Genomic DNA, 57,671 nt, shown 5'->3' on the forward strand with positions numbered 1-57,671 from the left:
TTACCAATTATCCGGCAATTTTAAAGAAACAAGTAAAAATCCGAACCACAATTTTTGTCAAAACAAAAATCATGGTTCGGATTTTCATATTTAGAGGCTTGAGGAATTTAGTTTTTTCCCGGCCTCTATATCATCTGATAAATTAAGCTGTTTTAATGGTTAATATTTTCATCGTTTGCGCGGAATCCGGTGGGCACCTCGATGCTTTTGCGGCGCAGGTTCGTTTTTATCTTCAAACATCTTGAACACCATCTTCGTCACAAGGGTCTGCAAAACAAGATTGGTTGCGTTCCGCATTAATTTTCGTTGCCAGTTTTTCATTCAGATCAGCTCCCTCTACTCGTTTGTTCCTATCCTTCTTCTTTCATTTTAACTGATAACCCGCTGGATTAATAACCATCTTTACTATTATTTAATCTTCCATATAAAAAAGCTATCAAGTCCGCTGGGATTCTTGATAGCTTTTCTTTTAGTGTTCCAGGTAAGTCAGCGGTTTATCTACCTCCACCTTCGTCCCCTGGTACTTCTTATTGATCCACGATTGAATCTGCCGGTTATGGTAAAGGGTCACCAACTTTTGATAATTAGCGTTATTGCGACTCTTTTTGGCAGTCGCGAGGACGTTGATATTGTCCTTCGTGCTCTGGTCGACCTGCTCGTGGTAAATTGAATCCTTTAACACGTTAAGGTGCCCTGTCAGTGCAATCGTATTGCCGATTAATACCAAATCAGTTGACTTCAGTACCCGTGGCCCGGTCGTATCGTCAATTTCTTTAAACTGAAGGTTCTTTGGATTAGCAGCAATCATGTTCGTCCCACTTGTCGCCCCAAAGCCCTTCTTCAACTTAATTAAGCCGGCGCTTTGCAATAAGCGTAAACCACGGGCAGTGTTTGCTGGATTATTGGCAATCGCCACCGTCGCCCCGTCAGGAATATCCTTGATCTTCTTATAACGATCAGAATAGATCCCCATTGGTTCAAGGTAAGTTGTCCCCAGAGCAGCTAGTTGTTGCTGCTTATTTTGCTTGTTATAAGCTTGCAAGTATGACCAGGATTGAAAGGCATTGACATCAATCTCGCCACTCGCCGTTGCCTTATTCAGCCCCACCGGGTCGGTAAAACTCTTGACGCGGATCTTCACCCCTGCCTGTTTGGCCTGCTTACTATCCGCAATGTGTTGCCAGACCTGCACGTCCGGGCCAATCGTTCCGACCGTAATCTCTTTTTTGCCCGCAAAGCCACCGTTTACCCCGATGCTCAGCACGCCGGCAGCAAACAGCACGACAATAATTCCAATAATCCACCATAAAGTACGTTTTCTTCTTCTCTTTCTCATTTAAGACTCTCCCTTACTATTGCAATTCAACTGCACTAGCTAACGGGATTCGGCATGCCTTTTCTCGAGAAATCGTTAGCACTCGTGTGATTTTGCAGACTGCTTGTTAATTAGTCCACCACGTGACGTTCAAATGGCTGGTCAGAAATCCCCTCATCCAGGATCTTCTTTGACCATTCCTTGGCGGAGAATAAGGAGTGGTCACGGTAGTTTCCACATGATTCAATCGTTGTTCCCTGGACGTCTTCCCACTTGGTCTTGTAGGCAATTTCTTCTAATGATGACTTCAGTGCCTTGGCAACTTCGGTCGTTGAGTGTTCACCCCAGGTAATTAAGTGGAAACCAGTCCGGCAGCCAAATGGTGAGCAGTCAATCACCCCATCCAACCGGTCACGTAATAGGCCGGCCAATAAGTGTTCAATCGTGTGTAAACCGGCAGTTGGAATTGCGTTTTCATTTGGCTGCACCAACCGCAAGTCATAGTTGCTAATCTTATCGCCCTTTGGCCCTTCTTCAACGGTAATCAAACGAACGTATGGGGCCTTCACCTTAGTGTGATCTAATGTAAAACTTTCAACTTTAGCCATAATTAAAATCTCCTTTTCTGCTTATCAAAGTAATGGCGGAACAAAAAAATCCCGCGAAATGATAATCCTATCATCTCCCGGGACGTCTAATTTAATAATTAACGTGATACCACCCTAATTCAACCCTGCCTCACGACAAGGTCCGCACGAAGTACATTCATACTCCAGCACAATAACGGGTGCTAGTCGCGGCTTGCTCGCGCTGGCTTACAAACCGAATTGCTCCAAGACCATCTTCGCTATTTTCAACAATCCCAGCTCTCAGCTACCCCGGTTCTCTGTAAAAGCATTAAATAACTACTCATCTTTTCTAAGCATTTTCTAATTTAATTGTCATTATCATACCGTCATCCTTACTTATTGTCAACAACTTTTCAAAAATTAATCGCGATAAAGCATCCGTAAGGTCTTGGCGTCATTCTTCGTGATTCCGGTCTTAATGTTGCGGGGAATCATCACACTATGCTCGTATTCTGGCGCATGGGCAAGGCCAAGGGCGTGACCAAGTTCGTGTTGGGCAACTTCACTCCGAAACTGCTTGTTGGTGTAGTCAAGCTGGTTCGGGTCAAGGGTTGATGTTGCCAGGTGAAGAGCGTTCGTATCTGGATTGTATTCCGTCCGGGTCGACCCCAGTTCAGAAGTCCGGTAGCCGACGTTGCTGTTTCCCGTCGTGTTGTTAGAAAGGTCCCCGTCAGCGGCGATGATATTAGCCTTTTCCTCATCATCAGTCCAGGTCATGTGCACCGCCTTGACCTTATTCCATTTTTTGACCGCGTCCTTATAGGCCCACTGGAGTTGCGGATCCTGCGTCGACATGTAGATCTTTAGCTTCTTCTTTTTCCACTTAATCCCCTCTAAGGGCGTGGGAGTGTTATCAGGAATCGCCAGCCGGTCCGCACGGGGACGACCGGATGATGGACTATTAGCAAACTGAAAATCATTATCATCGTCAGCTGAATTTTGGTCAAAAAACGATGACTGAATCGTCGTGCTGGGCGTGTCAGCTTGCACGACTGCGCCGGCTGGGCCAACGCTGAGTATCCCCGCGACCGCTAAACTTACTAAAATTTTCCGCATCATCTCGAACATCTCCCCTCTTTACTATCACTGTATTCTAGCACTCATCCTAGCACATTACTCCTAATATGCGCAGCTAAAGATAAGGATGGCCCCTAGCATTCGGAAAGCCAAACACTAGGGGCCAAGTTTTAACAAGCTGTTTTTAGTCCATGACAATGTATGACTTGATTGCTTGCCGGTCAGCCATTGCCTGGTAAGCATCGTTAATGTCATTAAGGGTAAAGCTCTTGGTGAAGACCTTCCCTGGGTTGATCTCACCATCAAGCACTGCCTTTAAGAGCACCGCCTTGTCGTAAGTCGTGACGGAAGCAGGCCCGCCGGCGACAATCGTGTTCTTGTAAAATGGCGTGGTCATGTCTTGCTTTGGCGTGTGTGGTAAGCCAACCCGGCCAACAATTGCCCCGGGGCGGCCAACTTGCATTGCCGTTTCCGTTGACTGGTCGGTCCCGACGCATTCGAGGACCGCATCAGCACCGGCGCCGTTAGTCAAGGCCATTATCTTGGCAACCCCTTCGTCGCCCCGTTCAGCAACGTTATCGGTTGCCCCAAATTCCTTGGCAAGGGCTTGGCGGTCAGCGTGACGGCTCGTTGAAATAATCTTCTTGGCGCCACGCATCTTTGCAGCGATGATTGCACAGAGACCAACAGCACCGTCACCCATCACAACGACCGTGTCACCAGCGCCGACGTTGGCAACCCGGGCCGCATGATAACCAGTCGCCATTACATCGGCTAAGGTCAGTAGGGATTTGAGCATTCCTTCGCTGTAATCTTGCGGCTGCCCAGGAATCTTAACTAATGCCCACTGCCCGTGTTGGAAGCGAATGTATTGGGCTTGTACCCCATCGCTAAAGTTGTCAGCGTGGTCTTGGCATGAACCGTCAAAGCCCGCCCGGCAGGCAGCACAGTGGCCGCAACCGTGGGTGAAAGGAGCAATGACAAAATCACCAGGTTTAACCGTCGTGATGTCATCCCCAACTTCTTCGACAATCCCAATTGCCTCGTGACCAGTGTTTTCAGAATCAGCTTCCTTTTGGTCGAAGCCCCGGTATGCCCAGAGGTCGGACCCACAGACACAGGTACGAACAACCTTGATAATTACGTCATCAGCTTTTTCAATCGTTGGCTTCTTAGCGTCAACAACCTTCATTTCGCCAGCTTGGGCAAATAATGCTTTTTTCATTACACGTGACCTCCTTAATTTCTATCTTAATTATAAGAGCTTCCAGGTGATGATGTGAAATACTTATTGCTGATGGCAGGCTATGTGGAATTTGCATGGTTTATTCTTGGCCGACTGACTTCACTGGCTGGAGGAATTGATCGTTAGCAATATCTTGCTGGTAATCATAGTCTTGCCAAGCTGGTGTAGCAAAGATGTTTTGCCGTTTTTTTACCGGGGTGAACACGATTGCTGCTCCTTCATTTTTGACCGTATATTCGTTACTTGCCGTCTCAATTTCTTCAGGAACTGACAGGATTCGCGAGGTCCCAATCTGCTGTAGCTTTACTGTCATTGGATTTTCCTCCTTAATTATGGCTATCTATATTGTACCGTACCGCTGGAAAGTCTCGCGATGGAAAAAAGTTGTAAAAAGTTGTAAAATAATTTTAAAGTTGTAAAAAGTTGTAAAATGGTGATTCAAATGCAAAATCCTTTTAATCCAAGTTTTGGGAAAATGCCGAGCATCTTCTTAGACCGTGACTCCTTATCGCAACGAGTTATTAGCGAACTAAACCGTGGTGACTCGCCATTCCAAACTTCACTTATTTATGGACAACGGGGGGCCGGGAAAACCGCCCTTATGACTGATGTTGCTAATGAACTTAAAAAACAAGGCTGGCTGGTCATCGACTTAATTCTCGATGATGACTTTCTAACCTCGCTGATCTCCCAACTACAATCGCACCTTGCAAAAGTACATTTATTGAAAGATATTGATGTCAAAGTAAGTCTTCCGGGGATCCAAGTTGACACGAAAGTCGCTAATCAAAACGAGAATAGTAACTTTCAAACATTATTTCACGCCCTGCTGGAAAAGTTCACCAGTAAAGGAATCAATGTCTTAATCACGATCGATGAGGTCAAGGCAACCCCATTACTCAGGAAACTAATCAGCAGCTACCAAATCATGCTGCGCGACAATCTGAACGTTTCTCTGCTAATGGCTGGACTACCGGATAATGTTTCTGAAATTCAAAATGATGATGTCCTAACCTTTTTACTACGTGCTAATCGGATCACGCTAAACCCATTAGATGTTGAAAGCGTTAAGACCACTTATAAGCAAATTTTTACTAAGGCTGGCTTCACCATTGAAAATGATGCTCTGCTTTACATGACAAAGCAAACGTTAGGATTTGCCTATGCCTTTCAGCTGCTCGGCTACTGGGTCTGGAATGAAGCGAGTCAGTTAACCGTAAAGAAAATCACAATCGAAAACATTCAAAACATCCTCGATCAATATATCAGCGACCTTAACCGCAATGTCTACTATAAGGTTTATAGTGAACTAACGCCTAAAGAACGGGATTTCGTCCAGGCGATGGTAAAAGCAGGTGGCGCAAAAGTGAAGATGCAGACAATCGCCAAGATCATGAAGAAAAATTCAAACTACGTGAACGTTTACCGTCGGAAGTTGCTGGATGAGCAGGTAATCAGTACCGCTGGCTACGGCTACGTCAGCTTCCTCTTACCACACTTTGATGAATTTATTGAACAACAGATGATTTTGGATGAGTTTTAAAATAGCGAGTTCTAGAGGTTGATTTAACCTTTAGAGCCCGCTATTTTTACATATTTGTAAATACCTTTATTTTATTCATTCGCAATTCGTTCAAAGGCTGACGCCACATCCTGGTTAGACGTTGGCTTACAGTCTGGGTCACCGTTATTAGATTGGTCGACTAATACGACCGGCTTGCCGTTATGGAAGGCAAAGAAGTAGGTGATCCGGGCTGCTGGCGGCTCAGGGTTATCGTAGTTATAGATTGCCACGACGTTATATTCGTAGTCCCCTTCACCAGTCGGTGCCCAGCCAATTAAGCCTGGTTGGCCGTTGACTAATTCATTACTGAGGCTCTCGGGATAAGAAATCCCGGTCACCGTCTTGAGCTGACTTTGTCCATCATATTTTTCGTATGACTGGCCCATCGTCGGTGCCCACTTATTGATGAACGATGTCAACTGCGCATCCTTACTGCTATTCCACAGCGTGTCATCATGGTGGGATGAACTGCTCGAGCTCATCGCTTGTTGACTGCTGCTATCATTATTAGTTACTGCTTGGCTAGTTTGACTGCTACTCTGGCTGGCATTGTCACTACTTTGACTGCTTTGCTCCCCGCAAGCCGTCAAGGTGACCCCCATTGCAGCAATCGCCAATAACCCGATTATCTTTTTCATTTGTATCTCCCCCGAATCGAAAAAATGAGGCTGAAACGCAGCTCAACCTCTTCCACACTAATTAATCCTTCTTCTTGGCGTCATTCATTGCCTTCATGATTGAAGGGTTCTTTGAGTGACAATCCTTGATCATTTGGATATCTTCTTCACTTAATTCAACAGTGTACTTTGCCATATTCTTCCCTCACTTCGTAAAATAGTTACCTTTACTATATCACAGAAAGTTATTACTGACGCACCTTTCCTTAACTTGACGACGAAAAAAGGATTTGTTAGACTCATGGTACGAAGTAATCGGAGGATTGCCTAAAAGAGGTAGTTGGATAAGATTAATGATCTTATCCGGCTACCTTTTTTTGTTGGAGAAAAGGAGGATATCTATGAGCAAAAGCTGGTTACACGTTATTTTAGGTGGAATTTTAGAAATCTTTTGGGTCCTGTCGCTGAAGATGTCCCATAATTTTACGGTCTTTCCCTATAACATTATCACTCTTCTCCTGGTGGTGGTTAGTTTCTACCTCTTTTCTAAGGGGATGGAAGAATTGCCATCGGGGGTTGCCTATACGGTCTATACCGGAATTGGCGCAGTCGGGACAATTATCTTCGGGATTATCTTTCTCGGTGAGAGTGTTTCAACCCCAAAGATCGTTTTCGCCCTACTTTTAATCGTTGGCATTCTGGGACTCAAAATGACTTCGGAGGGATGAGTTAATGGAATATATTTACTTAATTTTTTCAGGAATCTTCGAAGTGTTAATGGTTTATGCCTTAAACTGCTCACGGGGGTTCAAAATTTTGCGGTGGACCATCGCAACCCTAATTCTCGCTGGCCTTAGTCTCGAAACATTATCACTTGCGATGACCTGGATGGAAGCAGGGATTGCTTACAGTATTTGGGTTGCTTTTGGCTCGATCGGTTCAATCATTTTGGGTGTCGTGATGTTTCATGATAAGTTGAAGGCAAAGCAACTATCCTTTATGGCGCTAATTATCGTTGCGGTAATTGGCCTGAAAATTTGGGGATAAAATGGACTTATTTTAAGAGGTGACAAGAATGTTAAAAGTTGGAATTATCGGTGCTTCTGGAATGGCTGGCAGTGCGATTTATAAAGAAGCAAGTAGCAAACCGACCCTTGCGGTAACCGGAATTGTCAGGGATGAAACGAAGGCCCAGCAAGTACTCGGCAAGGATGCCAAGCTATTAGTCGGTGACGTATTAACAATGGATAATGGCTTATTAATGGGTTTTGACGTGATTGTCGATGCCCTGGGGACAAGTCCTGAAGAAGCGGGGCAACAAGTTACTCTCGCGCAGAAACTTGTTGGGTTAGCAACAAACGACCATCCCCGCCTATTATTTATCCTCGGTGCTGGGAGTCTTTACACTGGTGCCGACCACCACTTAGCCGTTGAAGATATTGCTAAAGATCCTGCGGCAGCGGCGTGGATTAATATTCCAAAATTACAACTAAAGGAACTCGAATATCTCCAAACAGTCCGCACTGCCGATTGGATGGGAATTTCGCCATCCCTAGAGTTTGTGCCAGGTCCAGCAACCCGCTATGTTCTCGGGGGAAATGACCTTCTCTTCGATGACCACGGAATGTCACGCGTCACTTCTGGAACAATGGCTAAGGTGATTGTTCACGAAATTCTAAACCCGCACCACCACCAGGAGCGCATCACTGTAATTAACGCGATTTAAGCAGAAAGCAGAAGCTAGCGATTAAATTCACACTAGCTCCTGCTTTTTCAGTTAATCAGCCAAATTCAACTCAAAGCCAAGGTGCTTATCATCAGTCTTGTCTTCAATATAGACCGTTCCACGGCGGACAAAACCAAGCCCTTCGCCGAGTTTTTGCATTGGGATATTCTTCTGGTGGGTGTCAAAGCGGAAATTACGCACCCCTTGTAGGTGGCCGACCGTGATTAGATTTGAAAATAGGGCGCTCCCCACTCCCTTCTTGCCAGTATCCCGCAGCACTGCTGCCCGGTGGATGATGGCGTACGGTTCATCTGGCTTTGCCCACTTTCCGTCCTTGATGTCATCATAGTTTTTCTCCCCGGCGAGCTGGAGCGCAGCGGTCGCTACTATCTGATCATCGGCAACCAATACCCAGCCGTAACCCTTCCTAATGTCGGACTTAATTACGGTTGCCGACGGGTGACCGTCTTGCCACTGGGGGTTGCCATTCTCTTTTAAAAAGGCCTTTGCCTGGTCAATAATTGCCATAATTGCTGGCACATCTTTTAGCGTTGCACGGCGCAGGTAGGTTGCCATTATCATCCCTCTTTTCCTTAAAAAAGGCCGCTTGTTCCCCCGCGGAGCAAGCGACCAGTGAACTACGTAGCTTTAGTTTAGCATGGTCATTTCAATTGAAGATAATTTTGCTAAGAAGCTTTACAGAAATATAATTTTCCCAATGACGGAAATTTAATTGATCACCCGCAGGCCGTCTTCATCGGGATGCAGTACCTCGATCCGGTCATTTAACCCTTGCCGGCGAAGGGCTTCGATGAAGGCAGGGGTGTTTGCTGGCCGAATCAAGGTCATCACGGTTGGGCCCGCCCCACTGAGGTAGGTTGCGACCGCGTCATACTCCGCTGCAAGGAGGCGGATTGCTTCTAATTCTGGAACAAGGCTACTCCGGTATCGCTCGTGGAACTCGTCACCCTCAATCAGTTCCCCGGCAATCTCGTAGCGCTTGGCAAACAGGCTCGCTACGAGGGTATTAGCAACGGCACTAGCATGGGTGGCTTGCTTATAAGGGAGTTTTGTCGGCAACGCTGCCCGGGCCTTGCGGGTTGCTAAATTATAGGCCGGGATATAGGCAACAAAGTCAAACGGCAACGCAGGAGCCTTCAGTGCATCAAAGTGCCCGTTAATGTTGGTGCCGACCACAAGGCCCCCATAGATTGCCGGGGCCACATTGTCCGGGTGCCCTTCCAGTTGCCCGGCGATTTCGACCTTTTCAACATCTGGCAGGTCCAGTTCAGCAAGCTGGTTGGCAAGTTCAATTCCCGCCACAATCGCACTAGAACTGCTCCCCAGCCCATGGGTGACCGGGATATTACTCGTCACTTTCAGCCGGTGAGGCGTTAGGTTTGGGGCCAGTGACAGGGCCGTTTTGACAATCATATTTTGCTCATCATGGGGCAAATCTCCCAAGTCATGGTCCACCTGCCACGTGGTCGTTTCTTCAAGGACATCAAGGTAAAGGTAAAGTGAGACTGCCACACCGATTGAATCAAAACCGGGACCAAGGTTGGCACTGGAAGCTGGAACTCTAATCTGCATAATTATCCTCCCTATTCTAGGACCTTATAAGCCGCCGTTAAGTTAATTGATGGTTCATCTGCGACCTTTTCCTTAAATTCTCTTAACTGTTCTTCATTCATCTCATGGGTGATAATCACTACCCGGGCCAGGCCATTTACCGTGTTTTTCGCCTGGACGATTTGGCTAAAACTGGCGCCAATCGCCGTCATGATCTTGGTCAATTTTAGCATCTGTCCAGCAATGTCTGGCATCGTTAGTGAAATGTAGTAAGGGTAGGCCACCGCCGCTTTCTCTGCGGGAACATAGTGGCGCTGGTAATTGTTAAAGAGGTTCCCATTAGTTTTTAATACCAAATTCTTGGTAACCGACGTAATGTCACTCAAGACACTGTTAGCTGTCGGCAGGCCACCCGCACCAGGGCCATAGAACAAGGTGTCGCCGACCGCTTCACCGGTAACCATCACCGCGTTAAATTCGTTATTGATTGTTGCCAGCGGGTTATCACGGGAAACCAAGACCGGCGCCACCTCAACAAACACCCCGTCGCCGACAACCTTTGCAATCCCGACCAACTTAATCACGTAGCCAAATTGGCTAGCTTGTTCAACGTCAAAGCCAGCTAGCTTATCAATCCCGGTCACGCTAAAGTCCTCGGTCGTCAGCTGGGTTCCAAAGGCAAACTGGCTTAAAATAACCATCTTATACGCGGCATCTTTGCCAGTAACGTCATTTGTCGGGTCTGCTTCTGCAAAGCCAAGCTCCTGGGCCTTGTGCAGTGCTTGTTCGTATGACCAATGCTGCTGGTTCATCTGGGTCAGGATATAATTGGTCGTCCCGTTCACGATCCCCTTTACTTCAGTAATCTTATCTGCCGAAAAGCTATTCGTAATCGTCCGCAGGATTGGAATCCCCCCGGCGACGCTTGCTTCATACATCAGGTCACAGTGGTTCTCGTGGGCGAGCTTTACCAGGGCTGGCCCGGCGGTCGCAATCAAGTCCTTATTGGCAGTCACGACATTTTTATGGTGGAGCAATGCCTGCCGAATATACTCCTCGGCCGGATGAAGTCCCCCGATTAATTCAACGACAATCTGGATCTCGTCGTCATTGATGATATCATCTATCTCTTGTGTCAGCCGCACTTGGTCGGCCACATCTTGGTGGTTTTCCGGGTGTTTAACCAGGACAGTCTTAACGGATAATTGCCGACCAGTGACATTCAAAACTTTCTCCTCATTGTTTTGAATCATTTGCAAGACACCAGTGCCGACTGTCCCTAAGCCAAGCATCCCTACTTTAATTGTCTTCATAACGCCACCTCATTTTCTCATTATTTTTTCATTTTTATGATTGTAACATACCCGTCAATCAGGTTACAATGGTTACTAAATTAGTAACTTAATCGAACGGAGGCATTGTCATGAAATACCGCAGCACGCGTGGAAATATTAAAGAGACATTAAATTCAGCCCAGGCAGTAATCAAGGGGCTTGCACCAGACGGGGGCTTATTCGTCCCGGTTAATTTCCCTACCCCTTCCCTGCCACTCACTGACCTTTCCAGCCTTTCTTACCAGGAGACCGCGAAAATGGTCCTCAGTTGGTTCTTTGACGATTTCACCACGGACGAGTTGGACGATGTTGTGACGGGCGCATACGGTCCGCAATGGGATGATTCCGCCATCGCGCCCCTTTCCGCTAAGCATTCGGGTAATTACTATCTCGAGCTTTTCCACGGACCGACCCTTGCTTTTAAAGACGTCGCCTTACAAGTCCTTCCCCGGTTGATGACCAAGTCACTTGCCCTTGAGCAGATCAGCAATGACATCATCATCCTTACCGCTACCTCAGGTGACACCGGGACGGCCTCCATGCGGGGCTTTAGCGATAAGGAGAAGACCCAGGTCATCGTCTTCTATCCTTATGGCGGAGTCAGCCCTGTCCAGCTCAAGCAAATGCTGGGGCAACGGGGGCACAACTTAACTGCCATCGCGATCAAGGGAAACTTTGATGATGCCCAGACCCAGGTAAAGCAGATCTTCAATGACCAGCAATTTAACCGCCAGCTTGCCGCTAATGGTTTCCAGTTTTCTTCAGCAAATTCGATGAATATCGGCCGGCTGATTCCACAGATTGTCTACTACCTCCACTCATACGGGCAATTGGTCAAGCGCGGGACGATTAAGGTTGGCGACGCGGTCAACTTTACTGTCCCGACCGGCAACTTTGGGGACATTCTTGCTGGTTATTACGCTAAAAAGCTGGGGCTGCCAATCAACAAGCTCATCTGTGCCTCCGATGAAAATAACGTCCTCACCGACTTCTTTAAGACTGGTACATACAACCGGAAACGCCACTTTTACCTTACTAACTCGCCGGCAATGGATATCCTCGTTTCCAGCAACCTCGAACGGCTCATCTTTGACTGCTACCAAGAAGACGACAAGGCCGTTAGCGAGTTAATGGCCGCCCTCGACCATGATGGCTCCTACCAAGTCACAGCAGAAGTAAAAGCCCAACTCGACCAGCAATTTGCGGCCGGCTTTGCTAGTCAGGATGACGTTATCGCAGAGATCAAACGGGTTTATGATAATGATAGCTACGTTATCGACCCCCACACCGCCGTCGCTTCCTTCGTCACAAAGCAATACCAGGCAAAAAGTGATGATCACACTCCAACAATCATTGTCTCGACGGCTAGTCCATATAAGTTCCCTGAGACCGTCCTGACGGCCCTCACCGGTAAAGAACCAGCAGTCGGTGGTCTGGACGCCATCAAGGCCCTTCAGCAAGAACTAGCCACTGACCTTAGTCCGAACGTTCAAGTCTTATTTGACCAAACACCACGGGACGAACAGGTCATCCTCCCAGGAGAAATGGAGAAGCTAATCGCCACCGTCTTAAAATTGAAGTAAACAAAAGGATCGCAACCCGCCAGCGCGTGGGAAACGATCCTTTTACTATTATGCAGCAAGTAGCTAGTGGACAAACTGCTATTTTTACTCACGACAAATCCATTAAATTTGTGCGGTGTCAAAAGACGAAGTTGACCAATAAAATATAGCAAATAGTTCCGCCAATTAATGACAAGAACATACTCCGCCGCCACACATGAATGCCAACCGTGAATAGTCCAGCAATAATCTCAGGTAGGCCGTGGGGTGAACTAATAAAATCAATATTCCGGTAACAATAGATCACTAGCATCCCCATAATTGCTGCCGGAAGAAACTTACCGAGGCCCTGGATAAACGGTGCAACTTCCTTATCCTTTCCAGCGAACAAGCGAAACGGTAACCAGCGGGTCAGAAAATTGGTCCCTGCTGCAATCGCAATGGTTATTATTTGTTGGAGCAAGCTCATTTACCAATGCCCCGCTTTCGCCGGTAAATCCAGTAATATTCAGCTACAAGGAGAAGCAGCGTTACCATCAAAAAGGATGTCTTTCCAAACAACAATAGGCACCCAACTGCAATTGCAATCCCACTAAGCGAACTCAAGTGGTCCTTCTCCTTGAGAATCTGATCAGTCGCAAGGACTAGGAACAGAGCAGTCATCACAAAGTCGAGTCCCTTGATTTGGATGTTTAGTGCACTGCCAAAGAAACCGCCAAGAAAGGCGCCAAGTACCCAGTAGAGGTAATCCAAGAGGTTAATCCACAGATGAACAGTGGTCGCGTCACATTCTTGTGGAACCTCAGTATAGTAATTGAGCACAAAGGTCTCATCGCTTAACCCATAAATTAATAGCCACTTTTTCCAGCCGGACCGGGGATACTTTGTCAGCATTGACACACTGTAGAAGAATTGCCGAAAGCTCAACATTGCGGTAATCAATAACACGTTAACCGGGTTAAAGTGTTGAAGAAGCAAATTTGCCACAAGAAATTCAACCGAGCCGCCGTAAATTGTGAGCGCCATTAGCGTTGGGTACCAAAAAGAAAAGCCCAGGTTGTGCATATAAAGGCCATACCCGATGCCAAGAATTAGGTACCCAAATAAAACCGGCGTTGACATACTGAAGGCGAAGCGAAAGTTCCGCCACTGTTGCCCCTGCATTTGATCACTTCCTTAAAGTAATATTGATAGTATTATTCATCAAGAACTACTAGCTGGCAATAGGAAGTGAAAAATCATTTGTTACTTTCTTGTCAGTACAGGTGTACTGCCGATTTCATTTAAAATAATAAAGAGGTTGAGCCACTCCTCAACCTCATCAACTCAAGTTAATTACTTCTTCTCAGGACTTTCTCCACTTCCGGTTTTTCCTAACGAAGGATCTATCGCTTATCAATAAGATAAGATTCGGCTTCTTTACTGGAAAGTTGATACAGTTCCATCAGATTTTGCTTAATAGTCGCTTTAGGTGTTCCAAGCCGCTCAAGAGAGTAGATTAGGTTATTGATTCCGCGAGTTCTCTCTTCTGCTTTACCTTGGCTTAAGCCTTCTTCGATACCGACTGCTCGACCTTCTTTGATACCGGCAGCTTTGCCTTGACTCAAGCCTTCTTTAATTCCAGCTGCCTTACCTTGACTCAGCCCCTTTTCTAAACCTTGTTCCCTAGCCAACGCAATACTGTTTTCAATATCCATCTCGTACAATGACCGTTGCATATACTCTCTCCTCCATTTCCGGTTCTGCTTAACGAAAGGAGAAGTTACCGGGTTAATTCTTGGTAGTATTTCTCAGCTTGGGCTGGTGGAAGATCCAGAATTTGTTCCATAAAGTTAATTACTTCTTCTCGGGACTTCCCGCCACTGATTAGCTTTTGAATTATTTGCCGTTCTTTTTTGGCTTCACCTTGACTTAAGCCTTCTTCGATCCCGACTGCTCGGCCTTCTTTAATCCCGGCAGCCTTTCCTTGACTCAACCCTTCTTTAATTCCAGCAGCCTTACCTTGACTCAACCCTTGTTCTAATCCCTGCTCCTTAGCCAACGCAATACTATTCTCAATATCCATTTCGTACAATGATCGTTGCATATATTCTCTCCTCCATTTTCAAAGAGGTTACCTTATGGCAGTTTGATAATAACTTTCTGCTTGCTTAGTTGTAAGATTACGAGTCTTAACAAGGAATTTGATTATCTGGTCGTGTTGCTGTCCTATATCGAGCAGACCGCGCACCATCGCTACTCGTTCTTCATCTTTACCTTGGCTCAAGCCTTCTTCGATACCGACTGCTCGACCTTCTTTGATACCGGCAGCTTTGCCTTGACTCAGCCCCTTTTCTAAACCTTGTTCCCTAGCCAACGCAATACTATTTTCAATATCCATTTCGTACAATGACCGTTGCATATACTCTCTCCTCCATTTCCGATTTTGCTTAACGAAGGTGATTCTCTTCTCTAATTGTACGATAAAATCGTCGCCGTCACCAACTTGGCGGTTCGCAATTACGTCGAGAAACTGCTGCAGCTTAGGGTTCACTTCCCGGCAAAGGCTTGTCACGTCAAATACCAGGGTTTGCTCCCCGTCTGCGTATGTGGCCTCAGGATGGCCTTTAATCGACCGCTCAATCTGGTACTCTTGCTCCCCGCAGCCAAAAGGGTCAAAACAACAAAAGAAGATCACGTAAGAATTATCCGCCGTTGCGTAATTTTGCCCCTTTTCATAACAATCCATCGCAAGGTTCGCATGGTAAAAACGGATCCGCTGCGGCAAATTATGCTTATCTACTACTTGCATCTCAATGTCGTAACGATTATGTTGGTCATCCTCGACATAGATATCCAGCCGTACTCCCTTGGCGTCATGGCTACTGGTGAACTCCTGCTGGCTAACTACTTGCTTAACCCGCTTAATATGCAAGGCTGGCAGGACCCGGCGCAGGACTTCCAGGGTGATCCGCTTATCAAGCATCACCTTATTGAAGACAAAGTCATTGGCCAATCCGGCTTCTTCCCAGCTCCGGCGGGCCTGTGCTAATAATTTTTGATTTGGCATTTTGCACCTCCTAATAGATATATACGTAAAAAGATGCAAAATGCACTAAAATTTTCGCAATTTAGAAAAGCGCGGCACACAAATCCCTTTTATAAATAAAGGAGCCGCGTCAAGCGCCAGCTCCCTACTTATTATCATTATTCTTGTTAAACTGCCGAACGAGCCGGCGGACACAACGACGCATCCCCTCAATATCAAGGACACCCCTTGCAAAGCCCTTTTTGACTAACTCATCAGGCAAAAAGCGGTCATACTTATCAAAGACTGGAACTTCATTTTCAAAGACGAGGTCGAGCGGGTCAAAGTCAGCGGCTGCCTCTTCCTTGATAATCTGGAAGAATTGCTCTGCCGTCGCATCCATCGAAAATTCCATGTAATACGGGCGGACCGAGTTAAAGCCCCGTAAGCCGAGCCGTTTAGCACACTTTCGCCGCAGCAAGCGCTCGAAGGCAAGAAACTCGTAGGTCCCCGTCCACGGAAAAAGGCACCACATCTTACCCCCGAGGTTGATCAGGGGTTGTTCGAGCATCCCCGACGCCTGGGCAGTTGCCCGCGCATCCGCTAACCGGGCGACGGCGTTTTTCATCAGATACGGGTAGGACTTATCCTCAGCAAGAACCTGCTGCATCCGCTCCAGGATCCGCGGGTGGATGTCGCCGGCAACATCCCCGAAATAGGCAGGAACCCGGCCCTTGACCTGGTGGCAATAGACCTGGTGGTGTTCTCGGTCGACATCTTCCACCACCCATACCCGGCCGGCAATGGCAATTTTATCACCGACTGGCGGTGGCTTGACGATTGTCCCTAATTCTTCAGAGCCAGAGTGAACACTAAACTCCTCATTTTCCTGAAAAACCGCGTAGAACTTAAAATTGTTCGTTACCCGTTCACCCGTAAGCCCAACGATTAAGCCCCCATTTTCCGTCTGCTCGATGTGGTCGATCTTGATTAGGTGGCGCAAAAGGACCCGGTAGTCATCCTGGCTCACCCCACTAAACGGGGAAAGGGTCAATACCCGTGAAGCAAGTTCCGCCGGCGTCATCTCGCCACCAGCCGCCAGGGTCGACATCGTCTGGTGGTAAAGCAAACTATACGGGAGTCTTCCCGTCCGCGGTGGTTCCACGAAGCGTTCTTCTAAGTAAAGCTGGACGAGGGCAATCCCCTGGATCAGCGGCCAGGGGATCAGCTCCGGCAGCATTGCCCGTGATTCCGGATGTTCCTCCCGCATGACAAACCACATCTCGGGTGGATTGCCCCGGCGACCAGTCCGCCCCATCCGCTGAAGGAAGCCGGACACGGTAAACGGTGCATCCAGTTGAAATGCCCGTTCTAGTTGCCCAATATCAATCCCCAATTCAAGGGTCGCGGTGGCACAGGTCGTCATCATCGCATCGTCGTCCTTCATCGCTTCCTCGGCGGTCTGACGAAAGGCGGTCGACAAGTTACCGTGGTGGATCATAAACCGGTCGGGCTCATGGTTTGCCGCACAATAGGCGCGCAGTTCCTGGCAAACTGCCTCACACTCCTCCCGGCTATTGGTAAAGACTAGGCACTTCTTTCCCCGGGTGTGTTCAAAGATGTAGGCCATCCCCGGGTCAGTCATTGTTGGCGCCTTATCAGTTGCCGGAGCAAGGTCGGGTTGGGCGTTGACCGTCGTATTTTTCTCCAGATCGTCGGCGGCTTGCTGGGGATCCTTATAGAAGTGTTCCATTGATAGCCGCCACACTTCGTGACTATCGGCTACTTTCGGCGTAAGGGTCTGCCGTCCCGTCCCAGCGGCTAACATCTGACTGGCCGCCCGCGGGTCACCGATTGTAGCGGACAGGCCAACCCGGCGCGGGTGACAGCCAGATAAACGGGCAAGTCGTTCGATGAGGCAAAAGGTCTGCGCACCACGGTCACCGCGCAACATTGAGTGTAACTCATCAATCACGATAAAGCGGAGATCGCCAAATAATGATGGGATCTCCATATGCTTATTTAACAGCAATGACTCTAATGACTCGGGCGTTATCTGTAAAATGCCCGACGGGTGACGGAGGAGCTTCCGTTTTTGCGTTTGTGAAACGTCCCCATGCCAGCGCCAAACGTTAATCCCAGTCCCAGCGCAAAGGTCATTAAGCCGCTGGTACTGGTCATTGATCAATGCCTTTAATGGTGCGATATAAAGGCAGCCCACTGATGACGGGGGCTGTTCATCCAGCAGCGTCAAAATAGGGAAAAAGGCAGCTTCCGTCTTCCCCGACGCGGTGGGTGCAGACAGGAGGACATTTTCGGCCGTATTAAAGATGGCATCACCGGCCGCAGCCTGGATTCCCCGGAGATTTTGCCAGCCCTGCTGGTAGATATAGTCCTGGACAAACGGTGCGTACCGCGAAAAAATATCCATCTTGCTCCCTCCTTAAATCTTAAACTCCGCAAACTGGTCGGTCGTCTGATCTGACACCGCATCGGACTTGGTATATTCAAACTGCTCGGACTGTAACAGTGAAGCCACGTCCGTTTCTGGGTTTTGCCAGAGAATATCAAGCAACTCGATAAAGTCCCTGATGACTTCCCGGGGCGTGATATTTGTGCTGGCCCCGACTCGCTCATATTCGATCTTAATAAATGTGGCGAGGTCCTCATCCGTAATTGTCCGCTGGTAACCATACAGGCCGGCATGCATGTTGGCGAGTTTTTCCGTCAGCACTAACATCTCTTCGGCCGTCAGCGGGTCTAGGCGAATCACCGGCGCGTACATATCACGGGCCCCTTCACGTGAGAACTTTCCCTGGGCTAAACGGGAACGCAACGCTTCGTAGCTGTACACGCCCCGCCGCCGGTCTTCAATCGCCTGCGGGGTCCCGCACATAATGATCCCCAGGTACTTCGCCTTTCCCTGAAGGGTGTCGTTATACATCGTCAGGATCTTCTCATAGTTGTACTGGCGGCTGATGCTATTGGGGATTTTAAAGATATTGACCAGTTCGTCAATCATGATCACCATCCCCTGGTAGCCCGCCTGACGGAAGAAGGCCGCAAAGAGCTTTAGGTACTCGTACCAGTCGTCATCAGTAATGATGATATTAACGCCTAATTCCTTTTTGGCATCCGTCTTTAACCGGTACTCACCCCGGAACCACTTGGTGACCTTGGCCTTTTGCTCATCATCACCAGTCACAAAAGCGTGGTAATACATCTTTAATAGCTGGGCAAAGTCAAAGCCATGGACCATCCCGTTCAATGATGAGACCTGCTGGTAGATCTCCTTATCTACTGCCTGACTAAATGCCGGGTCAGCGGGAGTCAAGGCCTGTTCACTTGCAACCTTCCCCTGGACAGAACTAATCCAGCGGTCAAGCACCAAATTTAACGCCCCTCCCTCTGGCCGGGTCTTGGTCGAGAGATTTTGAATCAGCTCCCGGTAAGTGGCAAGGCCCTGGCCGTTATTGCCATGAAGGCGCCGCTCTGGTGACAGGTCGCCATCAACGACAATAAAGCCCTTATCCATCACGTAATTACGGATGGTCTGCAAAAGGAAACTCTTCCCCGACCCATACTTACCAACAATGAAGCGGAAAGACGCCCCACCGTCTTCGATAATTTCAACATCGTGAAGCAGCGCCGCAATCTCATCTTTCCGACCAACTGTTACGTAGGGAAGGCCAATCCGCGGCACCACACCCCCCTTGAGGGAATTTAACACTGTCTGGGCAATCCGCTTGGGTACCCGTTTTTTCACTTCAGCCATCTGTTCCTCCTATTGAAATAGTTCTTCTAAGTCTGGTTGGTAATCTTCAATAATCTGCGGCTCATTAGCATCATTAAACTCAATCACCGTGTCACCAACCTCATCAAATAATTTTTCATTGATTGCATCCACCAGCATATTGACCATCAAGTGGTGGTCCTTAACGTACGCTTGCCAGGGTTCCTTGCGAAGCAGGTGTACCAGCAGGTAGTGCTCGTCTGGCGTCAGGTCAAAGTCATTAGTTGGTGTTGCTGGCACTTCTTCACTGGTGTCACCTGCTGAAACCGGCGCTGGTGCTGGCTGCTCTGCAGGTGTCGCCGCTTCTAATGCCCGTTCCTCATCGGTCAACAGGCTCTCCCTGGTAACCGACGCATCTTCACGGATCTTAGCGAGCTGCCCAAAGTCAATCTTGACCTTGGGCCGCCGTGCCTCCGCGACTCGCTGGCGGACAATCGTAATCGCCGTCTGGATAGCTGTCACCATCGCATCGTCAGCTGGCCGGCGTTTAAGTTGCCGACCAAGCTGAAATGCCTGCCGAACCAGTCGATCAATCTCATGCATAAAGTCGCCAACGGCCTGCCGCCGTCTTTTTACGGGCAGGTAGTATTCCTTTTGCCAGCGACCATTTTGACAACGAAAGATCAATTGCGGATCCACTCGGTATTCACCATTTCGGTGCGGCTGCTGGTCATAGAAAACCGCACTGCTAAAGGGGTAGTAGGCAACACTAGCCTGCCAGCCAAGTAAGTTAGCCACCACATTTTTCTCCGGAGTTACCACCAGCTGGTGCCAGCTCTCCTTGATGATCTGGTCCAGCATCCCCGCGTCCTTCTTTTGCAGGGGGCAGTGGTCCAACTGGTAGGCAGAAAATGTCTTTAGGGCGTCGGCAACCGCTGCCGCCGAATGCTCCTGTTCGTTTACCAGCGTGTCAAAAGCCGTATCTTCTGCTACTTGGTCTGCAAATTGCTGACGAATCGTCTCCTCGTCAAAGCCATAGTAAATCACGTAGTCTTGTTGCCACTGGTTGAGGTAGGACAACAACTTCTTATCCGCATAGTCCTGATATGCCTGTCGAAAGCTGCACAACCGTTGGTAACCATCAGCTGGATCCGCCACCCCAATCTGGTTGAGCAGTTCATAAATGTACAGGTAGACAAATGATAAGCTCGTCTGTTCAATTTTGCCCTGCCGCACCTTCGTCCGCCAGGTAAAGTACCCCCGGAGCTGGTCAGTGTCAAGGTTATGATAGGTTGGAAAGTAGCGGGTAACGTGCCCGGCATATTCAAAGTCGTCCTCGTAATCAGCCATCGCACACCCCTGAACGTAGAAGTTTTTCGCCCGGCCCGCAATTGAGGGCAAAGTATAGTCATACAAGGCCTTCATCTTCCGGATCTGTTCCGGGATCTTTTCCTGGTACGAATGGTAAAAACGCTGGGGCGGCGTCGGCAACGGCTGGTCTTGGTAGTCGCCCTGCTTAGCAAAGGGCGGCACTTCGATCAGGTGCTCGTGGGCTCGTGGTGGGACCGCCTGCTTTAGCGATCGCTGGAAAGCGAGGTCCAACAGGTGGGTGACAATCTTTTCTGGGGTATGGTCATCTAAAAGAATCCCAACCCACTGGTCCCCCTTCATCCAGAATGGTTCATTGATGCCTAGCTGGGAGGCCGCTAATGGCCCACACTTAATATCGACAACTGACTGCTGGTGAAAGTGGGTAAACATCGCAAACCACTGCTCAGTCGCCGGCGAAGCAAGGAAACAGTCATCCTTGTCTGGCAGCCACTGGTAGATCGCCCGAATCCCGTATTTTGCCCGCGCATAGCTTAATAGGTCGCCCCGCTTCATCGTCTCGTCACCTCACTTAACAGAATGTCTGTTCGTTTTCTCAATGTCTTTAATTATAATATTTTCCTGACAAATTGTCAGCTCAAAAGAAATAGGCTCAAGCTGGGAAAAAAGCTTCTCGGATCCCCGGTGGGGTAACCTAGGACGGACGTTGGCACGGTACGGGCCGACGTTTGTCCGTAGTTACCCTTGAGGGGCTCGCTTTTTTCCCGCGATTACTATGTAATATTCGGAGATAAAACTGGGGCTGGGAAGAAACCATGTTTCTTCCCAGCCCCAGCCTCGCAGTAATTATATTAAGTTGTGCTTAGCCGCAACAGCAATTGCCTGCGCCCGGTTATGAACATGAAGAAGGTCGTAAATTGTCGTTAGGTAGTTCTTCACCGTCCGGGTCGTTACAAACATCTTCTTGGCGATTTCCGCGTTAGTGTCACCTTCCGCGATAAACTTCAGCAGGGTGATTTGTTGGGGCGTTAGTTTGTGGACGCCACTCTCATCATTACTGTCCATGACAGTGGTCAAGACTTCCGAACTAATCGCGATATAGTTCGGGTCTTCCAGGATTTTTTGGATCTTCTCAACAATCTTTAGCGGCATCTCATCCTTTAGCAGGTAGCCACGAATTCCCTTTCTAACTACCTCTTGAGCAATTTTAAGGTCAATCTCCGTCGACAAAATCACGACATTGGTCTTATCGACCAGCTCATCAAGCAAGGTGTTGCCATCCATATTGGGCATCAACAGGTCCAGCACAATTAAGTCCGGGAACTTCTCCATCGCGTGCAGCTTTTCCAGCGCATCCTGACCGTCCGCTGCCATTGCGGTCACTTCTAAATTATCCGTATTCTCAATTACCATCCGCAAGCCTTCACGCACAATCGGATGGTCATCAACAAGCATTATTGAATATTTCATTGCTTTTTCTCCTTAATTTCAAACGTTCCGACTACTTTCAAGCCCCTTGGCAAAGGTTGAAAAACAACATCGCCATTATATTTAGCAGCTCGCTCCTTCATGTTCTTTATGCCGAAGTGGTTGCCCGTGTCATCATCAGGGACCCACGGCTGACCATGATTAAGCACTTCAATTGTCAGCCACTTATCCGTAACGGTCATTTTCAACTCCGCCTGGTCAGTTTTCCCGTGTTTGACAACATTCATCAGTGCCTCGCCGATAAAGCGCTGGATATCAACCATCTCACTAACCGGTAGTTCAACATCGTGGTCAATTTTAAAATCAGTCGTCAGGGCATAGTCTTTTTCGATAATATCAACTGTGTCAATTGTTGTCTTTTTTAGGGCCACCCATTCATCAGTTGCACGCTGGTCGCGGTACTGTTTGATTAGCCGGCGCGACTGCATGATCGATGTCTGCGCCATCTTCTGGGTCTCCTTGACCGTTTTCTTAGCTTTGTCTACGTTTCCCATCCCCAACAACTGGTCAATGACCGTTAACCGCATCCCGATGCCAACAAGGTCCTGCGTGAGCGTGTCATGAAGGTCTCGCGCTAGCTCGTGCTGAATTTTTTCTGTAGTCAATTCCGCGATTTGCCGATTGGCCTGGTGGAGTTTGATATTTGTCTGAACAATTCTTTCCGCCTGCCGGACCAGTGACAAGAGGTTAAGCTGGACGACCTTTACCGCGATTGCCAAACCAAGTAAGGCCTGCAAAATGATCAAGACAGTCATTAGGTCTAGTTCACTATTGTAAAAAATAAAACACAGGGCCGTTAACGCGTAAATAATCGTAACGTAGGGCAAGTCCTTGATTCGTTTACCCAACAACATCTCCTCAAAAAGCATTGCCGGTATCGGCGAGATAAATGAGAGAACGGGCGACTTAAAAGCATACATTCCTAATAGGGACACGATCCCCTGGCTAACCAGTAATAACTTCAACCAGTAGCCACTGAACTTGGCCGCAAAGGCAATCGTGATAAACAAGTAAAAGAGGATGCTGACTCTTTCCACATACTGAATCAGGGTCGTCTGCGGCCACTGGTAACCGTTGACCACTGAGTAGAGAATCATAATCCACAGCACTAATAGCCACCGGTCATTTTTATAAAATTTTCTTTTTATGCTTTGCTGGACGGCTTTATCTTTCATTATTATTGACACTCCATTAATTTTAAAAACAAAAAGAAACGGAAGCCATAATTCCTCCATTTCTTTTATGATATGGTGATTGATCATGTTTATCAATCAAATAACGATAAATTGCCCTATCGGGAAAACGATATAACAAATGACCTTCCCTAGTAGTTTACCTGGCTATTTAATCTGTTCAAAGTTCGTTGACTTCTTGTCAACCCCCTGACCAGCATTAGCAATCTGGTAGGTAAAGCTACTCGAGTGCATCTTCTTTCCCAGAACTAAGACATTGTTGTACTGCCACATTGAAACCTGGTTATCCTGGGTCTTCGAGATCGTTAGCTTGCTCCCCTGTGCCTTATAATTCCATGTTCCCTGCTTGGCCTCGCTTTGGTATACATTTTGAAAGTCACTAGCACTGTTGCTTGCCTGAATGGCCTTATCCTTGCTTGACGTGACAACTACCTGGTCGCCACTCTCCGCAAAGGTCATGTAGGCATTTTGACTACCCGAAACGGACGTGTATTCATAGACGTGACCAGGTACGTGCCGTGCAACCGCATGACTGGCGTAAAAGTAACCACCGCCAAGGATAACAACAATTGCAACAATCACGGAAATAATAATCTTTGTTTTCTTTTGCATGACTAACCCCTACTAATTGGCAACGTCACTGGTGTCAGTGTCTTCGTCTTCATTAGTAACGGCTTGGCTATCACTGTCTTCATCGCTGCTACTTTGACTGCTTTCACTGTCATCACTACTATCTTTAGCGCTACTACTGTCTTCGCTGCTGCTTTCTTCATCGTCTTGACTAGCGTAAACATGCAGTTCACCGCCGTCTTTTTCGATGTAGATCGTGACATCATTGTCATCCTTATTGTCTAGGGCATCTTCAATTGCGTCAAGGACAGCATCGTAGTCCCCCTTCTTGGCATCCTTGAGGAGGGCCGCAGAATCAATATCCAATTCGTCCGCATCGCTACCACCATCGCCGACTTCAAATGATAGCTTGTCATTGGTGTTGGCATCTTCAAGCCCGTCAACGATTGCAGAAGCAGTCACCTTGGTCGTCTTAGTTGAGTGTGATGAACTGCTGTCACTCTCTGTATCATCATTGTCAGTAGTTGCCCCGCCAGCCTTGTAAATGTGGGTGGAATTATCAATGTTTTGAACCGCGTGTGGTTGGACATTGATATTCACGTTCGTTGACCCATTGTTGATGGTGACCTTAGTCTGGGCAACCGCGTCCGGGTTGACGTTTGGTACATAACCCGCCGGAACATTTCCAGTCCGGTTTAAGATCAAAATGTCACCGGCGTAAATCAGGTCCGCGTTTTGAATGTTGTTGTCGTAACACAATTTAGCAACAGAAATTCCGGTAGCACTTGAAATTCCTGATAGGGTGTCACCCCACTGGATAACGTACTGTGCCCCGTTAAGGTTGTTTGTGTCGATGTGTTGCATAGCCATGTGGTTAGAAATTTGCTGTGGTGTGTTCGCAATCCAGTTGGTAATGTCAGCTTGTTCTTCCGGCGTGCCACTCGCGGTGTTAGCGTTAGCGACCGTAATTGAAGTGGCAACAACAGATCCCGCCAGGACTGCTGTCATTAGGGTCGCCGCAAGCTTCTTATGATTATTGCTTTTCATTAGTCTTTCCTCCTATTTTCCAATGAAACCTCTACACCTTTATTTTACAGCCTTCACCAGTCCCTTTTCAACGGCCGATATTATTGATCAATCTTTGGCCAGTGCCGCTGGTGATTCACGGCAACTTTTTGCTTGATCGCGGTTCCAGGATCAATGCCGAGTTTATCAAACATGTAAATCAAATACATCATCGTGTCGGCCAGTTCCTCTTGTAGGTGGGCCCGTTGTTCTGCGGTCAGCTCCTGGTCGGCTGGTTGCCACTGAAAGATTTCTAGCACTTCACTGGCCTCAAGGTTTAAGGATATTGCAAGGTCTTTAAGGTTATGAAACTTATTCCATCCCCGCTCGTCACGAAAGTCACGGAGGATATTGGCGATTTCTTCGTAGTCCATTATAAAAAACTCCCTTATTCGTTTTAACTTCTATGATACTAGAAGATGAAAAAGAGTACTACTGCCTCACACAATAGTACTCTTCTATCCACTTTTTATGATATTCATTATCAAAATAATTGCTACTTAGTAATTCCGATCATAATTCCACCGGCCACGACTAACAGGACACCGGCAATTGTAAACTTAACTTCCTTAGGTGTCTTGGATTCATGCAAGATCCACAGGCCACCGAGTGTGGAAATAATTACGTTTAACTGGGAAATGGTGTAACCAACGGCCACCCCGTTGATCTGGTTGGAGAAGATAATACCGAGGTTGGCAATCGCAAAGCAGGCACCAGTTGCCATGTTTTGCCAGGTCTTTTTTGCAAACATCTGGTTGTCTTTTTCAAAGGCACAGAGGATCACCATCGCAACGAAAATTGCTACTGCTTGCGGAAAGACAACGTCCCAGCCACTGAGCTTAAAGGCCGTTGGGAAGGAAGCGTAGGCTACGAAGCCGAGGGAGGAGATGATCAAGTAGAGCATCCCCTTCTTAACGTTGCTCCCCTGCTCGCTCTTTTCGTGATAGGCCGTCATCGCAATCCCGCCGACAATCAGGACCAGTGCCCCGATCCCAAGGAGCCACTGGTTTGCCGACGTCCATTCGTGAAAACAAATTGCCCCCACGAGCGCGGTTCCGACTAGTTGCTCACCGACCGAAATTGGCATCGTCATCGTCACCCCGACTAAGGAGAAACTCTTAACCTGGAGGATGATTCCGATACAAAAGCCAATCCCGCTAAGTGCCGAACCGATCCACAGCGCCGGTGTCAGCACCGGTTGCTTGATGAAATAAACAATAATGCCGACAATCAGGGTGACAATCGCCATCCCCATTACCTTGTTGGTGTACTTTCCACCAATCAGTTGCATACTGATAACTTGAAACCCTAACCCAAACGCGGGGATTAGCGCGATTAAAATATCAACTAGCGACATCTTATCAGCCTTCTTTCTTTAATTGAGTTTTCACGACATAAATATCCACACTTTTATTTTAGTTCAATCTTTCACAATAGCAAGTACAAAAAAAGCAGCCAGGATATCCTGACTGCTTCGGTTGCATTCTCATTCTCGTGGAAGGTCCGACAAACCAATTCTTTCGTATGCGCCATTCTTTTTACTTTCTGGATGAGGGTCTAATCCGACAATTGTAATATCTCTTTTATCTGGTCCATAAACCCAAAACATTCTTCTAGCACTACTATTCCTATTTTCCAGATAAGATTGCCATACTTTCATGCCATATTTATTAGATAGTACATCAATATTATGACTTTCTAATCCTGGATATTTAGGACTAATGGACAAATGTTTTAATGCCTGTCCCCACTTTTTATATAAAGTTTCATCCTCTTTGCTAATCGCATTTAAAAATCTGATAAGTCTACTGGCGCAGACACTTTTTCCTTCTTTAAATTAGCGATTGATTCATCTATTACTGCTAATGTTTTATCTGATATTCCTGCTGGGTCTTTTAACTCTTTGGGAGCTAATACTATATATCCATTTTCAAATTCTTGAACTTTGTAATATTCAAATTTTGACTTGCGTAAAGTAATCCTTTTTTTGCTATCAGTGTGGGCAATATAGTCATTAACAATTTCCATTTTTGCAGGTCCTTTCCGTGGGAATTCCCACTAGTATTATATCATATAATACTAATCTTCAGATACACAAAGAAGATTAAATCCTCATGCACAGACCTACTTTATCGTTGAATTGGTACTGCGATGAATATAATGACTAAGCTCACCTAACTTGTAACACCTTTAATATCTTTACCGCAAAGCTATTCCCCCCGCCGATTACCCAACTCCCAAAAAGCCAATGCTGAGGCAGCAGCGACGTTCAACGAATCAACCTCTGGCGCCATCGGAATCTTAATCGTAAAATCACTTTCCGTAATCGTCTTTTCTTTTAGTCCCGGCCCTTCTGAACCAAGAACAATCGCCAGCTTATCGACCTTTGCTAATTGGGGGTCATCAATACTAACGGTGTTGTGCCGCAGGGCCATCGCCGCCGTTTGGTAGCCCAATTGGTGAAGGATGTCAATCCCTTCTGCTTGCCATACTTTGGCATCAACATAGGTCCACGGTACTTGAAAAACAGTCCCCATCGACACACGGGAGGCGCGCCGGTAAAGCGGGTCCGCGGAGTCACTCGTTACGATTACACCATCGATGCCCAGTGCGGCGGCGGAACGGAAGATTGCCCCAATATTAGTGGGATTAACGACGCTTTCCAGCACCGCAATCCGTGGATGGTCGGTTGGCATGGTCGCCAAAAAGCTGCTCAGGTCAGGCCGCACTATCCGGTGCATCGCAGCCAACGCCCCCCGTAAAAGATTATAGCCGGATAACTGCCGGATCAGACTACTATCAATGACATAAATTGGCGTCTGCCCTAGTCCCGTCGTGTTATTAGCAGCCATCTCATGATCGAGGTCCGCCAAATCACGCTTCATTACCTTCTCTTCCATCAACAGGGAAGCTGGCCGGTAACCAGCGCGCAGGGCTCGCTCGATTACCTTCGGGCTTTCCGCAATAAACAAGCCCGGCTTAGGTTCTAAAGCATGAAAAAGCTGTGCCTCGTTAAGCCGGACATAGGGATCCAAATCGGCTCCCGCTAAGTCTGTAAGAAAAATTAAGTTATGCATGTTGAATCTACCTTATTTGTAATGGTCTTATCGTTCTTATCCAAAGAATTTGAGTATTGTTGGGTTAGTAATGCCACTTTTATTTGTAATAAGCTATCCATTTTAACGCTTTTCATATTGCGTGTTAAAAGAACTACTAACTTTTTCTTTCTTAAATAAATTAATAATGAGGAAGCAAATAAACCTCTCGCTTCCTCATTATTATTAACATTATTCGTATTCAATCGTCGAAGGTGGCTTACTCGTGACATCGTACAGGATCCGGTTGACGTGGTCGACCTCGTTTACGATCCGTACGGAAATCTTTTGTAAGACATCCCATGGAATCTTGGCAAAGTCCGCTGTCATCCCGTCAATTGAGGTGACTGCCCGGATTGCGACTGCGTAATCGTACGTCCGGCCATCACCCATGACCCCGACGGACCGGATGCCTGGTAAGACAGTAAAGTATTGCCAGATTTCTTCGTCCAGACCTGCCTTTTTAATTTCTTCGCGAAGGATTGCGTCACTCTCGCGAACGATTTCTAGCTTGTCCGGCGTGATTTCACCGATTACCCGGATTCCTAAACCAGGGCCTGGGAATGGTTGCCGCCATACTAATTCGTGCGGAATCCCAAGTTTTTCACCCAGTTCACGGGTTTCATCCTTGAAGAGCTTCCGTAATGGTTCGATCAGCTTAAAGCCGAGCTTCTTCGGTAAGCCCCCAACATTGTGGTGGGACTTGATCGTTTGGGCAGTGTCGGTCCCGGATTCAATTACGTCCGTGTACAGCGTTCCCTGGGCAAGGAAGTCAGCATCCGGAATCTTCTTGGCTTCTTCATTGAAGACTTCGATAAATTCCTTCCCGATGATCTTTCGCTTTTGTTCAGGGTCAGTAACGCCGGCAAGCTTGCCGAGGAAGCGGTCAGCGGCATCGACCTTGATGATGTTAACCCCCAGGTCACGGCTCAACGCATTCATCACTTGGTCTGCTTCATTTTTCCGCAACAGACCGTGGTCAACGAAGATACAAGTCAACTGGTCACCGATTGCCTTGTGGATCAAAACAGCGGTAACGCTGGAGTCAACCCCACCGGAAAGGCCGAGAATCACTTTCTTATCACCGACTTCTTCACGGATGTGATCGATTTGCATGTCAATAAAGTCATCCATCGTCCAGTTGGCCTGGGCACCACAAACATCAAAGGCAAACCGGCGCAAGATATCAAGCCCGTATTCGGAATTACGGACTTCGGGGTGGAATTGGACCCCGTAGAACTTGCGCTCACTGTCAGCAATTGATGCGATTGGGCAGTTCTTACTCGTCGCCGTAACGGTGAAACCAGCAGGAGCTTGGGTTACCAAGTCACCGTGGCTCATCCAAACGGATTGCTTTTCTGGCAAGCCCTTAAATAATGCTGCATCGTCTGCAGTAACCGTAATGTCTGCCCGACCATATTCGGAGTTATCAGCTTTTTCAACCTTCCCTCCGAGGTCATAAGACATTAACTGCATCCCATAACAGATCCCCAAAATTGGGATCCCAAGTTTGAAAATTTCTGGGTCCACCTTGAATGCCGTTGGATCATACACACTGTTTGGTCCACCGGAGAAGATGATTCCCTTGGGGTTAATCTTCTTGATCTCCGCAGCGGTTAAGTTGTGTGATAACAGTTCAGAGTAGATACCGAAGTCACGGAGCCGGCGGGTAATCAGTTGGTTATACTGGCTACCAAAGTCCAGCACGATGATCTTGTCAAACGCATCTAAATTGATGTTTGCCACAATGCCACTTCCTTTGTTTAAATTAAAATTTCTTTATTGGCTAGTTTACAGGCTGAAGTAAGCGTGGTCAATGATTATTTATCAGTTATGCAATTATTTTGTTAGAATTAATGGTGAGTGCTAGTTTCAAAAAGAATTCACATAATTTTGCAGGAACTTTGCTATAATAGCGAAAATAATTTCAAGGAATGATAATCATGGATATCTATGGTAAATACGCACCAAACCTACCATTAATTCTCAATGATGTTCTTACACAAATCAAAGCAATTAACGAGCAACACGTTCAAGCGGGCGGGGCTAAGCTCTACGAACACCTTAATGGGCGGGTTAAGACCAATGACAGTATGATCGAAAAGTGTCAGCGAAAGCAACTCCCGGTCACGACAGAATCAGCCCTGCGGAAAAATCACGACGCAATTGGCATCCGGATCGTGTCAAACTTTATTGATGACGTGTACAAGAATGTCGAGCTGCTGAAAAAGGCGGACTGGTGCGACGTGGTCAAGGAAAAAGACTACATCGCCAACGCCAAACCAAACGGCTACCGGAGCTACCACCTCATCCTAATGGTCACCACCCCGTATGAAGACTACGATGGCCACCGCCCGGGCAAGTATTATGTCGAGATCCAGCTCCGGACAATCGCCATGGATACCTGGGCCAGCCTCGAACACGAAATGAAGTACAAGCACACCGTTAAAAACGCTGCGATCATCAGCCGGGAACTCAAGCACTGTGCAGACGATCTCGCGTCTTGTGATGTCACAATGCAGACAATCCGGCAACTAATCAATCGGCCAGACTAAGGAGGACCACCATGAGAATCTTACTAGCTGAAGACGAAGGGCAATTATCCCGCGTCCTAAAGATGGCAATGACCACCAACAATTACACCGTCGATACGGCAGCCAACGGGCAAGAAGCCGTCGACCTTGCCCAGCAAAATCCCTATGACGTCATGATCTTTGATATCATGATGCCAGTCAAAGACGGGATTGAAGCCTTAAAAGAATTACGGGCAAGCGGCAACCACACCTACACGATTATGCTCACCGCGATGGCTGAAACAGACGATAAGGTCAACGGTCTTGATGCCGGAGCGGACGACTACATCACCAAGCCATTCTCACTAAAGGAACTCCTCGCCCGTCTGCGTTCCCTTGAACGGCGGCAGGATAACTACTCACAGAGCACCTATTCCCTTGGTGACACCACCGTCGACACAAGTGCGCAAAACCTTTCCAGCAGCAACTCAATCAGTCTTTCAAAAAATGAAACCCAGTTGCTTGTCTTCCTAATCGCCAATGCCAAAAAAGAGCTTAGCACGACTGAAATTCTCACCAGCAACTGGGGACAACAGGCGCAGGTCAATGCGGCCGACCTCTGGATTTATATCTGCTACCTCCGGCAAAAGCTTGCAGCGGTCAAGTCCTCTCTTCAGATCAAGGGTGCTGAGGGCGGCCCCTACCAACTAATAGAAACGGGTGAAAGCAATGATTCAACGCCTGCGTAGAAAGTTCATCCTCGTTTCGATTGGGGCGCTGCTCGTCGTCATCGTAACCCTTGTCGGTGGCCTCGCCTCGATTAGTTATTACCGTGCCCATCAACAGATCGATACCGTCCTCACGATTCTTTCCCAAAAGCACGATCAGTTAAACAGCGAGGACACCAAGCAACAGTTCCAGCAACGCCTCGGGCCAAAATTTAACCGGGAAGGGATCTACCAGTACCGCTACTTTACGGCAACTGTTTCGGCCGATGGACAAGACGTCAGTAAAATTGATGATACGCATATCATGACCGTTCCGCGCAATAAAATTACCACAATTGCTAAGCAGGTCAACCAGCGGGGGGATAGGAAAGGCACAATCCATTACAACAAGAACACTTATGCTTACCAAGTCAACCGCCTACCAAACGGGGATTCGACCATCACCTTTCTTGATTCGTCAATCATCATGACTACTACGAATGAAATTATCAAAAGCGGCATCTATCTCGGGGGCTTTAGCTTGCTTCTCTTTGCCCTGGTGCTTGCCCTCTTCTCAAAACGGGCAATCCGGCCAGTTGAACAGGCAGAGCAGCGGCAAAAGGAATTCATTACCAACGCCGGCCACGAACTAAAAACCCCGCTTGCCGTTATATCCGCAAACACTGAGATGGACGAGATGATGAACGAGGAAAACGAGTGGACAAGGAGTAATAAACAACAGGTCGAACACCTCACCCGGCTGATTGGCCACCTCATTTCCCTTGCCCGCTTCCAAGAAAATGCTAATATTGACCTAGCGGCGACTAATATTTCGCAGATCGTCAAGGAAGCAAGCGATAGTTTTACAACTGTAATCACCCATGAGGATAAGGAATTTCATTCAATAGTCGCCCCCGACCTGACGATTATGGCAAACCGGCGTTACTTTTACGAACTGATTTCAATTTTACTCGACAATGCCAATAAGTATTGCGACCCGCATGGAAAAGTAACCCTTAGCCTCCAGAAGTCACCACACGGAAAATACGCCCTCTTTGCGATCAGTAATTCATACGCTGACGGAAAGGACGTTGACTATCATAAGTTTTTCGAACGCTTTTACCGCCACGACCAATCCCACCACCATGGTAAACAAGACGGTTTTGGCATCGGCCTGTCAATGGCACTGGAACTGGTTAACACCTTTAACGGGAAGATCAATGCCCAGTATAAAGATGGCTGTACGGTTATTACGATGCGGTTTAAATTAATTTAATAGGAAAAGGACCTGCTGGAGTGTGGAAGCAGGTCCTTTTTAGATGGAATATTTATGTTGAGAATAGATTGATTACTTATTTACTAGTCTTCAAGATCGATATTTAATAAGCGAAGTTCTTCATTAACTGCTTGAGTCTCAAGAATTGTGGCTTCTGAATCCTTTTTAGTCATGATTCTCGCCTCCTTCCTATTCGTTAAGACCGATAAACTGTTTGACAACGTTATCGACAGTAAACCCATACTTCTTAACAACTTCCGCGCCGTTACCGCTCATCCCAAACTGGTCAATGCCGATCACCTTGCCATCAAGGCCAACATATTGTGACCACATCTGCGGTGTTGCCATTTCAACTGCCAGCCGCTTCCTGACGTCAGCTGGCAGGAGTTGTTTACGGTATTCTGCTGGCTGCCGGTTGAATTGTTCCATGCTAACCATTGAAATAACACGTACATCAAGGTTATGTTCTGCTGCTAGCACCTTCTTTGCCTCAAGAGCCAAGGATAATTCCGAACCACTTGCTAACAAGATACCGTCAAGCCGATTGTTTTCCTTAGCCGCAATATAGGCACCGCGCTGGGCATCAGCATCCATTGTCTCTGCTAAGACCGGGAGATTTTGCCGGGAAGCAATAATAATGCTTGGCTTATCCGTTGTCTTAGCAATTACCTTCCAGGCAGCAATCGTCTCGTGAACGTCAGCTGGCCGGAATACTTGAACGTTAGGAATTGTCCGCAGCATTGCCAATTGTTCCACCGGTTCATGGGTTGGGCCATCTTCACCCACCGCTACCGAGTCATGCGTGAAGATAAAGATTGATGGCAAGTTTTGCAGTGCAGCGAGCCGGATTGCCGGCTTTACATAGTCACTGAAGGCCATGAAGGTACTACAAAATGCTTGACTAGCACCGTGGAGGTTGATCCCGTTGATGGCAGCAGCCATCCCAAATTCACGGACCCCAAAGTACACGTTCCGCCCGCGGTAATTTGCACTGCTAAAGATCTCACCTTGCTTTAAGTCGGTCTTATTAGAAGCAAAGAGGTCAGCGGCCCCACCCCATAATTGTGGATTGCGTTCCCCTAGGTCCTGCAATACTTCAGCGTTTGCCACCCGGGTTGATACCGTCTCCCCAACTTGGTGGTGCGGGGTCAATCCACTGGCATCAAACTGCTGGTGCATTAACGCCGCTGCTTCGGTTGGGTAGTTTAGTTGGTAGTCACTAAACATTTCTTGCCATTCCTGGTAGAAATGTTTCTTTTCGTCTAAGTAGTGGTTAAAGCGTTGGTAAACTTCAGTTGGGTATTCAAATGGTTCGTAATCCCAGCCATAGTTTTCCCGTGTTGCTTTAAGCCCTTCTTCGCCGAGTGGGCTACCGTGAACCTTGCTTGTCCCTGCATTTGGTGCCTTAAAACCAATCGTGGTCTTAATTTCAATCAGCGATGGCTTAGTTGTCTGTTCGGCCTGCTTTATTGCCCGGGAAATACTTTCGAGGTCATTACCATCGTCCACCCGTTGGTAGTCCCAGCCAGCAGCCTTGAACCGTTTCTTAACGTTTTCGTTAGTACTAAGGTCCAGTGGCCCATCAAGGGTGACGTCGTTGGAATCATAAAGGACAATCAGCCGGCCCAATTGGTTCTTTCCGGCAAGGTTCATTGCTTCTTCAGCGACCCCTTCCATCAAGTCACCGTCACCAACAATACAGTAAGTGTGGTGGTTGATGATTGGGTATTCTGGCCGGTTGTACATTGCAGCTAGGTGCCGCTCTGCCATCGCCATCCCAACTGCCATTCCAAATCCTTGGCCCAGTGGTCCAGTCGAGCAATCAACCCCGGCAGTTAGTTGGTATTCCGGGTGTCCCGGTGTCCGGGAACCGAGCTGACGGAAGTTATTAATATCTTCTAAGGTCAAGTCAAAGCCGTTAAAGTGCAACAGACTGTAAAGTAAGGATGAACAGTGACCACCAGACAACACAAAACGGTCACGGTTAATCCACTTATCATCAACCGGGTTAAAGTTCATAAACTTTTCCCAGAGAGTGTAGGCCATTGGTGCCATCCCTAATGGTGAACCAGGGTGTCCACTGTTGGCCTGTTCAATCATGTCCATACTCATAAAACGGAGGGCATTGATTGCCAGTTGGTCAGCAGGCGAAAACTCGACAGTCGTTTTCTTTGCCTTAGGAACACGTAAACTATTAATCATAAAGTATAAACTCCTTTTTATTGTGGGCTAACAACACCATCAATGTTAATGTCGCCAGCCAATTCTTCAGGTAAAGAACCAACCAGTGGTCCGGCGTAGGCTAACTGCACCTGTTTCCCCAGCGGTGGACTAACTACCAGGTCAGTCAGCACTTCACGAATTTCACGGTGGTTGAGGCGTAAGGTCCAAACGTCTTCATGGCTTACTTCGTCAGATAGCCATTGCGGCGAATATGCAAAAACAATTTCTTTAATGTTGATATCAGCAATTCCTTTTAGCATATTACTCAATAGATTGCTCATCCGTTCCGCAAATGGTAGTGGCAAAAGCCGCGTTGCACCTTCGTTAATGTAAAGAACCGGTGTTAGGTGCAGTCGCAAGATTTCCTTAAGTTGACGATTAATCTCAGCTGATGATACGAATTCATCCTGAGCATTAACTGCTACATATTGCCCGCCAAGCTGATAATTCTTCTTCTCTGCGAGCTTTTCTAATGGTGCACAAACAACTGATTCTTTAAGCATTCTTATTCACCTTTCTGCTTTTGAAGCTGTTCGAATTCCGCCCAATCCTTTTCAAAAGTTGCTAATCCTTTGTCTGTTAGTGGGTGTTCCCATAACTTTGGAATTAACTTACCAGGAATTGTCGCAATGTCACAGCCGGCAAGAGCAACTTGCTCAACGTGCTGGACGTGGCGAATTGAGGCGGCGATGATCTCTGTTTCGTATCCGTAGTTGTCAAAGAGCTGCCGTAATTTTTCAACTAGTTCAATCCCGCTAGTACCAATGTCATCAAGCCGGCCTAAGAATGGACTGACATAAGTCGCCCCCACCTTAGCGGCAAGAAGACCCTGAGCTGCTGAAAAGACTAAGGTTACGTTTGTCTTAATTCCTTCTTTTGAAAGAACATTTACTGCCTTTAACCCTTCAGCAGTCATCGGAATTTTAACCACGATGTTATCCGCCCAACCGCTTAACTCCCGGGCTTGCTTAATCATGCCTTCACTGTCACTGGCAGTAACTTCAGCACTAACTGGCCCGTCAACGATTTCACAGATTTGTTTTTCAACGGTCTCCCAATCCTTCCCTTCACGAGCAACTAATGTTGGATTAGTTGTCACCCCGTCGATGAGACCCATTTCATTTATCTTTTTAATTTCTTCAACATTTGCAGTATCAGCAAAAATTTTCATCAATCATATCTCCTTAAGTTCAATATGTATTTTTCTTAAGCGGTCTCCTATTCCCTGTCAACAAGAAAATCAAATAGACCAATTTGCGCAATCGTTCCCACTTCAAGCTCCACTAGCTGTAAAAAATGTTATTTTTTTACTTTTACTAAGTGCTTTTACTTACATTGTGAATGTTAAAATTTGTAATCCATTCCAAATTCCCGCATTTGAATACGCTTTCTCAGTCTGGTAAAATTTGAATTGATGAAAAATTTTACTGGGGTGTAAAATGTTTATTCGAGAAAAATACCTAGACCAATTATTAAACAGCCAGGAAAATTCAACAGTGAAAATCCTCGTTGGCGTCCGCCGGAGCGGGAAGACGACCCTATTAGATCAATTTCGGGCAACCCTCCGCCGCCAAGAAGTCGCCGCCAACCAAATCCAGGTGATCAACTTTGAATACCTGCAAGATAACCACTTGTGTGAGCCCAAATACCTTCTCCAATTCATTGTCGACCGGCTCTCTAAGCAGCAGATGAACTATCTCTTCCTTGACGAGGTCGAAATCGTCCCTGATTTTGCGAAGGTCGTCCACGCGCTTAACTCATTACCAAACACTGACATCTATCTCAGTAGCTCAAACCTGACAATCTTTGATGGTGATAGCCTGGAGATAATGGATAAAACAACCATCATCCCCGTCTTCCCGTGCAGCTATCGTGAATACTTAAAAAGGAACCAGCAGCCTGCTGATTCCCAAACACTTTACCAATATTTAAATACAGGTGGGTTCCCCTACACCCATGAAATTCACGGAACGGAGAACCTGATCAATTATGTCAATGACGTAATCAATACCATCATCATCTCTGACTTCACCCAGCAGTCGACCCTCTGCAATCCGGGGTTAACTAAACAGTTAGCGCTCCACCTTGCCCACCATGCGGGGACGACCCAAAACATTACGCAAATCGTCGCTGGACTCAAAGGTCACAATATCACTACTTCTAATAAGACAGTGGACTTTTACATGCAGTTTTTGCAGACGGCCCTCATCTTCTATCCGTGCAAGGAGTACGACTTCACCCGGCACCGGGTAAAGAGTACCAACATCAAATACTACCCTGTCGACGCTAGTATTCGCTTAGCCCTGACCCTTAGAAAAAACGTCTTATCGCAGCGGATCCTTGAAAACATCATCTTTATCGACCTGCTGAGCCAAGGGTATGAAGTTTATAGTGGGCAGGTAAAGGACGATGAGATCACCTTTGTCGCCGTTAAGGACGGTCAATTCACCTGTATCCAGGTCGCCTACTCCCTTGCCGACGACGCATCCTACCGGAAAGCAATCGCTGGACTAAGCCAACTATCGGCTAAATATAATAAAACCCTGATCACGGTCCGACCAGCACAAAATTATGCTGACCTTGACCCGCAAATCAGGGTTGTCGACTTATATTCATGGTTAACTAATTGATTGCCTATCCCCGGCGAAGGTATAGCCAATCAACGAGGTGACCCGTTGTCTTATGAAGGATGACGTCAGCGCGGGACTTCGTTGGCAAGATAAATTCCTGCAAGTTGGGCAAGTCGACGCTTTCCCAAACATCCTTCGCCTTGGCAAAGGCCGCTTCACGGTCACCTTGCGAGTATGGGTAGTAGTAGTTCGACGGGTCGGTAAAGGCAGTATCGAGCAACATCTCAAACCGTTGTAAATACCACTGCTTAATCAGATCAGGGTCCGCATCAACGTATAGTGACCAGTCGAAGTAATCACTGATGTACAATTGCTGATTGCTTGGCAGTTGTAAGGTATTGATTCCCTCCACAATTAAGATGTCTGGACGGTCAATCACCTGTGGCTTATCTGGCAAAACATCGTAAACCTGGTGAGAATAAGTTGGCACTTCGACCCGCGGTTCACCAGCTTTAACATCATTTAAAAACTTCAGTAGTTTTTCCATATCGTATGACTCAGGAAAACCCTTGCGGTCCATAATTCCCCGCCGTTGTAGCTCCGCGTTTGGGTAGAGAAAACCATCAGTCGTCATTAACGCAACCCGTTTATCCGGTAGCATCTTCTCTAATAGGATGCTGATCAGCCGGGCAATCGTACTCTTCCCGACGGCAACCGATCCGGCAATCCCAATAATATAGGGCACCCGGATAGCGGAACGCTGGAGAAAGTTTGCCTTTTGCATCTGCCACTCCAGAAAGTTTTGGTACCGTAGCTGTATTAGCTTAATCAATGGCAAGTACACATCCTGCACATCAGCGATTGAGATCCGGTCATTTAACGACTTAATCTCATCAAGGTTGCCCTGAGTCAGGCGGACCGAATCAGTCGGAAAAAAACTGTGCCAGGTCTGCCGGTCAAATTGTTCATAATTCATCCATTCATCCATTACGCAAAAATCCTTCATTGTTTAATGTAAGCGATTACTACTATCGTACCATATTATAAGCGCAATTAAAGCTTAACTTTGCTTGTGAATACCTAGCCATTTTAGCAGATATTAACTTTTAAGCAACAATTTAAAGCATAAAGACCTGCAACACAATTCGTTGCAGGTCTTTTATGTTAGTCTTCCTTAAGGCTTAGGGAACTTGAGGTTTGGATAATCCTTTAATTCCGGTGCATCAGTGACGTAATCATCAAGGGTGCTCTGGTTATTATTCTCCGTCTTAAGGCTCGTCTTTTCTTTCTTTTGCTGCTGTTGCAAGTTCTTCAGGCTCTTCTTTAGGTTATAAGTGTAGTCCTTCTTATTGACCTTCTCAAAGCCAGGCAGCTTGTAGAAGCGCAAGAGGTCACCGTTAATTACTTTATCGGATAAGCCGAGGTCAGTCGTAACGTACTTTTGAATCTCCGCGAACTCTTTCTTTTGGGCAGCCGTCGCCTTCTTGATCTGCTTCCCATCCTTAGTGTAGAAGTAATCACCATTGTACTTCGTATACTTCGGCGTTACCCAATCACCATTTCTAAACGGGACAATCTGCTTATTTTGTGGGGAAAGCAGGTCTTGACCGAACTGGATATACTTATTAGAACTAATCCCCAGCAAGTCTTCAAGCGTTGGGAGAACATCAATTTCACCACCATAGGTATGGTTGATTCCACCCTTTAAGCCCGGCATGTTGATCATGAACGGCACTTTTTGGAACATTGCGAGATCGTAGTTAGTCAGCTTCTTCTTGCCGAGAATCTGGGCAATTGCTGGCTGGTGGTTGTTAGAAATCCCGTAGTGGTCACCGTAGAGAATGATCATACTATTTTGCCGCAACCCAGTCTTATCAAGGTAATCTAAGAACTCGCCAAGACTCTCATCAAGATAACGGGCAGTCTGAACATACGGATCAACGGTGTCATCCCCCGTCTTCCATGGTTCAATGTCCTTATTCTTCTTATCTAAGATGTATGGATAGTGGTTGGTAACCGTAATCAGCTTAGCGTAGAACGGTTGCGGAAGCTGCTCAATGTAGTGGGCTGATTCCTTCATGAAGATCTTGTCCTTCATTCCGTAACCGGCATCGTAGTCCTTGGTCTTTGGATAGTATTCCTTGCTAAAGAAGTACTGGTAGCCAAACGACTTGTAGGCGTTATCCCGGTTCCAGAAACTAGGCACATCCCCGTGGAAGGAAGCCGTCGTGTAACCAAGCTTCTGGTGAAGTAAGGCTGGCGCTGATTGGAAAGTATTGGTCGTCCCATCAGTAACCATTGCTGACCCTTCAGGCAAACCGTAGAGCGAGTTTTCCAGCATTGTTTCTGCATCGGCAGTCTTCCCCTGACCAACCTGGTGGAAGAAGTTGTCAAAGGCGATCGTATCATCTGCATGGTAGATCTTATTGAGATTTGGCATTACTTCTTGCCCGTCTTGCTTGTAGTCAATCATGAACTGCTGCAAACTTTCCAGGTGGATAACAAAGATATTCTTGCCCTTCGCCGTCCCGTAGTATTCAACATTTGGTTCCGCGTAATTTTGGTGGATAAAGTGCAAGACCGGTTTTAACTCATCACGATTTGCTTGGGCCTTGATCACGCTATTGTTGGTTGTCTTAACCCCGTCATAGATCGTATAGGCCTGCAATCCCAGGTACTTGACGATGTAGTTGTTATCAAAGGTCCGCGTCAGCAATTGCGACCGGTCGCTTTCCGCCATCCCCAGGTTGGCCCCAAAGAGGACGAACCCTAAGACAGTAATCGTCATCGCATTGCGGATCTTGAAGCGGCGCATATCAACACGGATCACGTGGAAGATTAAAATTAACGCCAGGATAACCACATCAAGGTAAACCAAGAAGTCTTCAGGACGGATAATCCCCATCAAACTCTTGCCAAGGTTATTTGAGGCTGCTCCCGACCCCTTGATTACGTTAAACGTAATGAAATCAGAAAATTCTCGATAGTACAAAATATTTGAAAAAAGCCAGGTCGATAGCAATGCATTGATGATTAGCATCATCCAGTAAGATAATCGACCACGGAAATACAGGGCAATCCCTAAGAAGACAAGGGCCCCTGGTATCGTGTTAAATGCAAGGAGGAAGTGTTGCATACTTCCCTTAACACCTAAGTTAAACTCATTTTGATAAGCCCAGTAGCTTTTTATACAAAATAAAAGTACAACAAGCAGAAAAAAACCGAGCTTGGTGTTCAAGCCGCGGCGGAGCTTCTGCAACGCTGTTTTCATAGTCGTTCCTCCATTAAAAAATATCACTACTAACCATAATACACTAATATTGCGACCGCAATCACTACAATAGTAATTTTTCAAAAAGTTTAAATTTAAATCACCTTTTTATCGAACTTCCATTTCCGCAAAGCGTTTTCACGTGTTAAGATGACGTGTTCAATCAATTGCAGGAGGGATACCGATGAATATTTCAAAGAAACAAGCCAATTTGATGCTACTGCTGGTCGCAATTTTATGGGGCAGCAGCTACGTGTTTGCCAAGTTAACGGTCCAGGCTGGCATGCACTCCGGGGTAATCAATGCTTGCCGGGGCACAATGTGTGTTATTGCTGGCTACCTTATTTTCCACAAAAAGATCAACCAGATGACGATGAAGGATTTTAAGCTCGGCCTCGTAATTGGGACAATCAACTTTCTCGGTTACTACCTACAAACCGATGCCCTCCGTTACACGACCCCTGCGAAAAACGCCTTCCTGACTACCTTGTACGTTGCAATTGCGCCACTATTACTCTGGCTTTTCTGGCACGAACGACCACGGCGGAAGACCTACTTCGCCGTTGCCCTGGCAATTGTGGGGATGGCGATCATCACCAACGTCGCTAACACCGGCCTCCAGTTAAATTACGGTGACATCTTGACGGTTCTCTCCGCAATCTTCTGGGCCCTACAGCTCATCTTCTTTGGTAAGTATGCCCCGCAAACTTCTAGTCCCTGGGTCGTTATCTTTATGATTGGCGTCTGCCAGGGAACCTACGGCTGGATTACGACCGCCCTGTTTGAACGCGCCAGCCTCGCCCACGTTCACTGGATCCAGGCCCTTGTTCCTTTAGCAATCCTCGCAATTGTCGTTACCTTCTTAGCACAGGGGATGCAGATTACGGCACAGGGCTTTACTGATGCGACATCTGCAGGCTTATTATTAATGCTTGAATCATTCTTTGCCAGCATCATGTCAGTCATTATGGGCTATGACCCCCTGACGCCGCAGCTCGTCTGGGGCGGGATTATCCTCCTGCTAGCCAACGCCATTATGCAAGTCAACCTACCAGCAATGCCGTTCTTGCGGCGGCATAGTCGGCCGCTAAAATGAAAAATGCGCTGTCCGGTTTTTATCACGGACAACGCATTTTTTATTTACTCTTATACCGCATAAAGTTATTCATAACTGCGCATTGCTGCTAATAAAAATAGTTCCCACCACTATAAACAATGATGAAAACTATTAATTACTTTACTTTGCCTGATCTTCCTTGGCAACTGCTGCTTGTCCCAGCAAGTTGACGTGGTTAAACGGCCGGTCAAAGTTTGGTTGGAACAAGGTATCAACATAAGCTAAGAAATCAATTGAATTCCGGTTTTGGATACATACAGATACCAAGTTAGCCGATTGCGAGACGTCGTGCTTACTCATGAACTGTGCCCCGAGAATCCGCCGGGTGCCCTTTTCCCAGACAAGGGTCATAAAGACAGGCGTCGTGGTTGGCATAAATTCTGGCCGATAGTTATCCTCAATCGTTACAGAATCAGCATCAATGCCAAACTGCTTTGCTGCCCGCAAGGTCAACCCACTTGACACCATGGTGTTACCAAACAGGTGCAACCCCGTGGTTGACTGGGTCCCCATGTACTTCATGGTATTACCAAAAACGTTTACCCCGGCAATGGTCCCTTGACGAACCGCATTAGTTGCCAGTGGAATGTAACGTTCTGTTCCAGTTGGGTTGAAATGGACAGACGTAACGTCACCCGCAGCATAGATGTCCGGGTCAGACGTCTGCATGTATTCGTTTGTCTTGATCGTGCCATCAGGATGGAGGTCAATCTTCCCCTTAACTAGGTCACTGTTTGGCCGGAAGCCGACACACAAAATGGCCGTGTCCGCATCGTAGATCTTGCCGGCATCGGTAATAACTTGGACACCGCCCTTTTCGTTGTCCTTAAAGCCAGTAACGTGCTGTCCTAATTCAAGGTGCGCACCTTTATCCTTGAATACCCGGGAAATCCGGTCGGAGTATTGCCCGTCAAAGTACTTTCTCAGCATGTGGTTACCACCATCAATCATGGTAACGTCACGGCCCTGGCGAAGGTATGCTTCAACCAATTCAACCCCGATATATCCACCACCGACAATCACGATCTTCTTGGATTCATTAGCAATCTTGAAGAGCTTCTTTGCGTGGTAGTAAGTCTTACATAAGTACAAGTTCTTGTTTTCCAAGCCAGAAACTGGTGGAATAATCGGCCATGAACCAGTCGTGATGATTAACTTATCGTAATAGTCTGCAGTAAGCTTACCAGTCTCCTGGTTTTCGATTTCAAGCATCTTTGTCTTTGGATCAACGCTCAAAACATTATGCTTAACCTTAACGGTCGCACCCATCTTTTCCAATTGTTCTGGACTGGAATAAAACATCGCATCCGGATCTCCTACTTCACCACTCAGGTAAACAGAAATCCCACATGACAAGAAGGAGATATTGTCATTACGTTCATAAATAACAACTTCTGCATCTGGATGTGCATTTAGGATTCTTGTTGCGGCTATCGTCCCCGCGTGCGTACAGCCAACAATAACTACTTTCATATCTACACCTCATTTATTTTCCTACTATCTAAGGTAAGTCATTCTACTCCCATAATCAATATGTTCTCAACAACCATTTTACCACGGTTATCCCATAATTATTCACTATCGGCTTCAGCTTTCCCCATTGCCGCTTGTCCAAGAAGGTTGACATAGTTGAAGGCCCGGTCAAAGTTTGGTTGGAACATCGTGTCGTACATCCCCAAGAAATCGATCGTATTCTTGTTTTGCATGCACAGTGAGATCAAACTTAACGATTCGCTGATATCGTGCTTGCTCATCATCTGGGCACCAATAATTTCTCGGGTCTCCTGATTCCAAACAAGGGTCATCAATACGGGAGCGGTGGTTGGCATAAATTCTGGCCGGTAGTTATCTTCAATCATTACCGAATTAGCAGGGATTCCGGCCTGCTGTGCCCGTTCAAGGGTAAGGCCAACAGAGGCCATTGTCGTCCCACAAAGGTTTACACCCACGCTCAGCTGGGTTCCCGAGTCAGCGATCTGCTTGCCCATTACATTATCAGCAGCGATAATCGCTTGGCGAACAACTTCAGAAGCTTGAGGATCATAGATATTGCTATTGGTTGGGTTGTAGTGAATATCCGTTGAACCGCCGATTGCATAAACGTCTGCTGCTGAAGTTTGCATAAACTTATCAGTAACAATTGCCCCTTCATCGTTGAGATCCAATTCTCCCTTGTAGATGTCCGTATCAGGCTTAGCCTTCGCTGCCATCACTACCTTATCAGCATCATAGCTACCGCCATTGGTGTTGACACTTACCCCTAAACCAGTATCCGCAAGCTTGGTGACATGCTGGTCAGTTACGACCTTCACATTGGCATCCGTCAATAACTTGGTTGCCCGTTGTGAATACTCATCCGCAAATTCACCATGTAAGACTGGCTGACCATTAGTGATCAGGGTTACTTCCTTTTCCTTTTGCCGGTACGCATCAACCAGGGCTAAGGCAAGCGGACTATTACCAACAACGCAAATCCGCCGGTCAATTGCAGCACTGATAATCGCGACTTTAGCATCTAGCTCGTCTTTAAATAGCGCAACGTTCATGCTGTCAATTCCCTCGATGGCTGGCTTATCGACCGTTGCATCTGTTGCAATAATCAGCTTGTCATAGTGTTCCTCAGTTGTTTGATCATCCAGCATCCCCATTACCCTAACAGTCTTTTGGGCCGGATTAATGCTCATCAACAGGTAGCCCATCTTAACGTCTGCCCCTAAGACTGTTAATTGCTGTGGACTTAACTCGGCACGCAGTTCTGGGCGTGTGGCATTTTGGTCCGCGTAGTCATTGATGTCATATGAAAGTGAGGGGACCACTGCGTTACGGTCATAAATTGTAACTTCTGTTTCCGGATGGCTCCTTAAAATCTGTGCTGCGGCCGTCATCCCCGCATAGGTACAACCGATTATAATTACCCTCATAAATACTACTCCTCGTCCGTTTTGATTCTTCTTTATTATATATGTGTTTAAATTATAAATCTAATATTGCAAAGTTCAACATACCACGCCGCATTATTTACTATTAATCCGCTGGTACTCATCAGCTGGCACCTGGTCGATTAAGGAAGTCGGCTGCCCAACGGCAACCAGGGTCAGGGCGTGCATTGCCCGTGAACAGATTGTATAAAGCAATTGCCGCTCGTCGTCACCATGGTACTGGTGTTCATTTGCGTTCCACACAATCACCGCGTCGAACTCAAGCCCCTTTGCAAGGTAAGATGGCACGATGATTGGCCCCTTGACCAGTCGCTGATTTTCCGTCCGGATTAAGGTCGTCTTGATGTTTTGCTTTTCTAGAGCATGGTATAGTTGCTCCCCGTCCGCCAGGGTCTTGCTGATAATTGCAACCGCGTCATGTTCTCCCTGATACTTCTCCAAGGCATTTTTAACTGCCGCAACACCAGCTTGCTCATCGCTTGTCGTGACCACTTGCGGTAATTCTCCATCCCGGGCGAAGGACTCGATTGCCTCCCCGTCAAGGAGGAGGTGTCTAGTGAAATCAGTGATCTCCTTTGTCGACCGGTAGGACTTCGTCAGCTGGACAACCTTGGTCTTCTCTGGATCAAACATCGTCCCCAACTGCTGCAATAGCGACCGGCTATTTTCATGGGTAAAGATCGCCTGGTTAAGGTCCCCCAACAGGGTAAACTTGGCCCGGGGGAAGCGGTATTTCAAGTAGGCAAGCTGGTAAGCGTCATAGTCTTGCACTTCGTCGATAAAGACGTAGCGGATATCCCGCTGGCCATGCTTACCAGTTATCAGATCGTATAGGTAGAGATAAATCGTAATCCCGTTAGCACTGATGTTACCGGCCCGCAGCTGGTCTTTCACCTCATCAACAAACGCCTGCCACTGGGTGTCGCTAATCCCATATTCCGCCAGGTTAACTAGCTTGGGGGTCACCCGCAATAAGTGGAGGTATTGCCCGTTGATGTTTAACCACTGGTTCCGGTCAATTGCCTTTTTGATCGGGGTAAAGGCCTGCATTACGATTTGCCGGGCAAGGAACTTATATTCTTTCTCCTCATTTTCAAATTCCCGTGGCTGGTCATTAAAGAGGGTATCAAGTTCTTCCTTGCTCAAGTTTTGGATCTTTTCTTCAACCCACTTTTTCCGCATCTCTGAACTGACCCGCCGGTTAAGGTACTTGATCAACTCTTCCTTAGTCCCGTCCAACCGGTTACCCAGGTTGTAGTTGTTATTAAAGGAGTAATAGATCTCCTTAATCTTGTCCTTGCTTAAGAAGACCTTGCCATTAAACAACAAGTTTCGAAAACGCATATTGGCATGCCCAAGGTGCTTAGCATACCGGCCCGTGGCGTTGAAGTATTGCAAACTGGTCAACAACCGTTGGGCGTTTTTACTTGCCTGATCCTGGCTACTCTCAAAACGCTGCTCTAGGTTTTGTACGTGTAACCGCGGTACCCGCCGGTTGGCAAACTGGAAGTAGGTCATCTGCACCATGTTGTGTTCACCAAGTTCAGGTAACACCTGGTCGATATAGTCATTAAACAGCTGGTTAGGGGAGAAAAGGACGACCTGCGAGGACGTCAGGTTCCCCCGGTAGCGATAAAGCAGCCAGGCAACCCGCTGGAGAACTGCGGCGGTCTTCCCTGACCCCGCGGCCCCCTGGACAAATAACAGTTCATCCTTGGTGTCCCGGATAATCTCATTTTGGGTCCGCTGGATGGTTGTAACGATACTCTTCATCTTGGTACTCGAGTGGTTTCCCAGCGCCTCTAACAGCATCTGGTCACCTACTTGCTCATCAGTATCAAAAATCGTGACAATCGTCCCGTCCTTGATCTGGAATTGCCGTTTGAGCGTCAAGTCTACTTCCTGCTCACCGACTGGGGTCTGGTACTTTACCTTACCCAGCTTTCCCTCATAGTAAACAGACGAGATTGGTGCCCGCCAGTCATAGACAAGGAAGTGGTCCGGCTTATCGGTAAACGATGCTAAGCCGATATAGACACTTTCTGGCTTGGTCGCCCCTTTTTCTTGAAAATCAATCCGTGCAAAGTAAGGCTTTTTTTCTAGGCGTTGCAAAGTCGCCAACTGGTCAGCTGCGTGCTGCCAGCTATTCTGCCGCTCATCAAGCATTTGCTGCTGGGCGCGAAATGACATGGCCGTATCCATCATCCCCGAATACGTCGTGGTATTAAGGTGGATATCATCAATTTGCTTATTGATCCCCTTGATGTCACGCTGGGCAGTTTTAATCTTTTTGCTTGCCCGTTCTTGCGCCTTTTTGACTTCATCAATCACCTTATCAAGATGCTTTTGTTCATACTGTTGTTCTGCGTCTGCAACCATCGATGTACTCCCTACCTTTCACGGCCAAAAAGTGCGGCCGTCATAAAAAGTCATTAAATAATTATATCATCTTCCATAATCCAATCGTTAATTTTCCTCTCAATAAATGTCCAATTATTAAATGTCAATTAATTTTGCTCATAACACTAATTGTTTTCTAAAATTCAAGCTAAAATAAAAGCAATCATTTACCCGCAGCGAAAGGAGGAATTTTTTATGGGCCAGCTTTTTTACACCCTTACCCATATCGCCGAAACAATTATTCCAATGTTTGAGTGGCTTGGTCCGTGGAGCTACGTTCTCCTCTTCCTCCTTATCTTTATGGAGACGGGGCTGGTCATTTTCCCCTGGCTTCCCGGTGAATCGCTTGTCTTTTTGACCTGCTCATTTATCGCCTACCACCCGGTCTTGAAGATGGAAATCGTCGTCCCCGTCTTCTTCTTTGCCGCCCTAATCGGTGATACCGTGAATTACTTTATCGGTCACTCCCTATCACGCTGGCAGTGGCTACAAAAGAAAATGGTTGGCCCCCGTTTTGAGCAAGCCACCATCTTTTTAGAACGTCACGGTACGAAGGCGGTGGCCCTGGGGCGGTTCGTCCCACTTATCCGGACCTTTGTCCCCCTAATCGCTGGGACAATGCGTTTTCCCTTCCACCGCTTTACGATTGGCAATATCATTGGGGTAACGCTATGGGTTGTCATCGGCGCCGGGGTCGGCTATTACTTTGGGACGATCCCGTTTGTTCAAGAACACTTCTCACTGATCATTTTAATCTTTGTCATTGCCTCCCTCCTCCTTGTCGGCCTCATTGCCCTCATCAAGGCGCTCCGGAAAAAATCATTAAGCGAAACCGGATGTTATAATTCTTTTTCTGGGCAAAATTCATGTTAAAATGAAATAAGTATTTTGATTTCGTTTAATAAAGGAGTTTTGTTAATATGGCAATTACTGTTTACTTTGTACGTCACGGACAAACCTACCTCAACCTATATAACCGGATGCAGGGGTGGTCTGACGCACCGCTGACGCCAAAGGGTGAAGAAGATGCCAAGCATGCCGGCAAAGCCTTAGCACCGGTTCACTTCGACTACGTTCTTAGTAGTGACCTTGCACGGACAATGAAGACGGCCCGCTTACTCTTAGATAATCACCCGGGAAATAATCCGGAAATCACTCCTGAGCCAGCTTTCCGTGAAGAGTTCTTTGGCTACTTTGAAGGAGCTAATGGTCAACAATTCGCTGATTTCCTTGGTGGCGCAGAAGGCTACCACAGCTTTGCGGAGATGGTTGCCGGCTTTGGTCCTGATGAATTAAAGGACCGGATTGCTGCGGCAGACAACTACCATACTGCTGAAGACAGCAAGGCCTTTTGGACGCGGATTGATAAGGGCTTTGACCACTTGCGTTCATTACCAGATGGCTCAACTGTGCTGGTTGTTTCCCATGGGGCGACGATCCGGTCAATCGCTAACCGCTACTCCGATCAAATTGATCCAGGGGACTCACCACGCAACGGTAGCATTATGAAAATGACCCTCGATAGCGATCAGACCGTTGTTGATTTCTACAATAAACTTGAATTACCACAATAATCTTCATCCAAAAGGGGGAACATTATTCTTCAATGGATACTAACATACAAACTGATGAGCCAGTAATTATTACTGGCCTTAATACCGGACAAGACGACTATGACTATTCAATGGTTGAATTAGCGGAGCTTGCGCAAGCCAACCACATGGACGTCGTCGAACGGGTCGACCAAGTCATCGACCGTCCAAATCCCGGAACCTACTTTGGTAAGGGGAAAGTAGATGAGATCCGTGATGTTGCTGTCGCTAACCACGTAAACACCATCATCACAAACGATGAACTAACGCCTAGCCAACTCCGGAACTTAGAGCAAGAAACAGAGTGTAAGATTTTAGACCGGACGGCATTAATTCTCGAGATTTTCGCTAATCGGGCACAGACTAAAGAAGCCAAGATTCAGGTCCAAATTGCCGAATTACAATACCGTCTGCCCCGGCTCCAAACCAGTGCTAGCGAGCGGTTAGACCAGCAGACCGGTGGTGGGAGTGGTTTTACCAACCGTGGTGCTGGGGAAACCAAGTTGGAAATGGATCGGCGGACGATCCAACACCACATTTCCCACCTCCGCCAAGAACTAGCCGCCATCGACAAATCAGAAAAGACTAAGCGGAAGCTCCGTTCAAAGAGCGCAATTCCAACAGCCGCCCTGGTTGGTTACACCAACTCTGGTAAGTCAACGATTATGAACGGCTTGGTCCGGAAATACGGGACTGCAGAAGAAAAGACCGTCTTTGAAAAGAATATGCTGTTTGCGACCCTTGATACTAGTGTCCGGCAATTAACCTTACCTGATCAAAAACGTTTCTTACTTAGTGATACCGTTGGTTTTGTCAGTAAGCTACCGACCCACCTGGTTGAATCGTTTAAGTCGACCTTGGCGGAAGCAGCCAATGCTGACTTGTTAATTCAGGTAATTGATTACTCAGATCCGCATTACGAACAAATGATGCAGACCACTGAACGGACCTTGAAACAAATCGGAATCGAAAATATTCCAATCATCAACGTCTTCAACAAGGCTGATAAGACTGAGATTGAATTCCCTGTTCTTGAAGGTGACGACCAGGTTGTGATTTCTGCCCGGCAAGGTGAGTCACTCGATTTACTGGTCGACGTAATTAAAAAGCACCTCTTCAAAGACTACGTGACGGCCAACCTTCTCATCCCATTTACCGATGGACATGTCGTTTCCTACCTTAATGAACACACCAATATTTTAGATACTGAATACCAAAATGATGGGACCCTATTAACGGTGGAAATGTCGTTGAAGGACTACAACCGCTTTAATAAATACGAAAAAGAAGCCTAAAAAAACTAGAGCTGAGAAGAAACAAAGATTCTTTTCAGCTCTAGTTTTTTAATAATAAGTTTAACGTTTTTTACGATAACGGCCATGAAATAACCTCTTATGAGAACCAATGTTAACAGTGATTAGTACTAAATCTTGATTATCGATTTTATAAATAACTACGATATCATTTTTGTCCCTTAGGTGTATCACGAAGGTGAAATTCTCGATAACCAGCATAATTTCCTTCTAGTTCATGCTCCTGAAAATCTTTTGAAAGAGAATCAACATCAAGCAAAACAAAAATAGCTGCTTTTACTTCATCAATAATTGTTGCATCAAATTGTGCAAGATAAGTTAAGTTTCTTTCAAATGATTTTCAAGGTTTATATTGGTATTTCATTAGTTACGGTTATCCTTTGGTTTAAAAACTATTCCAATATTATTTAAGAAGCTTAAATATGTAAAAACTTTCGTGCATTTGCGTCTTTTTTACGTATATATCTATTAGGAGGTGCAAAATGCCAAATCAAAAATTATTAGCACAGGCCCGCCGGAGCTGGGAAGAGGCCGGGTTGGCCAACGACTTTGTTTTCAATAAGGTGATGCTTGATAAGCGGATCACCCTGGAAGTGTTGCGGCGAGTTTTACCGGCTTTAAATATCAAACGGGTCAAGCAGGTAGTCAGTCAGCAGGAATTCACCAGTAGTCATGACGCCAAGGGGGTACGACTGGATATTTACGTTGAGGACGACCAGCGGAACCGTTACGACATTGAGATGCAAGTGGTCGACAAGCATAACCTGCCGCAGCGGATTCGTTTTTACCATGCGAATCTTGCGATGGACTGTTATGAGAAAGGACAGAATTACGCAACGGCGGATAATTCCTACGTGATCTTCTTCTGTTGTTTTGACCCTTTTGGTTTTGGTGACCAAGTATATGAAGTTGAACGACTGATTAAGGGTCATCCTGAGGCCACATACGCAGACGGCGAACAAACGCTGGTGTTTGACGTGACTAGCCTACGCCGGGAAGTGAACCCTAAGTTGCAACAATTTCTCGACATGATTGCGAACCGTCAAGTTGGTGACGGCGACGATTTTATCGTACAATTAGAAAAGAGAATCACCTTCGTTAAGCAAAACCGGAAATGGAGGAGAGAATATATGCAACGGTCATTGTACGAGATGGATATTGAGAATAGTATTGCGTTAGCTAAGGAAGAAGGACTAGAGCAAGGTTTGAGTCAAGGATTAGAAAAGGGGCTGAGCCAAGGTAAAGCAGAAGAAAGAACTCGTGGGATCCATAATCTAATCTATTCTCTTGAACGACTTGGGACACCCCAAACGACTATTAAACAAAATCTGATGGAACTGTATCAACTCTCCAGTGAGGAAGCCGAGTCTTATCTTACTGATAAGCAATAGATCCTTCGTAAGCGAAACCGGAAATGGAGGAGAGAGTATATGCAACGGTCATTGTACGAAATGGATATTGAGAACAGTATTGCGTTGGCTAAGGAAGAAGGCTTAGAAAAAGGACTGAGCCAAGGTGAAGCCAAAAAAGAACGGCAAATAATTCAAAAGCTAATCAATGGCGGGAAATCCCGAGAAGAAGTAATTAACTTTATGGAACAAATCCTCGAACTTTCACCAGCCCAAGCTGAAAAATACTATCAAAAATTAACCCGCTAACGATCCACTTACTACACCTAACATATTTAAAAAAAGAAGCCACGGCATAACGCCATGACTCCTTTTTTGTGTGCATTTATTTATTCTAGCCTAATTGTAGTCTGGGATACCAGGACGGCAACTACCAGTGTCAGATACCGCTCCAACCACTAACTAGTCACCTCTCGCTACTTGTAATCCTGCCCTCTTTAACATAGTCTCCCCAATGCCAACTACTAATAAGCAATATGACTATGTCGCTAAGAGAGAATCACCCCCAACGAGTCAGTGCATCGATGACTAAACCAATTAGTCCTCTATTATTATAACGCAAAGCATTTATAGATTCACTATTTTTGTTTTAGGAACGAACCTCATTTTGTGACCGTCGCCCCTCAACAATGGCAACGGCATCGTTCAAGCTAATTTCAACCATGTTGCGAATTGAAGTCTGGGTCAAAAAGGCAACGTGCGGCGTTACCAGCACATTTGGCATTGCAGCGAGCTTCTTGTAGTCGGCAGATACCTGGTCAGGTGATACCTTCTTCCCAAAGAAACTCGTCTCATCACTCAGGGTATCAACCCCTGCCCCAGCAATCTGGTGCTCCTCTAATGCACTGATTAAGTCAGCAGTATTTACCAGCTTCCCCCGGGCCATGTTAATCAGGTAAGCACTATCCTTCATCATGGCAAATTGTGGTGCAGCAATCATGTTTTCTGTACTTGGCAATAAGGGGGTGTGGAGGGATAAGATATCCGCACTTTTTACAACCGTCTCAAAGTCCGCATATTCAACGAATGGCTCATACTCGACATTGTAAAATGGGTCATAAGCCAAAACTCGTGCCCCCAGCGCCTTGTAGATCTGCGCAGTTGCGCCACCGATATTCCCCAAGCCGATGATGCCGACCGTTAGATTGTAAATTTCATTGCTGATGAGATCGTCACTCCAGCGAAAGTCACCGTCCTTCATCCGGGCGTTAAACTCACCAACCCGCCGTAAAAGGTACATTGCCTGGCTAACCCCCATCTCAGCAATTGCCCGTGGCGAGTAAACTGGCACGTTCGTTACCGTAATCCCATTTTGCTTGCAAGCTGCTAGGTCAATCATATCAACCCCTACCATCCGGGCAGCTAACTGCTTGATGCCTAGTGAAGCAAGCTTAGCGTAGACTGCTGTGTCACCAAGTCCCTCAGTCTGTTGGATTGAGACCCCGTCAAAGCCAGCTGCTAGGTCAACTGTATCAGCGGTTAGTGGCTGGTCAATCGTTTTCAGTTCGTGACCGTTCTTTTCTGCCCAGGCAGTTGCAAATGGTTTTTCAGCATCACGGACACTGTACATTAGTAATTTCATCAGTTAAACCTCATTCCTGTTAAATTTCATTCCACTACTATTTTAGCATACCAAGCAAAAGAGCCTGTAACATTACGCTACAGGCTCTTTTAAGACGGCTTATTTTTTAATCTCTACCGCCTTTTGGAGGACGTTGTTGAAGGTGCATTCCATCGTAGTCGCCTTCCGGTCCCATTAATTCTTGATTGTCATCTAATTCTGACCGACCTTCAAAGTGGTGCTTTTGTAACCAGGTCATCCCGATCAGTAAGAGGATAAAGAAGACAACTGCAATTCCTAGTAAGACAAAGTTACAGAACATTACGTAGTGTTCACCAAGCCCACCAGAAATTGAGTTACGTAATCCGAGAATCGAGTAAGTCATTGGTAAGTACCAGTGAATTACATTGTAGAACTTCATCGTGACTTCCATTGGGAATGTCCCACCGGAACCACCTAATTGCAACATCAGGAGAACCATCGCGATGAACCGTCCCGGGTTATCAAAGGTCATTGATAAGAACATAACGATCGCCATTGAGGCAAGACCGAAACAAATCGTCGTAAGGAAGAATGATGGGGCATGAACAACTGTCAAACCACAAGCCATCATAATTGCGTTTTCCGCAATTGCCATCAATGTGATGACCAGTGAACCAACGACGACCTTACTTGCCCACCATGCAGCAGGTGACTTACCAAAGTCAGCAACCCGCCGAATTGGGTAAATGAAGTTGAAGATCAAGGCCCCAACGTAAAGCGCAACTGACAGAACGTATGGTGCTAAGGCGTGACCATAGTTTGGCACATAGCTGTAATTAGAGTGCTTCAAAGTTGTTGGTTCAGCAAACATCTTCGCTGTCTTTGGCGTTGTCTTGATGCCATTAACCTTCTTAGCACCACCTTCAAGGGCAGTCGCAAGCTGACCAGCACCAGCATTCAAGCGGGTAATCCCGTCGATCAGGGCTGGTGAGTTGTCTTGTAATTGCTGGGTACCAGCAGCTAGCTGGTTAACTCCGGCAACAAGGGCTGGTACTTGACCGTTCAATTGCGCAAGCGCACCGGCTAACTGACCAGCACCGGCATTAAGGGCCCCAGAGTTAGCATTAAGCTGGCTGATCCCACTGCCAAGTTGACCAACGCCGGCCGTGTATTGACCAATTCCGCTTGCCAATTGACCAGCACCAGCACCGGCCTGGGCTACACCAGCTGTGTATTGGCCGATTCCACTTGCTAATGTTCCAGCACCGGCACCAGCTTGGGCTACACCAGCTGTGTATTGGCCGATTCCGGTATTAAGGCTACCAGCACCAGCAGCAGCACTGTCAACTCCATTAGTGTATTGGTTAACCCCATTGTTAAGGCTATTAGCCCCTGATGAAATTTGGCTAGTTGCCTTTTGAAGCTGGTTAACTGCATCCGGCATTGCTGACAAAGTGCCCTTGTAGCCGTTCAGTTCATTTAATAGGGCATTAGCTTGCTTAATTGTTCCATCAGCATTATTAATTACCGTAGACATTTGTGAAAGTTGGCCAAGCTGTTGTTGCATTCCACTTAAGCTTCCTTGAAGGCTGCTTAACTGTCCTAACGTACTGCTTAAGCCTTGAATCGTTGAAACGTTGCTACCAGCCTTCGCCGCAATCTGTTGGGCTGCCTGCTTAGTAGCGTCGCTTGCCTTATCATCTTGTAAGATCTGTTGTGCTAATCCGGCAATTGCGCCATCATTGGCAGCAACACCTTTAAGCTGATTTCCAGCACCAGCAACACTTGATAATGAGCCAGAAGCCTGTTGCAATTTACCAGCACTTTCTTGAACACCAGCAAGGGCACCCTTCGCAGTCGTTAATCCTGCTTGCAATTGTCCTAAGCCCTGTTGAAGATCTTGCGCTTGGTTCATTGCTCCCATGATGCCCTTAAAGTCCATATTGCCAAGTTGACTATTAATGGTTGAATTTAACTGGCCCGCGCCAGAAGCTAACTGTTCAGAGCCACTCCGTAAGTTATCAGAGTTGCCCCGTAAAGTGTTCAAACCATCGTTTAACTTGTCGGCACCAGAGTTTAATGCTCCTGAATTTTCATTCAACTTGTTTAAACCATCATTTAACTGGCTGGCACCAGCATTCAATGCTCCCGAGTTAGCCATCAACGTGTTCAAACCGCTGTTCAATTGGTTAGCACCGGAGTTTAATGCCCCTGAGTTGGCCATCAACTGACCGACCCCATTACCGAGGAGGCCTACCCCACCGGTATATTGGGCGATTCCGTTAGCTAACGTTTGACTACCACTAGCCAACTGTTGGGCGCCACTTGCTAACGGGGCAACACTTACTCGTAAGGTCTGTACCCCGTTGTTAACCTGGGAAACACCAGCAACGTAACGATTTACCCCGTCACTAAGTGTTACAATCCCTGTGTCAAGCTGCTTAGCACCACTAGCAGCAGTACTCATCCCCTTACCAACGACGTGTAATTGCTTAAACATAACGTTGGCGTAGGCATTAGTAACTGATGCGCGAATCTTTTCATTTAACTTGGTCATCCCCATCTGGGTGATGACCTCACCAATATAGTTCAAGGAACCATTAGTTTCATAATGCAACTTCATCGGTTTAGGATTCTTTTCTAATACCGTTGTTGCATTTTGTGAGAAGTCTTTGGGAATTGTGACTACTGAATAGTACTTTCGGTTAGCCATCCCTTCCTTCGCCTTCTTAGCGGAAACAAACTCCCATTTAAGCTGGTCATTTTTCTTCAGCTCATTAACGGTTTGTTTTCCGACATCCATCGTCCGGCCTTGGTATTCAACAGGAACGTCCTTGTTGACCACCGCCACCGGCAGATTTTGTGTGCTTCCATACGGATCCCATACAGACTTTAAGAAGAAGATACTGTATAGGAAGGGGATGAAGCAGATAACCGTTACTGATAGTAACAGTAGGCGGTTATGCAAAATATGACGAAATTCGTCCTTTATCATGCTCCACATTTTTAATATTCCACCTCAAGATTATTAACTTGTTTCTCCTTATCGTGTTAGTGAACGTGCCGCTGCACGAGCAAACTTAACTACTTCGTCCGTTGGTACGTCATAATTATTCCCTTGCCACCAGTAGAACGTCCCGATAATCGCCCCACTCAATACGTAAGCCAGCATTTCTGGATTTTCCGCTTTTTGCAAGGCAATGACAAGCGGGTCATTAGTCTTAATATTGCGCCGCTCCAACAAAATCTGGCTCAAAATATTAAGAATCTCAGTATACAAGGAACTCCGGGCACTGCTTGGTGCTAGATGTCTGATAACTTCCTTGTGCTGTTCAATATAAGACAATAATTGCTTAATAATGTCGTCTTCAGAATCAGTATTTTCAGTCAGCTTATTGATCTGGGCATTTAGTGTCTGCTCAAGCAAATCATACTTATCACTGAAGTAACGATAAAAACTACTCCGGTGCAGTAACGCTTCCTGACAAATCTGGTCAACCGTTAAGTGCTCAAACGAATTTTTCTCTAATAATGTTAATAACGCATTTTCGAAATCACGAATTGTTCTTGTAACACGCATCTTTTCTCCCTCCTTGTTAAAACAAATTTAACTATTTTAGTGTATACCGTTGCAAATACCGACGACAGGGTTAATTAAGTACAGTCATCGTTTTATAAGACATTTTAATTTATTTGTTTCTGAAAATCCACGAAATTGTTCCTTTACTATACAAAGACAGTAAATTTACGCACAAAAGCACGACCTTCTCATTTCTTTTTTGAGATCGCTTTCTTTTTCTCTTAAATTTAACCCAAATTCCCGGTTTGTTGAATAACAGTATGCTACAATCTAATTGAAACCGAATAAAACAATTCATTCAAAATATCTATGGGGGTGTTCACATGAACATTGAATCCACTAATTTTGGCACTTATAAAGATCATGACGTCATCAAGTACACGCTGACTAATGATAATAACATTAGCATTAGCATTCTCAATTTCGCTGGTATTTGGCAGGCGTTTATGGTGCCGAACACCCACGGAAACCAAGTCAACCTCTTACTAGCCGCTGACACAATCGACCCGTACATCGAAAACGCTGCCCTGTACGCTAACCGGATCATTGGCCGTTTTGCTGGCCGCCTTGAAGGTGGAAAATTCGATATCGACGGGCAAAACTATGAAATCCCAACTAACGAAGGGAATAACACCTTGCATGGCGGTGACAACGGTCTCGCCCAGCAATTTTACCACGTCGAGACAAAGCAAAATAAGGATAACCTACAGGCAATTTTGACGACCACGATTGATACCGCAACTGATTCACTACCAGGGACCGAAACCGTTAAAGTCACCTACACCTTAGCAAACGACAACAGTGTTACAATCGACTTTGACGGTAGCAGCACTGCGAAGACCCTCTTTAACCCGACTAGTCACACTTACTGGAACCTTTCTGGTGAAGCCCACACTATCCAGGGCCACGTCCTAAAGCTCAATTCCAAGTACCACTTAGAATTAGACGATGAAAAGATTCCAACCGGCAAGAAGCTCTTAAACGTTAATACCCCGTTTGATTTCAAGCACCCAACAGTCATGGGGACTGCCCTGCAAGAATTACAGGAAGCAAACGTAAAAGAAGGGGGCTTTGACGATGTCTTCGTGGTTGTCCCAAGCAACCGCCTTGAACACAAGCCAATTGCAACGCTGATGGACGCAGCAACTGGGCGCAA

At 46.7% G+C, this 57,671-nt stretch carries 54 protein-coding genes and 1 pseudogene (1 of these 55 running past the window's edge); 16 read left to right on the forward strand and 39 right to left on the reverse strand.

What is annotated here, in order from left to right:
• Positions 1-168: 168 nt before the first annotated feature.
• The 6 genes from CZ502_RS10680 to CZ502_RS03435 form a co-directional block, all read right to left on the reverse strand.
• On the reverse strand, positions 169-321 hold the full coding sequence (locus CZ502_RS10680) for a hypothetical protein (RefSeq protein WP_159434553.1): 153 nt from the start codon (positions 319-321) through the stop codon (positions 169-171).
• Positions 322-469: 148 nt separating this feature from the next.
• Entirely contained in the window at positions 470-1,336 is an 867-nt protein-coding gene (locus CZ502_RS03415) for a MetQ/NlpA family ABC transporter substrate-binding protein (protein WP_076459701.1), read from the reverse strand.
• A 110-nt stretch (positions 1,337-1,446) separates the two neighbouring features.
• Positions 1,447-1,923, reverse strand: coding sequence for an S-ribosylhomocysteine lyase (locus tag CZ502_RS03420; protein ID WP_076459702.1), 477 nt, complete (start codon positions 1,921-1,923; stop codon positions 1,447-1,449).
• Between the two features lie 381 nt (positions 1,924-2,304).
• Positions 2,305-3,003, reverse strand: a complete 699-nt coding sequence (locus CZ502_RS03425; protein WP_234982445.1) for a matrixin family metalloprotease — start codon at positions 3,001-3,003, stop codon at positions 2,305-2,307.
• A gap of 142 nt (positions 3,004-3,145) precedes the next feature.
• The gene (locus CZ502_RS03430; protein ID WP_076459703.1) at positions 3,146-4,186 is read right to left on the reverse strand and encodes a zinc-binding dehydrogenase; all 1,041 of its coding nucleotides are present in this window, start codon (positions 4,184-4,186) and stop codon (positions 3,146-3,148) included.
• 100 nt (positions 4,187-4,286) lie between these two features.
• Positions 4,287-4,520, reverse strand: a complete 234-nt coding sequence (locus CZ502_RS03435; RefSeq protein ID WP_076459704.1) for a hypothetical protein — start codon at positions 4,518-4,520, stop codon at positions 4,287-4,289.
• Between the two features lie 129 nt (positions 4,521-4,649).
• Here CZ502_RS03435 and CZ502_RS03440 point away from each other — a divergent pair, with 129 nt between their 5' ends.
• Entirely contained in the window at positions 4,650-5,750 is a 1,101-nt protein-coding gene (locus tag CZ502_RS03440) for an ATP-binding protein (RefSeq protein WP_076460564.1), read from the forward strand.
• 71 nt (positions 5,751-5,821) lie between these two features.
• Here the strand turns inward: CZ502_RS03440 and CZ502_RS03445 are convergent, their stop codons facing one another.
• Entirely contained in the window at positions 5,822-6,409 is a 588-nt protein-coding gene (locus CZ502_RS03445; protein ID WP_076459705.1) for a DUF4767 domain-containing protein, read from the reverse strand.
• Positions 6,410-6,789: 380 nt separating this feature from the next.
• Between CZ502_RS03445 and CZ502_RS03450 the strand changes: the two genes are divergently transcribed.
• The 3 genes from CZ502_RS03450 to CZ502_RS03460 are packed head-to-tail and all read left to right on the forward strand — an operon-like array spanning position 6,790 to position 8,114.
• Positions 6,790-7,116 carry a DMT family transporter gene (locus tag CZ502_RS03450; RefSeq protein ID WP_076459706.1) on the forward strand — a complete coding sequence of 109 codons (327 nt, stop codon included), beginning with the start codon at positions 6,790-6,792 and terminating at the stop codon, positions 7,114-7,116.
• Positions 7,117-7,120: 4 nt separating this feature from the next.
• On the forward strand, positions 7,121-7,435 hold the full coding sequence (locus CZ502_RS03455; RefSeq protein ID WP_076459707.1) for a DMT family transporter: 315 nt from the start codon (positions 7,121-7,123) through the stop codon (positions 7,433-7,435).
• A 28-nt stretch (positions 7,436-7,463) separates the two neighbouring features.
• A complete protein-coding gene (locus CZ502_RS03460) occupies positions 7,464-8,114 on the forward strand; it encodes an NAD(P)-dependent oxidoreductase (protein ID WP_076459708.1) in 651 nt (216 codons plus the stop codon).
• A 51-nt stretch (positions 8,115-8,165) separates the two neighbouring features.
• Here the strand turns inward: CZ502_RS03460 and CZ502_RS03465 are convergent, their stop codons facing one another.
• From CZ502_RS03465 to CZ502_RS03475, 3 genes are all read right to left on the reverse strand, one after another.
• Positions 8,166-8,690 carry a GNAT family N-acetyltransferase gene (locus tag CZ502_RS03465; RefSeq protein ID WP_076459709.1) on the reverse strand — a complete coding sequence of 175 codons (525 nt, stop codon included), beginning with the start codon at positions 8,688-8,690 and terminating at the stop codon, positions 8,166-8,168.
• A 153-nt stretch (positions 8,691-8,843) separates the two neighbouring features.
• Complete coding sequence (gene thrB, locus CZ502_RS03470; RefSeq protein ID WP_076459710.1) at positions 8,844-9,707, reverse strand: homoserine kinase; 864 nt, start codon at positions 9,705-9,707, stop codon at positions 8,844-8,846.
• A gap of 11 nt (positions 9,708-9,718) precedes the next feature.
• The gene (locus CZ502_RS03475; protein ID WP_076459711.1) at positions 9,719-10,999 is read right to left on the reverse strand and encodes a homoserine dehydrogenase; all 1,281 of its coding nucleotides are present in this window, start codon (positions 10,997-10,999) and stop codon (positions 9,719-9,721) included.
• A 110-nt stretch (positions 11,000-11,109) separates the two neighbouring features.
• Here CZ502_RS03475 and thrC point away from each other — a divergent pair, with 110 nt between their 5' ends.
• Positions 11,110-12,603 (forward strand): threonine synthase, encoded by a 1,494-nt coding sequence (thrC, locus tag CZ502_RS03480; RefSeq protein WP_076459712.1) that lies wholly within the window; start codon positions 11,110-11,112, stop codon positions 12,601-12,603.
• 118 nt (positions 12,604-12,721) lie between these two features.
• On the opposite strand, the gene CZ502_RS03485 is transcribed toward thrC, so the two are convergent.
• The 17 genes from CZ502_RS03485 to guaA form a co-directional block, all read right to left on the reverse strand.
• Positions 12,722-13,051 (reverse strand): branched-chain amino acid transporter permease, encoded by a 330-nt coding sequence (locus CZ502_RS03485; protein WP_076459713.1) that lies wholly within the window; start codon positions 13,049-13,051, stop codon positions 12,722-12,724.
• The gene (locus tag CZ502_RS03490; RefSeq protein WP_076459714.1) at positions 13,048-13,746 is read right to left on the reverse strand and encodes an AzlC family ABC transporter permease; all 699 of its coding nucleotides are present in this window, start codon (positions 13,744-13,746) and stop codon (positions 13,048-13,050) included. The genes CZ502_RS03485 and CZ502_RS03490 overlap by 4 nt, the downstream gene beginning before the upstream one ends.
• Before the next feature lie 221 nt (positions 13,747-13,967).
• On the reverse strand, positions 13,968-14,300 hold the full coding sequence (locus CZ502_RS03495; protein ID WP_076459715.1) for a FliH/SctL family protein: 333 nt from the start codon (positions 14,298-14,300) through the stop codon (positions 13,968-13,970).
• A gap of 44 nt (positions 14,301-14,344) precedes the next feature.
• On the reverse strand, positions 14,345-14,668 hold the full coding sequence (locus CZ502_RS03500) for a hypothetical protein (protein ID WP_076459716.1): 324 nt from the start codon (positions 14,666-14,668) through the stop codon (positions 14,345-14,347).
• Between the two features lie 27 nt (positions 14,669-14,695).
• Entirely contained in the window at positions 14,696-15,631 is a 936-nt protein-coding gene (locus tag CZ502_RS03505) for an Rpn family recombination-promoting nuclease/putative transposase (protein WP_076459717.1), read from the reverse strand.
• 124 nt (positions 15,632-15,755) lie between these two features.
• On the reverse strand, positions 15,756-18,020 hold the full coding sequence (locus tag CZ502_RS03510) for a DEAD/DEAH box helicase (RefSeq protein WP_076459718.1): 2,265 nt from the start codon (positions 18,018-18,020) through the stop codon (positions 15,756-15,758).
• Positions 18,021-18,032: 12 nt separating this feature from the next.
• A complete protein-coding gene (locus tag CZ502_RS03515) occupies positions 18,033-19,364 on the reverse strand; it encodes an ATP-binding protein (RefSeq protein WP_076459719.1) in 1,332 nt (443 codons plus the stop codon).
• Positions 19,365-19,373: 9 nt separating this feature from the next.
• A complete protein-coding gene (locus CZ502_RS03520) occupies positions 19,374-21,206 on the reverse strand; it encodes a TerB N-terminal domain-containing protein (RefSeq protein ID WP_076459720.1) in 1,833 nt (610 codons plus the stop codon).
• Between the two features lie 291 nt (positions 21,207-21,497).
• Positions 21,498-22,121: a response regulator transcription factor gene (locus CZ502_RS03525; RefSeq protein WP_076459721.1), complete on the reverse strand. Its 624-nt coding sequence runs from the start codon at positions 22,119-22,121 to the stop codon at positions 21,498-21,500.
• Positions 22,118-23,314 (reverse strand): sensor histidine kinase, encoded by a 1,197-nt coding sequence (locus CZ502_RS03530; RefSeq protein WP_076459722.1) that lies wholly within the window; start codon positions 23,312-23,314, stop codon positions 22,118-22,120. The genes CZ502_RS03525 and CZ502_RS03530 overlap by 4 nt, the downstream gene beginning before the upstream one ends.
• 165 nt (positions 23,315-23,479) lie before the next feature.
• The gene (locus CZ502_RS03535) at positions 23,480-23,944 is read right to left on the reverse strand and encodes a hypothetical protein (protein ID WP_076459723.1); all 465 of its coding nucleotides are present in this window, start codon (positions 23,942-23,944) and stop codon (positions 23,480-23,482) included.
• A 12-nt stretch (positions 23,945-23,956) separates the two neighbouring features.
• Positions 23,957-24,949: a LysM peptidoglycan-binding domain-containing protein gene (locus tag CZ502_RS03540; RefSeq protein WP_076459724.1), complete on the reverse strand. Its 993-nt coding sequence runs from the start codon at positions 24,947-24,949 to the stop codon at positions 23,957-23,959.
• An 80-nt stretch (positions 24,950-25,029) separates the two neighbouring features.
• Positions 25,030-25,341, reverse strand: a complete 312-nt coding sequence (locus tag CZ502_RS03545) for a nucleotide pyrophosphohydrolase (protein WP_076459725.1) — start codon at positions 25,339-25,341, stop codon at positions 25,030-25,032.
• A gap of 122 nt (positions 25,342-25,463) precedes the next feature.
• Positions 25,464-26,324, reverse strand: a complete 861-nt coding sequence (locus tag CZ502_RS03550) for a GRP family sugar transporter (protein WP_076459726.1) — start codon at positions 26,322-26,324, stop codon at positions 25,464-25,466.
• 431 nt (positions 26,325-26,755) lie between these two features.
• Positions 26,756-26,995, reverse strand: a complete 240-nt coding sequence (locus tag CZ502_RS03560; protein WP_076459728.1) for a hypothetical protein — start codon at positions 26,993-26,995, stop codon at positions 26,756-26,758.
• A 182-nt stretch (positions 26,996-27,177) separates the two neighbouring features.
• A complete protein-coding gene (locus CZ502_RS03565; protein WP_076459729.1) occupies positions 27,178-28,044 on the reverse strand; it encodes a TrmH family RNA methyltransferase in 867 nt (288 codons plus the stop codon).
• A gap of 210 nt (positions 28,045-28,254) precedes the next feature.
• Complete coding sequence (guaA, locus tag CZ502_RS03570) at positions 28,255-29,808, reverse strand: glutamine-hydrolyzing GMP synthase (protein ID WP_076459730.1); 1,554 nt, start codon at positions 29,806-29,808, stop codon at positions 28,255-28,257.
• 197 nt (positions 29,809-30,005) lie between these two features.
• Between guaA and CZ502_RS03575 the strand changes: the two genes are divergently transcribed.
• The 3 genes from CZ502_RS03575 to CZ502_RS03585 are packed head-to-tail and all read left to right on the forward strand — an operon-like array spanning position 30,006 to position 32,558.
• A complete protein-coding gene (locus CZ502_RS03575) occupies positions 30,006-30,617 on the forward strand; it encodes a GTP pyrophosphokinase (RefSeq protein ID WP_076459731.1) in 612 nt (203 codons plus the stop codon).
• 11 nt (positions 30,618-30,628) lie between these two features.
• Entirely contained in the window at positions 30,629-31,324 is a 696-nt protein-coding gene (locus CZ502_RS03580) for a response regulator transcription factor (protein WP_076459732.1), read from the forward strand.
• The gene (locus CZ502_RS03585) at positions 31,305-32,558 is read left to right on the forward strand and encodes a sensor histidine kinase (protein ID WP_076459733.1); all 1,254 of its coding nucleotides are present in this window, start codon (positions 31,305-31,307) and stop codon (positions 32,556-32,558) included. The genes CZ502_RS03580 and CZ502_RS03585 overlap by 20 nt, the downstream gene beginning before the upstream one ends.
• A gap of 189 nt (positions 32,559-32,747) precedes the next feature.
• Here CZ502_RS03585 and tkt read toward each other — a convergent pair whose 3' ends face one another.
• From tkt to fsa, 3 genes are read right to left on the reverse strand one after another with little or no spacing between them, the layout of a single operon-like run.
• Positions 32,748-34,760 carry a transketolase gene (gene tkt, locus CZ502_RS03590; RefSeq protein ID WP_076459734.1) on the reverse strand — a complete coding sequence of 671 codons (2,013 nt, stop codon included), beginning with the start codon at positions 34,758-34,760 and terminating at the stop codon, positions 32,748-32,750.
• Positions 34,761-34,777: 17 nt separating this feature from the next.
• On the reverse strand, positions 34,778-35,284 hold the full coding sequence (locus tag CZ502_RS03595) for a triose-phosphate isomerase (RefSeq protein ID WP_076459735.1): 507 nt from the start codon (positions 35,282-35,284) through the stop codon (positions 34,778-34,780).
• Between the two features lie 2 nt (positions 35,285-35,286).
• Entirely contained in the window at positions 35,287-35,952 is a 666-nt protein-coding gene (fsa, locus tag CZ502_RS03600; protein ID WP_076459736.1) for a fructose-6-phosphate aldolase, read from the reverse strand.
• A gap of 268 nt (positions 35,953-36,220) precedes the next feature.
• Between fsa and CZ502_RS03605 the strand changes: the two genes are divergently transcribed.
• Positions 36,221-37,411, forward strand: coding sequence for an ATP-binding protein (locus tag CZ502_RS03605; RefSeq protein ID WP_076459737.1), 1,191 nt, complete (start codon positions 36,221-36,223; stop codon positions 37,409-37,411).
• Positions 37,412-37,415: 4 nt separating this feature from the next.
• Here the strand turns inward: CZ502_RS03605 and coaA are convergent, their stop codons facing one another.
• Entirely contained in the window at positions 37,416-38,339 is a 924-nt protein-coding gene (gene coaA / locus CZ502_RS03610; protein ID WP_076459738.1) for a type I pantothenate kinase, read from the reverse strand.
• 186 nt (positions 38,340-38,525) lie between these two features.
• Positions 38,526-40,622, reverse strand: a complete 2,097-nt coding sequence (locus tag CZ502_RS03615) for an LTA synthase family protein (protein ID WP_076459739.1) — start codon at positions 40,620-40,622, stop codon at positions 38,526-38,528.
• 214 nt (positions 40,623-40,836) lie between these two features.
• Between CZ502_RS03615 and CZ502_RS03620 the strand changes: the two genes are divergently transcribed.
• Complete coding sequence (locus CZ502_RS03620; RefSeq protein ID WP_076460566.1) at positions 40,837-41,718, forward strand: DMT family transporter; 882 nt, start codon at positions 40,837-40,839, stop codon at positions 41,716-41,718.
• Positions 41,719-41,859: 141 nt separating this feature from the next.
• Here CZ502_RS03620 and CZ502_RS03625 read toward each other — a convergent pair whose 3' ends face one another.
• From CZ502_RS03625 to helD, 3 genes are all read right to left on the reverse strand, one after another.
• Positions 41,860-43,212 (reverse strand): FAD-dependent oxidoreductase, encoded by a 1,353-nt coding sequence (locus CZ502_RS03625; protein WP_076459740.1) that lies wholly within the window; start codon positions 43,210-43,212, stop codon positions 41,860-41,862.
• Positions 43,213-43,310: 98 nt separating this feature from the next.
• On the reverse strand, positions 43,311-44,660 hold the full coding sequence (locus tag CZ502_RS03630) for an FAD-dependent oxidoreductase (protein WP_076459741.1): 1,350 nt from the start codon (positions 44,658-44,660) through the stop codon (positions 43,311-43,313).
• Positions 44,661-44,753: 93 nt separating this feature from the next.
• Positions 44,754-47,057 (reverse strand): RNA polymerase recycling motor HelD, encoded by a 2,304-nt coding sequence (gene helD, locus CZ502_RS03635; protein WP_076459742.1) that lies wholly within the window; start codon positions 47,055-47,057, stop codon positions 44,754-44,756.
• A 216-nt stretch (positions 47,058-47,273) separates the two neighbouring features.
• Between helD and CZ502_RS03640 the strand changes: the two genes are divergently transcribed.
• From CZ502_RS03640 to hflX, 3 genes are read left to right on the forward strand one after another with little or no spacing between them, the layout of a single operon-like run.
• Positions 47,274-47,951, forward strand: coding sequence for a DedA family protein (locus tag CZ502_RS03640; protein ID WP_143457269.1), 678 nt, complete (start codon positions 47,274-47,276; stop codon positions 47,949-47,951).
• 47 nt (positions 47,952-47,998) lie between these two features.
• Entirely contained in the window at positions 47,999-48,652 is a 654-nt protein-coding gene (locus CZ502_RS03645) for a histidine phosphatase family protein (protein WP_076459743.1), read from the forward strand.
• Between the two features lie 32 nt (positions 48,653-48,684).
• Entirely contained in the window at positions 48,685-49,965 is a 1,281-nt protein-coding gene (gene hflX / locus CZ502_RS03650) for a GTPase HflX (RefSeq protein ID WP_076459744.1), read from the forward strand.
• A 60-nt stretch (positions 49,966-50,025) separates the two neighbouring features.
• Here the strand turns inward: hflX and CZ502_RS03655 are convergent.
• A pseudogene (locus CZ502_RS03655) lies at positions 50,026-50,347 on the reverse strand (type II toxin-antitoxin system YafQ family toxin).
• A gap of 118 nt (positions 50,348-50,465) precedes the next feature.
• On the opposite strand from CZ502_RS03655, the gene CZ502_RS03660 reads away from it, so the two are divergent.
• Together CZ502_RS03660 and CZ502_RS03665 are read left to right on the forward strand one after the other, a co-directional pair.
• Positions 50,466-51,374: an Rpn family recombination-promoting nuclease/putative transposase gene (locus CZ502_RS03660; protein WP_076459745.1), complete on the forward strand. Its 909-nt coding sequence runs from the start codon at positions 50,466-50,468 to the stop codon at positions 51,372-51,374.
• 39 nt (positions 51,375-51,413) lie between these two features.
• On the forward strand, positions 51,414-51,641 hold the full coding sequence (locus tag CZ502_RS03665; RefSeq protein ID WP_076459746.1) for a cytochrome c-type biogenesis protein: 228 nt from the start codon (positions 51,414-51,416) through the stop codon (positions 51,639-51,641).
• Between the two features lie 340 nt (positions 51,642-51,981).
• On the opposite strand, the gene CZ502_RS03670 is transcribed toward CZ502_RS03665, so the two are convergent.
• The 3 genes from CZ502_RS03670 to CZ502_RS03680 form a co-directional block, all read right to left on the reverse strand.
• Positions 51,982-52,974, reverse strand: a complete 993-nt coding sequence (locus CZ502_RS03670; protein ID WP_076459747.1) for a D-2-hydroxyacid dehydrogenase — start codon at positions 52,972-52,974, stop codon at positions 51,982-51,984.
• A 106-nt stretch (positions 52,975-53,080) separates the two neighbouring features.
• Positions 53,081-55,939 carry a YhgE/Pip domain-containing protein gene (locus CZ502_RS03675; protein WP_076459748.1) on the reverse strand — a complete coding sequence of 953 codons (2,859 nt, stop codon included), beginning with the start codon at positions 55,937-55,939 and terminating at the stop codon, positions 53,081-53,083.
• Positions 55,940-55,978: 39 nt separating this feature from the next.
• Positions 55,979-56,515: a TetR/AcrR family transcriptional regulator gene (locus tag CZ502_RS03680; protein ID WP_076459749.1), complete on the reverse strand. Its 537-nt coding sequence runs from the start codon at positions 56,513-56,515 to the stop codon at positions 55,979-55,981.
• A 323-nt stretch (positions 56,516-56,838) separates the two neighbouring features.
• Here CZ502_RS03680 and CZ502_RS03685 point away from each other — a divergent pair, with 323 nt between their 5' ends.
• On the forward strand, positions 56,839-57,671 hold the 5' portion of the coding sequence (locus CZ502_RS03685; RefSeq protein WP_076459750.1) for an aldose epimerase family protein. Its footprint extends 214 nt past the window's final position; 833 of the gene's 1,047 nt are visible here — the first part of the coding sequence; it begins with the start codon at positions 56,839-56,841; its stop codon lies off the right edge, out of view.

This window comes from Limosilactobacillus caccae, from assembly GCF_900156885.1.
Lineage (GTDB): Bacteria > Bacillota > Bacilli > Lactobacillales > Lactobacillaceae > Limosilactobacillus > Limosilactobacillus caccae.

Coding starts and splice junctions, on each gene's coding strand:
- CZ502_RS10680 (WP_159434553.1), bottom strand. CDS start 321: ATGAAAAACTGGCAACGAAAATTAATGCGGAACGCAACCAATCTTGTT.
- CZ502_RS03415 (WP_076459701.1), bottom strand. CDS start 1,336: ATGAGAAAGAGAAGAAGAAAACGTACTTTATGGTGGATTATTGGAATT.
- CZ502_RS03420 (WP_076459702.1), bottom strand. CDS start 1,923: ATGGCTAAAGTTGAAAGTTTTACATTAGATCACACTAAGGTGAAGGCC.
- CZ502_RS03425 (WP_234982445.1), bottom strand. CDS start 3,003: ATGATGCGGAAAATTTTAGTAAGTTTAGCGGTCGCGGGGATACTCAGC.
- CZ502_RS03430 (WP_076459703.1), bottom strand. CDS start 4,186: ATGAAAAAAGCATTATTTGCCCAAGCTGGCGAAATGAAGGTTGTTGAC.
- CZ502_RS03435 (WP_076459704.1), bottom strand. CDS start 4,520: ATGACAGTAAAGCTACAGCAGATTGGGACCTCGCGAATCCTGTCAGTT.
- CZ502_RS03440 (WP_076460564.1), top strand. CDS start 4,650: ATGCAAAATCCTTTTAATCCAAGTTTTGGGAAAATGCCGAGCATCTTC.
- CZ502_RS03445 (WP_076459705.1), bottom strand. CDS start 6,409: ATGAAAAAGATAATCGGGTTATTGGCGATTGCTGCAATGGGGGTCACC.
- CZ502_RS03450 (WP_076459706.1), top strand. CDS start 6,790: ATGAGCAAAAGCTGGTTACACGTTATTTTAGGTGGAATTTTAGAAATC.
- CZ502_RS03455 (WP_076459707.1), top strand. CDS start 7,121: ATGGAATATATTTACTTAATTTTTTCAGGAATCTTCGAAGTGTTAATG.
- CZ502_RS03460 (WP_076459708.1), top strand. CDS start 7,464: ATGTTAAAAGTTGGAATTATCGGTGCTTCTGGAATGGCTGGCAGTGCG.
- CZ502_RS03465 (WP_076459709.1), bottom strand. CDS start 8,690: ATGGCAACCTACCTGCGCCGTGCAACGCTAAAAGATGTGCCAGCAATT.
- thrB (WP_076459710.1), bottom strand. CDS start 9,707: ATGCAGATTAGAGTTCCAGCTTCCAGTGCCAACCTTGGTCCCGGTTTT.
- CZ502_RS03475 (WP_076459711.1), bottom strand. CDS start 10,999: ATGAAGACAATTAAAGTAGGGATGCTTGGCTTAGGGACAGTCGGCACT.
- thrC (WP_076459712.1), top strand. CDS start 11,110: ATGAAATACCGCAGCACGCGTGGAAATATTAAAGAGACATTAAATTCA.
- CZ502_RS03485 (WP_076459713.1), bottom strand. CDS start 13,051: ATGAGCTTGCTCCAACAAATAATAACCATTGCGATTGCAGCAGGGACC.
- CZ502_RS03490 (WP_076459714.1), bottom strand. CDS start 13,746: ATGCAGGGGCAACAGTGGCGGAACTTTCGCTTCGCCTTCAGTATGTCA.
- CZ502_RS03495 (WP_076459715.1), bottom strand. CDS start 14,300: ATGCAACGGTCATTGTACGAGATGGATATTGAAAACAGTATTGCGTTG.
- CZ502_RS03500 (WP_076459716.1), bottom strand. CDS start 14,668: ATGCAACGATCATTGTACGAAATGGATATTGAGAATAGTATTGCGTTG.
- CZ502_RS03505 (WP_076459717.1), bottom strand. CDS start 15,631: ATGCCAAATCAAAAATTATTAGCACAGGCCCGCCGGAGCTGGGAAGAA.
- CZ502_RS03510 (WP_076459718.1), bottom strand. CDS start 18,020: ATGGATATTTTTTCGCGGTACGCACCGTTTGTCCAGGACTATATCTAC.
- CZ502_RS03515 (WP_076459719.1), bottom strand. CDS start 19,364: ATGGCTGAAGTGAAAAAACGGGTACCCAAGCGGATTGCCCAGACAGTG.
- CZ502_RS03520 (WP_076459720.1), bottom strand. CDS start 21,206: ATGAAGCGGGGCGACCTATTAAGCTATGCGCGGGCAAAATACGGGATT.
- CZ502_RS03525 (WP_076459721.1), bottom strand. CDS start 22,121: ATGAAATATTCAATAATGCTTGTTGATGACCATCCGATTGTGCGTGAA.
- CZ502_RS03530 (WP_076459722.1), bottom strand. CDS start 23,314: ATGAAAGATAAAGCCGTCCAGCAAAGCATAAAAAGAAAATTTTATAAA.
- CZ502_RS03535 (WP_076459723.1), bottom strand. CDS start 23,944: ATGCAAAAGAAAACAAAGATTATTATTTCCGTGATTGTTGCAATTGTT.
- CZ502_RS03540 (WP_076459724.1), bottom strand. CDS start 24,949: ATGAAAAGCAATAATCATAAGAAGCTTGCGGCGACCCTAATGACAGCA.
- CZ502_RS03545 (WP_076459725.1), bottom strand. CDS start 25,341: ATGGACTACGAAGAAATCGCCAATATCCTCCGTGACTTTCGTGACGAG.
- CZ502_RS03550 (WP_076459726.1), bottom strand. CDS start 26,324: ATGTCGCTAGTTGATATTTTAATCGCGCTAATCCCCGCGTTTGGGTTA.
- CZ502_RS03560 (WP_076459728.1), bottom strand. CDS start 26,995: ATGGAAATTGTTAATGACTATATTGCCCACACTGATAGCAAAAAAAGG.
- CZ502_RS03565 (WP_076459729.1), bottom strand. CDS start 28,044: ATGCATAACTTAATTTTTCTTACAGACTTAGCGGGAGCCGATTTGGAT.
- CZ502_RS03575 (WP_076459731.1), top strand. CDS start 30,006: ATGGATATCTATGGTAAATACGCACCAAACCTACCATTAATTCTCAAT.
- CZ502_RS03580 (WP_076459732.1), top strand. CDS start 30,629: ATGAGAATCTTACTAGCTGAAGACGAAGGGCAATTATCCCGCGTCCTA.
- CZ502_RS03585 (WP_076459733.1), top strand. CDS start 31,305: ATGATTCAACGCCTGCGTAGAAAGTTCATCCTCGTTTCGATTGGGGCG.
- tkt (WP_076459734.1), bottom strand. CDS start 34,760: ATGATTAATAGTTTACGTGTTCCTAAGGCAAAGAAAACGACTGTCGAG.
- CZ502_RS03595 (WP_076459735.1), bottom strand. CDS start 35,284: ATGCTTAAAGAATCAGTTGTTTGTGCACCATTAGAAAAGCTCGCAGAG.
- fsa (WP_076459736.1), bottom strand. CDS start 35,952: ATGAAAATTTTTGCTGATACTGCAAATGTTGAAGAAATTAAAAAGATA.
- CZ502_RS03605 (WP_076459737.1), top strand. CDS start 36,221: ATGTTTATTCGAGAAAAATACCTAGACCAATTATTAAACAGCCAGGAA.
- coaA (WP_076459738.1), bottom strand. CDS start 38,339: ATGGATGAATGGATGAATTATGAACAATTTGACCGGCAGACCTGGCAC.
- CZ502_RS03615 (WP_076459739.1), bottom strand. CDS start 40,622: ATGAAAACAGCGTTGCAGAAGCTCCGCCGCGGCTTGAACACCAAGCTC.
- CZ502_RS03620 (WP_076460566.1), top strand. CDS start 40,837: ATGCTACTGCTGGTCGCAATTTTATGGGGCAGCAGCTACGTGTTTGCC.
- CZ502_RS03625 (WP_076459740.1), bottom strand. CDS start 43,212: ATGAAAGTAGTTATTGTTGGCTGTACGCACGCGGGGACGATAGCCGCA.
- CZ502_RS03630 (WP_076459741.1), bottom strand. CDS start 44,660: ATGAGGGTAATTATAATCGGTTGTACCTATGCGGGGATGACGGCCGCA.
- helD (WP_076459742.1), bottom strand. CDS start 47,057: ATGGTTGCAGACGCAGAACAACAGTATGAACAAAAGCATCTTGATAAG.
- CZ502_RS03640 (WP_143457269.1), top strand. CDS start 47,274: ATGGGCCAGCTTTTTTACACCCTTACCCATATCGCCGAAACAATTATT.
- CZ502_RS03645 (WP_076459743.1), top strand. CDS start 47,999: ATGGCAATTACTGTTTACTTTGTACGTCACGGACAAACCTACCTCAAC.
- hflX (WP_076459744.1), top strand. CDS start 48,685: ATGGATACTAACATACAAACTGATGAGCCAGTAATTATTACTGGCCTT.
- CZ502_RS03660 (WP_076459745.1), top strand. CDS start 50,466: ATGCCAAATCAAAAATTATTAGCACAGGCCCGCCGGAGCTGGGAAGAG.
- CZ502_RS03665 (WP_076459746.1), top strand. CDS start 51,414: ATGCAACGGTCATTGTACGAAATGGATATTGAGAACAGTATTGCGTTG.
- CZ502_RS03670 (WP_076459747.1), bottom strand. CDS start 52,974: ATGAAATTACTAATGTACAGTGTCCGTGATGCTGAAAAACCATTTGCA.
- CZ502_RS03675 (WP_076459748.1), bottom strand. CDS start 55,939: ATGTGGAGCATGATAAAGGACGAATTTCGTCATATTTTGCATAACCGC.
- CZ502_RS03680 (WP_076459749.1), bottom strand. CDS start 56,515: ATGCGTGTTACAAGAACAATTCGTGATTTCGAAAATGCGTTATTAACA.